The 57,070-nt window shown below is 66.0% G+C and carries 51 protein-coding genes (2 of these 51 only partly in view); 17 read left to right on the top strand and 34 right to left on the bottom strand.

The annotated features are described in order from the left end of the window. The 4 genes from TV39_RS10365 to TV39_RS10350 all read right to left on the bottom strand — a co-directional run. Positions 1-378: the beginning of an MFS transporter gene (locus tag TV39_RS10365; RefSeq protein WP_144406387.1), read on the bottom strand. Its footprint begins 486 nt before the window's first position; 378 of the gene's 864 nt are visible here — the first part of the coding sequence; it begins with the start codon at positions 376-378; its stop codon lies off the left edge, out of view. A 220-nt stretch (positions 379-598) separates the two neighbouring features. Continuing rightward, positions 599-874: a hypothetical protein gene (locus TV39_RS10360; protein WP_144406386.1), complete on the bottom strand. Its 276-nt coding sequence runs from the start codon at positions 872-874 to the stop codon at positions 599-601. Between the two features lie 259 nt (positions 875-1,133). Then, positions 1,134-2,582 carry an SLC13 family permease gene (locus tag TV39_RS10355; protein WP_043481316.1) on the bottom strand — a complete coding sequence of 483 codons (1,449 nt, stop codon included), beginning with the start codon at positions 2,580-2,582 and terminating at the stop codon, positions 1,134-1,136. An 11-nt stretch (positions 2,583-2,593) separates the two neighbouring features. After that, positions 2,594-3,712, bottom strand: a complete 1,119-nt coding sequence (locus TV39_RS10350) for a PrpF domain-containing protein (protein ID WP_043481314.1) — start codon at positions 3,710-3,712, stop codon at positions 2,594-2,596. Positions 3,713-3,952: 240 nt separating this feature from the next. Between TV39_RS10350 and TV39_RS10345 the strand changes: the two genes are divergently transcribed. From TV39_RS10345 to TV39_RS10335, 3 genes are all read left to right on the top strand, one after another. After that, a complete protein-coding gene (locus tag TV39_RS10345; RefSeq protein ID WP_043481313.1) occupies positions 3,953-4,891 on the top strand; it encodes a LysR family transcriptional regulator in 939 nt (312 codons plus the stop codon). Positions 4,892-5,043: 152 nt separating this feature from the next. Continuing rightward, complete coding sequence (locus TV39_RS10340; RefSeq protein WP_043481310.1) at positions 5,044-5,901, top strand: SDR family oxidoreductase; 858 nt, start codon at positions 5,044-5,046, stop codon at positions 5,899-5,901. Between the two features lie 81 nt (positions 5,902-5,982). Beyond that, entirely contained in the window at positions 5,983-6,567 is a 585-nt protein-coding gene (locus TV39_RS10335; RefSeq protein WP_043481308.1) for a hypothetical protein, read from the top strand. 65 nt (positions 6,568-6,632) lie between these two features. On the opposite strand, the gene ribA is transcribed toward TV39_RS10335, so the two are convergent. Next, positions 6,633-8,468: a GTP cyclohydrolase II RibA gene (ribA, locus tag TV39_RS22800; RefSeq protein ID WP_043481305.1), complete on the bottom strand. Its 1,836-nt coding sequence runs from the start codon at positions 8,466-8,468 to the stop codon at positions 6,633-6,635. A 138-nt stretch (positions 8,469-8,606) separates the two neighbouring features. Here ribA and TV39_RS10325 point away from each other — a divergent pair, with 138 nt between their 5' ends. Continuing rightward, the gene (locus TV39_RS10325; protein ID WP_043481303.1) at positions 8,607-9,113 is read left to right on the top strand and encodes a MarR family winged helix-turn-helix transcriptional regulator; all 507 of its coding nucleotides are present in this window, start codon (positions 8,607-8,609) and stop codon (positions 9,111-9,113) included. On the opposite strand, the gene TV39_RS10320 is transcribed toward TV39_RS10325, so the two are convergent. Continuing rightward, positions 9,110-9,817, bottom strand: a complete 708-nt coding sequence (locus tag TV39_RS10320; protein WP_043481301.1) for a FadR/GntR family transcriptional regulator — start codon at positions 9,815-9,817, stop codon at positions 9,110-9,112. The two genes, TV39_RS10325 and TV39_RS10320, sit on opposite strands and share 4 nt — an antisense overlap. A gap of 107 nt (positions 9,818-9,924) precedes the next feature. On the opposite strand from TV39_RS10320, the gene TV39_RS10315 reads away from it, so the two are divergent. The 3 genes from TV39_RS10315 to TV39_RS10305 are packed head-to-tail and all read left to right on the top strand — an operon-like array spanning position 9,925 to position 14,188. Beyond that, positions 9,925-11,352: an SLC13 family permease gene (locus TV39_RS10315; RefSeq protein WP_268747765.1), complete on the top strand. Its 1,428-nt coding sequence runs from the start codon at positions 9,925-9,927 to the stop codon at positions 11,350-11,352. Between the two features lie 53 nt (positions 11,353-11,405). Next, positions 11,406-12,653 (top strand): CaiB/BaiF CoA transferase family protein, encoded by a 1,248-nt coding sequence (locus TV39_RS10310; protein WP_043481295.1) that lies wholly within the window; start codon positions 11,406-11,408, stop codon positions 12,651-12,653. A 2-nt stretch (positions 12,654-12,655) separates the two neighbouring features. Further along, positions 12,656-14,188, top strand: coding sequence for a carboxyl transferase domain-containing protein (locus TV39_RS10305; RefSeq protein WP_043481291.1), 1,533 nt, complete (start codon positions 12,656-12,658; stop codon positions 14,186-14,188). A gap of 34 nt (positions 14,189-14,222) precedes the next feature. On the opposite strand, the gene TV39_RS10300 is transcribed toward TV39_RS10305, so the two are convergent. The 6 genes from TV39_RS10300 to TV39_RS10275 all read right to left on the bottom strand — a co-directional run bounded on the left by TV39_RS10300 (position 14,223) and on the right by TV39_RS10275 (position 21,085). Then, a complete protein-coding gene (locus TV39_RS10300) occupies positions 14,223-15,392 on the bottom strand; it encodes an alanine racemase (RefSeq protein ID WP_235347344.1) in 1,170 nt (389 codons plus the stop codon). Then, positions 15,389-16,351: a D-2-hydroxyacid dehydrogenase family protein gene (locus TV39_RS10295; protein ID WP_043481290.1), complete on the bottom strand. Its 963-nt coding sequence runs from the start codon at positions 16,349-16,351 to the stop codon at positions 15,389-15,391. The genes TV39_RS10300 and TV39_RS10295 overlap by 4 nt, the downstream gene beginning before the upstream one ends. 118 nt (positions 16,352-16,469) lie before the next feature. Next, positions 16,470-16,850: a VOC family protein gene (locus tag TV39_RS10290; protein ID WP_043481289.1), complete on the bottom strand. Its 381-nt coding sequence runs from the start codon at positions 16,848-16,850 to the stop codon at positions 16,470-16,472. A 274-nt stretch (positions 16,851-17,124) separates the two neighbouring features. Continuing rightward, positions 17,125-18,966, bottom strand: coding sequence for a gamma-glutamyltransferase (ggt, locus tag TV39_RS10285; protein WP_043481286.1), 1,842 nt, complete (start codon positions 18,964-18,966; stop codon positions 17,125-17,127). A gap of 271 nt (positions 18,967-19,237) precedes the next feature. Beyond that, complete coding sequence (locus tag TV39_RS10280; protein WP_200891000.1) at positions 19,238-20,506, bottom strand: MFS transporter; 1,269 nt, start codon at positions 20,504-20,506, stop codon at positions 19,238-19,240. Positions 20,507-20,620: 114 nt separating this feature from the next. Beyond that, the gene (locus TV39_RS10275; protein WP_043481281.1) at positions 20,621-21,085 is read right to left on the bottom strand and encodes a GatB/YqeY domain-containing protein; all 465 of its coding nucleotides are present in this window, start codon (positions 21,083-21,085) and stop codon (positions 20,621-20,623) included. Between the two features lie 206 nt (positions 21,086-21,291). Here TV39_RS10275 and TV39_RS10270 point away from each other — a divergent pair, with 206 nt between their 5' ends. The 3 genes from TV39_RS10270 (at position 21,292) to TV39_RS10260 (ending at position 24,697) form a co-directional block, all read left to right on the top strand. Continuing rightward, complete coding sequence (locus TV39_RS10270) at positions 21,292-22,752, top strand: sugar porter family MFS transporter (protein WP_043481280.1); 1,461 nt, start codon at positions 21,292-21,294, stop codon at positions 22,750-22,752. Between the two features lie 115 nt (positions 22,753-22,867). After that, the gene (locus TV39_RS10265) at positions 22,868-23,890 is read left to right on the top strand and encodes a LacI family DNA-binding transcriptional regulator (protein ID WP_043481279.1); all 1,023 of its coding nucleotides are present in this window, start codon (positions 22,868-22,870) and stop codon (positions 23,888-23,890) included. A gap of 39 nt (positions 23,891-23,929) precedes the next feature. After that, positions 23,930-24,697: an SDR family NAD(P)-dependent oxidoreductase gene (locus TV39_RS10260; RefSeq protein WP_043481277.1), complete on the top strand. Its 768-nt coding sequence runs from the start codon at positions 23,930-23,932 to the stop codon at positions 24,695-24,697. Between the two features lie 44 nt (positions 24,698-24,741). Here TV39_RS10260 and TV39_RS10255 read toward each other — a convergent pair whose 3' ends face one another. From TV39_RS10255 to TV39_RS10185, 15 genes are all read right to left on the bottom strand, one after another. Further along, positions 24,742-25,680, bottom strand: a complete 939-nt coding sequence (locus TV39_RS10255; protein ID WP_200890999.1) for a 5'-3' exonuclease — start codon at positions 25,678-25,680, stop codon at positions 24,742-24,744. Between the two features lie 79 nt (positions 25,681-25,759). Then, positions 25,760-26,041 carry a hypothetical protein gene (locus TV39_RS10250; RefSeq protein ID WP_082049672.1) on the bottom strand — a complete coding sequence of 94 codons (282 nt, stop codon included), beginning with the start codon at positions 26,039-26,041 and terminating at the stop codon, positions 25,760-25,762. 50 nt (positions 26,042-26,091) lie between these two features. After that, positions 26,092-26,295, bottom strand: a complete 204-nt coding sequence (locus tag TV39_RS10245) for a hypothetical protein (protein ID WP_043481273.1) — start codon at positions 26,293-26,295, stop codon at positions 26,092-26,094. Between the two features lie 65 nt (positions 26,296-26,360). Continuing rightward, on the bottom strand, positions 26,361-29,075 hold the full coding sequence (locus tag TV39_RS10240) for a bifunctional polysaccharide deacetylase/glycosyltransferase family 2 protein (protein WP_235347343.1): 2,715 nt from the start codon (positions 29,073-29,075) through the stop codon (positions 26,361-26,363). Positions 29,076-29,128: 53 nt separating this feature from the next. Then, positions 29,129-30,184 (bottom strand): acyltransferase family protein, encoded by a 1,056-nt coding sequence (locus tag TV39_RS10235; protein ID WP_235347342.1) that lies wholly within the window; start codon positions 30,182-30,184, stop codon positions 29,129-29,131. Positions 30,185-30,386: 202 nt separating this feature from the next. Beyond that, a complete protein-coding gene (locus TV39_RS10230) occupies positions 30,387-31,907 on the bottom strand; it encodes an aldehyde dehydrogenase family protein (protein ID WP_043481272.1) in 1,521 nt (506 codons plus the stop codon). Next, a complete protein-coding gene (locus tag TV39_RS10225) occupies positions 31,904-32,677 on the bottom strand; it encodes an HD domain-containing protein (RefSeq protein ID WP_043481270.1) in 774 nt (257 codons plus the stop codon). Before TV39_RS10225 ends, TV39_RS10230 begins: the two co-directional genes overlap by 4 nt. Positions 32,678-32,709: 32 nt before the next feature. Then, entirely contained in the window at positions 32,710-34,047 is a 1,338-nt protein-coding gene (locus tag TV39_RS10220; protein WP_200890996.1) for an NAD(P)/FAD-dependent oxidoreductase, read from the bottom strand. A gap of 2 nt (positions 34,048-34,049) precedes the next feature. Continuing rightward, entirely contained in the window at positions 34,050-34,370 is a 321-nt protein-coding gene (locus tag TV39_RS10215; protein ID WP_043481262.1) for a 2Fe-2S iron-sulfur cluster-binding protein, read from the bottom strand. 47 nt (positions 34,371-34,417) lie between these two features. Next, positions 34,418-35,203, bottom strand: a complete 786-nt coding sequence (locus tag TV39_RS10210) for an SDR family NAD(P)-dependent oxidoreductase (RefSeq protein ID WP_200890995.1) — start codon at positions 35,201-35,203, stop codon at positions 34,418-34,420. Continuing rightward, entirely contained in the window at positions 35,196-37,082 is a 1,887-nt protein-coding gene (locus tag TV39_RS10205) for a PEP-utilizing enzyme (RefSeq protein WP_043481259.1), read from the bottom strand. Before TV39_RS10205 ends, TV39_RS10210 begins: the two co-directional genes overlap by 8 nt. A 63-nt stretch (positions 37,083-37,145) precedes the next feature. After that, complete coding sequence (locus TV39_RS10200; protein ID WP_043481250.1) at positions 37,146-38,225, bottom strand: PEP/pyruvate-binding domain-containing protein; 1,080 nt, start codon at positions 38,223-38,225, stop codon at positions 37,146-37,148. A 4-nt stretch (positions 38,226-38,229) separates the two neighbouring features. After that, a complete protein-coding gene (locus TV39_RS10195; RefSeq protein ID WP_043481247.1) occupies positions 38,230-39,507 on the bottom strand; it encodes a cytochrome P450 in 1,278 nt (425 codons plus the stop codon). 151 nt (positions 39,508-39,658) lie between these two features. Next, positions 39,659-40,453 (bottom strand): IclR family transcriptional regulator, encoded by a 795-nt coding sequence (locus TV39_RS10190; protein ID WP_043481244.1) that lies wholly within the window; start codon positions 40,451-40,453, stop codon positions 39,659-39,661. 164 nt (positions 40,454-40,617) lie between these two features. Beyond that, positions 40,618-41,202, bottom strand: a complete 585-nt coding sequence (locus tag TV39_RS10185) for an adenylate kinase (protein ID WP_200890998.1) — start codon at positions 41,200-41,202, stop codon at positions 40,618-40,620. Between the two features lie 230 nt (positions 41,203-41,432). On the opposite strand from TV39_RS10185, the gene TV39_RS10180 reads away from it, so the two are divergent. Beyond that, on the top strand, positions 41,433-41,906 hold the full coding sequence (locus TV39_RS10180) for a GNAT family N-acetyltransferase (RefSeq protein ID WP_043481239.1): 474 nt from the start codon (positions 41,433-41,435) through the stop codon (positions 41,904-41,906). Between the two features lie 108 nt (positions 41,907-42,014). Here the strand turns inward: TV39_RS10180 and TV39_RS10175 are convergent, their stop codons facing one another. Further along, positions 42,015-43,358: an MFS transporter gene (locus TV39_RS10175; RefSeq protein WP_043481237.1), complete on the bottom strand. Its 1,344-nt coding sequence runs from the start codon at positions 43,356-43,358 to the stop codon at positions 42,015-42,017. Between the two features lie 256 nt (positions 43,359-43,614). Between TV39_RS10175 and TV39_RS10170 the strand changes: the two genes are divergently transcribed. From TV39_RS10170 to TV39_RS10160, 3 genes are all read left to right on the top strand, one after another. Further along, on the top strand, positions 43,615-44,196 hold the full coding sequence (locus TV39_RS10170) for a PadR family transcriptional regulator (RefSeq protein WP_043481234.1): 582 nt from the start codon (positions 43,615-43,617) through the stop codon (positions 44,194-44,196). 78 nt (positions 44,197-44,274) lie between these two features. Then, positions 44,275-45,372, top strand: coding sequence for an aromatic ring-hydroxylating dioxygenase subunit alpha (locus TV39_RS10165; protein WP_442853491.1), 1,098 nt, complete (start codon positions 44,275-44,277; stop codon positions 45,370-45,372). A gap of 44 nt (positions 45,373-45,416) precedes the next feature. Next, positions 45,417-46,421, top strand: coding sequence for a PDR/VanB family oxidoreductase (locus TV39_RS10160; protein WP_043481231.1), 1,005 nt, complete (start codon positions 45,417-45,419; stop codon positions 46,419-46,421). Between the two features lie 113 nt (positions 46,422-46,534). On the opposite strand, the gene TV39_RS10155 is transcribed toward TV39_RS10160, so the two are convergent. Together TV39_RS10155 and TV39_RS10150 are read right to left on the bottom strand one after the other, a co-directional pair. Then, positions 46,535-47,737: a thiolase family protein gene (locus TV39_RS10155; protein WP_043481228.1), complete on the bottom strand. Its 1,203-nt coding sequence runs from the start codon at positions 47,735-47,737 to the stop codon at positions 46,535-46,537. A gap of 137 nt (positions 47,738-47,874) precedes the next feature. Beyond that, a complete protein-coding gene (locus TV39_RS10150; RefSeq protein ID WP_043481225.1) occupies positions 47,875-49,251 on the bottom strand; it encodes an NAD-dependent succinate-semialdehyde dehydrogenase in 1,377 nt (458 codons plus the stop codon). A gap of 227 nt (positions 49,252-49,478) precedes the next feature. Between TV39_RS10150 and TV39_RS10145 the strand changes: the two genes are divergently transcribed. Together TV39_RS10145 and TV39_RS10140 are read left to right on the top strand one after the other, a co-directional pair. Continuing rightward, positions 49,479-50,240: an enoyl-CoA hydratase/isomerase family protein gene (locus tag TV39_RS10145; RefSeq protein WP_235347340.1), complete on the top strand. Its 762-nt coding sequence runs from the start codon at positions 49,479-49,481 to the stop codon at positions 50,238-50,240. Beyond that, on the top strand, positions 50,237-51,130 hold the full coding sequence (locus TV39_RS10140; RefSeq protein ID WP_043481221.1) for a 3-hydroxyacyl-CoA dehydrogenase family protein: 894 nt from the start codon (positions 50,237-50,239) through the stop codon (positions 51,128-51,130). Before TV39_RS10145 ends, TV39_RS10140 begins: the two co-directional genes overlap by 4 nt. Positions 51,131-51,255: 125 nt before the next feature. Here the strand turns inward: TV39_RS10140 and TV39_RS10135 are convergent, their stop codons facing one another. From TV39_RS10135 to TV39_RS10120, 4 genes are all read right to left on the bottom strand, one after another. Beyond that, positions 51,256-52,791 (bottom strand): HNH endonuclease signature motif containing protein, encoded by a 1,536-nt coding sequence (locus tag TV39_RS10135; RefSeq protein WP_082049662.1) that lies wholly within the window; start codon positions 52,789-52,791, stop codon positions 51,256-51,258. Between the two features lie 172 nt (positions 52,792-52,963). Next, positions 52,964-54,598, bottom strand: a complete 1,635-nt coding sequence (locus tag TV39_RS10130) for a flavin-containing monooxygenase (protein ID WP_043481220.1) — start codon at positions 54,596-54,598, stop codon at positions 52,964-52,966. Positions 54,599-54,645: 47 nt separating this feature from the next. Further along, positions 54,646-55,572, bottom strand: a complete 927-nt coding sequence (locus tag TV39_RS10125; RefSeq protein WP_043481217.1) for an alpha/beta hydrolase — start codon at positions 55,570-55,572, stop codon at positions 54,646-54,648. A 163-nt stretch (positions 55,573-55,735) separates the two neighbouring features. Continuing rightward, positions 55,736-56,491: a glucose 1-dehydrogenase gene (locus TV39_RS10120; RefSeq protein ID WP_043481450.1), complete on the bottom strand. Its 756-nt coding sequence runs from the start codon at positions 56,489-56,491 to the stop codon at positions 55,736-55,738. Between the two features lie 257 nt (positions 56,492-56,748). Between TV39_RS10120 and TV39_RS10115 the strand changes: the two genes are divergently transcribed. Next, positions 56,749-57,070 carry the beginning of an alcohol dehydrogenase gene (locus tag TV39_RS10115; RefSeq protein ID WP_043481215.1) on the top strand. It continues 755 nt past the right edge of the window, so only the first 322 of its 1,077 coding nucleotides appear in the window; its start codon is at positions 56,749-56,751; its stop codon lies off the right edge, out of view.

Below are 57,070 nucleotides of genomic sequence, written 5' to 3'. Positions count from 1 at the left end.
CATCAGCGCGCCGAAACCGACGGACTCCACGTTCAGCAGATCGCGGGCCAGCAGCGGCGCTGCGACCGGCCAGTTATAGCCGAATGTGCCCACCACGGCCAGTGCTCCGAGAACGAAAAGGAGCACAAACATCAGCATCGGCAGGAACTGCAAGGTGGTAATCATGCCCAGGACGGCCGCGGACCCGCTGATGTCCAGTACGAGCCAGGCCATCGCCACCATCTGCATCCACGTGCCCGTGCCGGAGATGAGTTGACCCGTCCAAAAGAGTGCGAAGTTCCGCACCCGCAGCACGCGCAAGAGATCAACGGCCCGCCTCGGCTGCGGAGTGCCGGGCGTCATCCCGGCCATCGAGGGTTCGGGACTGTCACGCGACAAAAAGAACCGCCCTTCCGCAGGGCACCTGGCCGGCTGCGCCCCCCTGTAATCGACGCATCGTATCTCGGGCCACCGGAGATCCCCAAGGGCCAAGAGCCCTTATTCCGGCGCCCTTTCTCCTCTTGCGCGGGGCCATTTTCCTGACCGGTTGACGGAAAACACACTTCTCACCCTGCTGCCGCTGTTCCGGGGTCGGTGATAGATCCGTGGCCCTTCGGCATCACGACCGCGAATTTCTGCGCGTACGCGTGCGGCAGCGTTTGAAGACAAAAAACCCGTCGTCGTGGAGAAACAGGGCTCGGCCTTTGCCGCCGTCTTGGAGGAGCCAGAGAAGGGATCCGTTCAAGGCCATCATGTCCACCGTCCCGGAGGCCACGATTTTTCCGTCCTTATGCAGTTCGATCTCGTCCTTTCGGGAAAGCCTGGTCCAGTTGGGTGTTGGTTCCAGTGGCGGAGTCATTGCCGGCGACGGGGATACGCGCGGACGCTTAGTCATGGGTAATCCTTGCGGTTGGCGGCTTTGGACATCTGTCTCGGCCCGGGTCATGCGGGTCCTCTTCTGTGGTCAGTGCAGTGGAGCGGCGCGCGTTGCGAATAGGCGATGATCCCGGTGATCATCATTCGCCGCCCCACTGCGGTCTGGCGCCGGCGGACTCCCTGTGTCAGCGCCGTCATTCTGGCTCCGGGCTTTCACTGGAAACCCTGGTCAATCCGGCGAGGTCGTTCTTGCCGTATAAGGCTGCGTCGCTGTTCGGCTACATAATGCCGGTGGGTACCAGCAGGACCCAGGCCAGGGCCGGGGCCACCAGCACCACTCCGCCGGCATAGGCCATTAGCTGCCGGTAGACGCGCTGCCTGTCGTTGTCGCGGGCGTTGGCTACCACCAGGGCACCGTCGGTGGAGAAGGGAGAGACATCCACCACCGTGGCAGCGATGGCCAGCGCCGCGACCGTTCCGGAGGCGCTCAGCGAACTGGTGGCCAGCAGCGGACCGGCCAGCGGAATGAATGCGGTCAGCAAAGCCGTGGAGGAGGCAAAGGCTGAGCCGACGCCGATGACGTAGCAGAGGACCAGGGCCACCAGCAGCGGTGCGCCCAGGGCCAGGGCCTGCTCGGCGAGGGTATCAATGACGCCCACGTGCTGGAGCAGTGAGACATAGGTGATCATGCCGGCAACCAGCAGGACGGTGGACCAGGAGACGCCGCCAATGAACGTCTGGTGTTCCTTGATGTTGACCAGCGCCAGCAGGAGTCCGGCGGAGAGGGCCACAAAGCCGATCGGCATGTGGAAGCCCAGGGTGCATACGAGCATCACCGCGATCAGGGTCAGCGTGAGGATCTGCTGGCCGCGGGGACGGCTGGTGCGGGTGGTGTCGACGTCGGCGTGCTGGCCGCCTTCACCGTCGCGCAACCGGCCGATGAGGGCGAACAGGACGATGGTGAGGACGGAGAGAATGAGGTTAAGGGCGAAGCTGGCAGTGAAGAGCGCGCCCTGGGAGATGGGAAATCCGTTCTTCAGGGCGATGTCGTGCACCAGCACGCCGGCCACGGACAGCGGGGAAAAGCCGCCGGCGTGGGCTCCGTTGATGATGAACGCGCCCATCAGCACGGGATGGATCCGGGACTCGTAGGCGAAGCCGATGGCCGCCGGTGCCAGCAGCGCGACCGCGGCCGGTGAAAAGGTGCCCAGCGAGGTCAGCGCGGCTGCGATCAGGAAGAACACCCAAGGCAGCAGCATCGTCTTGCCCCTGACGAGGCGCACGCAGTTCTGGACGATGATGTCGATGGTCCCGTTCCGCTGGGCCATGCTGAAGAAATACGTCACGCCGATGATCGTCAGGACGATGCTGGCGGGGAACTCCTCGAGGATCTGCTTATCCGACATTCCAAGCATGAAGTAACCGACGCCGAACGAGGCCACCAGCCCCATCACGCCGATGTTCAGAGGCCATTTGGTGGCGACGATGAACATGATGACGAGGATAACGAGCGGGATGATCTGGACAGCGGTCATGGAGTGCTCCGGTTCCGGGGTGGCCGAAGAGTTGAAGATATCACCACCCAGCACGATGGCAATTAATGTCAGGATCGCGAAACCGGCGGCCGCCGCCACCAGTAGGATACGGCGGCGACGGGTTGGACGCCGGGCGCCATTGCCCCCGGTCTCGCCCGCAACGACAGCGGTGCGGTGCTCAGTCTTGGTCATAATGGTCTCCTTTAGCGGGTGGCTCCGGCGAGGGCCGCAGCGACGGCGCTGCCGGGAACCTCGGGGAGATGGATGATGGTTGAGGCGATGGTGCGGGCCGTGCGGTCGACGCCTACGAGGAGGCTCCCGTTGTGTTCCTCGCTCCACGTCTCGATCACCCCGGCAGGGGTGCGGAGCCGGAGCGTGGCTGCCACCGTCCCGCCCGTGATGGTGTGCAGCACGGTGCCGGGGGTGCGGGCGGCCAGGGTCAGGGCAATGCTGCCGGTGATGGCCAGCGCCGGGTGGGGCTTGCCCATGGAGAGCATCATGACGTTGGCGTCGGCGTCGGGGTCGGCCGGGCCAGGCGCGGCCACGATGGCGAGCTTGGGGATGGCCCGGGCCGCCTCGGCTGCAGTGGGGACCAGCCCCATCCGCACCGCCGCCTGCCGCCGGATCTGCTCCAGGGTATCCAGCTGCAGTTCCACCGCGGCGCTCCAGTTGCCGTAACTGGTCAGGTCCAGGCCCAGATCCTCGGCCCGGACCATCACCACTGGCGCTCCGGCGTCGACCAGCGACACGGTCCAACGGGTTCCGTCGGCCGTGATGGTGTCGGTGGCCGCTCCGGTGGGCAACAGCGCCCCGGTGGTCTTCCCGGCAGGGTCGTGGAAGCCGAGGCCCACCGCGTAGCCAGGGAACGGCACGCCGGGCATCTGCGCGTCCGGAACGCCGGCCAGCTTGCCTCCGGGGGTGGCCACACGCTGGACGATGATTTGGTTGGTGTTGGTGTTGCGGGTGACAATCCGGGTGACGTCGCCGTTGGGGAGCACCCACCCTTTCTCGATGGCGTACAGCCCCACCACCGCCGAGCCGTTCCCGCAATTGCTGCCCCAGTCCACGGCCGCCTCTTCGATGCCCACCTGGGCAAAGGTGTATTCAACATCGACGTCGTCGCTGACCGGCCGGTGCAGGATCACGGCTTTGCTGGTGGTGGAGGTGGCTCCGCCTACGCCATCGATCTGGCGGGGGTCCGGGCTGCCGAACAGCCGCGGCAGCAGCACGTCAAGGCTGGCGCCGCCCTCTTGAAGATGCTTCGCTTCGAACACCCAGCACTTGCTGGTGCCTCCGCGCATCCATTGCGCTTCGATCTTCATGGGTTTCCCGCCTCTCCTCGTGCCTCAGATTTGGATGAGGACCTGAAAAGAGATTGAGCCAGATCACACTTTTAGACAATGTTGGATTTTCGAGGGGGGATGTAGAATCGCTTAACTCATAGTGGGCTGAAGGATTATTTCCCACCTTCTCAGCCTCCCTTGCAGGGAATAGAGCCCGATGTCGGGGGCAGAGGCCGCGTCCCAACAGGGAATGAATCAAATTCACAGAAGGGTGAAGCGTTGCTTAACGATGAAGGCCAGGAATTGTTCGACATAAGGCGGCTTGCTCTGCTGCTGGAGGTGGTGGAGCAGGGTTCCATTACGGCCGCGGCCGAGCTGATGATGTACACACCCTCGGCCGTCTCCCAGCAGTTGCGCAAGCTAGAACAAGAGGTGGGACAGCCTCTGCTCAACCGCCGCTCCCGCGGGGTAGTGCCCACCGAGGCCGGCCACGTGCTGGCCGGTCACGCCCGAAAGATCGTCTGGCAGATGCACGCGGCCCGGTCCGACCTGGGCCAGATTGCCGGCCTCAACCGGGGATCCCTGACCGTGGGTACCTTCCCTACCCTGGCCGGCTCCTTCCTGCCCATCGTCATCCGAACCTTCAAGAAGCGCTACCCGGCCGTCAACCTGTCTTTGCGCAGCGCCCGCTTCGATGAACTCGTGGCCGATCTGCAGTCCGGGGTCACCGGGCTGTGCCTGCTCTGGGACTACCCCTGGAATGCGTTCCGGGACGATTCCATCCGGGTAACAGAGGTCTTCCGGGAGAGCACGGTGATCCTGGTGGCCCGCAGCCACCCGCTCGCCGACCGGGAGCAGATAAGCATGGAGGACCTGCGCAACGAGTCCTGGATCGTGCGCGCCGAGGCCCACCCCGTAGTCGAGGTGCTGCAGCGCTCCGCCCACGACGCCGGGTTCGAACCGGAGATTGCCTTCCTGGCCAACGACTACCAGGAGGCCCAGGCCATGGTCAGCGTGGGAATGGGCGTAGCCATGGTGCCAAAGACTGCAGTGGCACTTCAGCATCCGGACGTAAAGGTGCTGAGCCTGGGGTCCGCCGCACCGCTGCGGCGGGTACTGCTGGCCCAGCGGGAGGACAAGGTCTACGCTCCGGCGGAGGTTGCCTTTCACTCCACCCTGCTGGAGATCGCCCGCGAACGGGCCGGCGACTACCTCTAGCTGAGCCGGGTCATGTGAGAGCGACACTTACCTGAAGGTGCCTATTGCACTTCAAAGTGCGTCATCCGGCAACGGAATTGTTCCCGTTCGGGGACGGTTGGCCATGACGGAAGGCGCGCCGCTCGGGGTGCCAGGTAACCAAGGAGAAGTTCATGTCCATTGTCATTGCAGGTGCCACCGGCCAGCTGGGACGGCTCGTCGTCAAGGAACTTTTGAACCGCGGCGTCCCCGCCGCCCATATCGTTGCTGCGGGCAGGTCCGCCGGGCAGCTCGCCGAACTGGCAGGGCACGGTGTCCACACCGCGTCGGTGGACTACAACGATCCGGCCAGTGTTGAGTCGGCGCTGGCCGAAGGCGATACCCTGCTGTTGATTTCCGGCAACGACATCCAGAGCCGGGCGGCGCAGCATGAGAACGTCATCGATGCGGCCGCGCGGGCCAAGGTTGCCCGCATCCTGTACACCAGCGTGCTGGCGGCCGACACCACCCCGGTGATCCTGGCGCCGGACCACGTCAAAGCCGAGGCCTACATCCGCGCCAGCGGACTCCCCTACACCTTGCTGCGCAACGGGTGGTACACCGAGAACTACGCCGACGCCCTGCTAGCAGCGCGCGAGACCGGAACACTGCTCGGAAGCGCCGGAAAGGGCCGCGTGGCCAGCGCCACCCGCGCGGACTACGCCGCGGCCATCGCCGCCGTCCTGACCACCGCCGGACATGACAACAGCACCTACGAACTGTCCGGGGACTACGCCTGGACTTACGAGGAACTGGCGTCAGCCTTCTCCGCGGTCCTCGGGCGCACCGTCTCCTACCGCCCGGTGAGTGCAGCCGAGCACGTCAGCGCCTTGGAGGCTGCCGGCCTCGACCCGGCAACAGCCGGATTCCTCGCCGCGCTGGACGGCAACATCCGCGAGGACGCACTGGCCCTCACCACCGGCGACCTTGCACGGCTGGCCGGACGGCCCACTACTCCCCTGGTGGACGGCCTGCGCCCGCTCGCCGGCTGACCGGCTTCGGCAGCGCGGTTGGCCCGCCCCGGCGGATAATGTCTTCCACAGCCAACTGCCAGCACAGTCGGGAGGGCCGGGATGAACACGATTCCGCGCATCACAGTGGAGGCGCCGGTGCTCAGCGTCGGATCCGGCCCTTCGGACTACGAAGGGCTGGGCCGCCACGTCCGGGCCCTGCGCAGGCAGCGGGGCCTGCACCTGACCCTGCTGCACGTCGGCGTACTGGACGACTTCGCCCGGGACGTCTCGGAATGGACCAAGGGCATCACAACCGTTGCAGCGGCTACCAGCGGCACGCTTGCCTGGCTGGATGGCCTGCCTGTGCTGGACGGCTTTTCCGGCACCGCCGCCCGGCTGATCCCGCTGGGCGGCGGCAACGTGTCGGGTCTTGCAATGGACGTCCCGGAGCAGGTCCACGAGTATCAGGTATCCCTGGTGCGGGCCCTGCACGAGCTGCTGGACATGCTGCTGGTGGACACCGTCGATGACTTCATTCTCAGCTCCCGTGCGCTCGGCTTCAGGTCCCCGCACTGGACACCGCACGTTGCCGTGGGCAGTCCGAAGATGCGCGGCAGCGGAGCGTGGGACATTGAACCGCTGGAGATTCAGTTCGGCCAATCACGCATCAGGAACCGTCACTTGCTTCCCGGCCCGGTGCAATAGTGTTCGTGAGAAGGTCCGTCGCGTCATAGGCGAGTTCAACCCGCTGAATAGGGAAACGCGTGCGGTCAGAACGACGGGACCGTAAACCCGAGGCCTAGCAGGCCGCGGCCCGCCTGCTCAAGGATCGGGTCCATCGCCAGGGTTGGATGGTTGAGGAGAACGTCCACGTCGCGCTGGATCTGCTGGAGCGGATTGGAAAGCCGGTGCGCGCTTCCGCCGGATCCGGCCATGATCAGACGCACGGCCTCGGCCGACGCGTTCCCGCTGAGGGCCAGCGCCAGCCGGAACCTGGCCCGTTCCTCGTCCGTCATTGTCATGGGCCGGCGCGTGGAGGAGGCGACCACCCGGATGGCTTCCTCCCACTGGAGGCGCGCGGTGGCAATAAGCCCGTGCGCCTGGGAGAACCGTGCCTGCGCGAGGGGGGAATCGGCCTGGCGGTTCTCAGGAGTGTTCTTGACCCTGCGCACCAGGATCCGCTCGCGGAAAAGTTCGACGGCGTGCTCGGCGGCTCCCAGGGCGGCGGCGGGTGCCACCAGGTTCAGGAGGGTGGCCATCGGCGTGTGGATAATGGGGTCCTGGTGGATCAGGCTACCCGGGTTGTCCGGGGCGCTGAGGGTGGCCCAGTCAATCGCCCGGTACTCCGGAACGAACAGTTCGTCTGCCCGGATGTCGTTGCTGCCGGTCCCCCTCAGTCCGGCGGTATGCCACACGTCCAGCAGCTCGACGTCGGACACCGGCACCAGGCACTGCAGCCGGACCTCCCCGTCCTGCACGGCCAGGAGGGCCCACTCCGAGTGCATGACTCCCGAGGCGAAGGTCCAGCGGCCCGAGATGGAGTACCCCCCGGGGACCTTGACAGCCGCCCCCACTGGGGCGCCGGTGGCAGCGGCCAAAGGAGCCGGTCCGCTGGCGAAGACCTCGTCCTGAACTTTCCGGGGCCACCGCGCGAGCATCCAGACGTGCTCGATGAGGTGCCCCACGGTCCACGCTGTGGAGGGGCACCCCCGGGCGAGCCGGCGAACAACCTCAACGTACGTCTCCACTCCAAGGCCGAGTCCCCCGACCGCCTTTGGGGAGAGCAACCGGAAGACACCCGCCTCCTTCAGGTCCGCCATCGTGGATTCCGGAAGGCGGCGGATCCGCTCGGTCTCCTCAGCGCGCTCCCGCAGGCGGGGAATAAGGGCGTCGACCCTGGCCAGTATCTCCTCGTGGCCGGGGACGGTCACGGGCGGAATGTTGAGGGTATGAGCGGTATGGTCCCGCTTGGCGGCGAGGTAGCCGTGGTTGGCCGGTGAAAGGTGGACGCCCGTGGGTACTTGTTCCGCAACGTCGATGCCCATGCCGGTGAGCTGGGCGGCTTTGTCCGGGTTGTTGGTGAGCAGGCGGACGGTGGTTGCGCCGACTGCGCCAAGCATTTGGGCGGCAGCCGTGTAGTCGCGCTCGTCCTCGCCGTGGCCCAGGGCTAGATTCGCCTCGTACGTGTCCAGTCCCGTGTCCTGCAGGGCGTAGGCGTCGAGCTTTGAGTACAGGCCGATGCCCCGGCCTTCCTGGCGGAGGTACAGGAGGAAGCCGCCGGCAGCTGAGATTTCTTCCACCGCTTCGCGCAGCTGCGGACCGCAGTCGCAGCGCTCGCTGCCGAACACGTCACCGGTCAGGCATTCGCTGTGCAGCCGGACCAACGGCGCCGAATGTGCCGACGGCGGATCCAGGAGCGTCCGCTCCCAGTCGCCCAGGGCGAGCAGCAGGTGTTCTTTGCCGTCGGCCAGCCCGTGGAACGTCAGCACCTCGGCGGTGGCCGTAAAGCCGTCAGGGAAGCGCAGCGGAACGGTGACCGTGCTGCGAACGGCAGCTGCGGGCAGTGCCGGAACAGGCGGCATGAGGGTCTCGGACACAAGGGTCATCTGGGGCCTCAGCATTCGGTAAGGGAAGTGGAAATTACTTGAAGATTGAAGTTAACCGTACCGCCGGTTAGTTAAGGATGCAAGTGATTTACCGGAGATAAAACTTCACATATGAAGTTTTTGGGATAGGCTGGCGGCATGGAAACCTCCGCGGAACCACGCTGGCTCAGCGACGACGAACGCCAGGCTTGGCTCGCGCTCGTGGGCGTGATGATGCGGCTGCCCTCGGCACTCGACGCCCAGCTGCAGCGCGACGCGGGGTTGAGCCATTTTGAGTACATGGTGCTCGCCGGACTGTCCGAAGCTCCCGGCCGGACGCGGCGGATGAGCGAACTTGCAGGCTTCACCGAATCCGGCTTGCCCCGCCTGTCACAGGTGGTGGGCCGTCTCGAAAAGCGCGGCTGGGTGCGCCGGTCCCCGGATCCCTCGGACGGCCGGATCACCCTGGCCACCCTCACGGACGACGGCTGGGCGAAGGTCGTTCACACGGCACCCGGGCATGTCGAAGCCGTGCGCAACCTCGTTTTTGATCCCCTCACCAAGGCACAGTCACGGCAACTGGGTGACATCGGCGGCCGGATCATGCACGCCATCGACACCACCTGCCGGCCCCGCGGCGCCGGTGGCGGATCAGCGGCGACCTAGGGGTTCTTCAGCAGGGCCACGTCGGAGACGAGGTCGATATGCTCCAGCATTGCCGCAGCCGCCGCTACAGGGTCCTGGGCCCTGATGGCGTCGGCGATCTTCCGATGGGAGGCGAGTGACTGCTCCGGGCGGCCCGGCTGTCCGAGCGATTCCAGCCGCGTTTCAAGGACCATTCCGGCGATGAATGTCATCAGCTGGGCCAATACGGCGGAGTGGGCGGCGGCAGTCACGGCCTGGTGGAACAGCTCATCGCCGTGCGCGCCCCGGCCGCCCGAGGCGACCTCCTCGGCCATTGCATCGAGCGCCTTGTCGATGGCCTTCATATCCTCCTTGCTGCGCCTCTCCGCGGCCAACTCGGCAAGCTTGACCTCAAGGGTGCTGCGTGCCTCCACGATCTCCGGCAGCCGGCTGCGGTGCTCGCGCAGCCCCTTGATCACGGACGGGACGTTGGGGCGGTAGACCAGCACGGCACCGGTGCCGTGCTGGACGTCGATCACACCGAGGACTTCCAGTGCCACCAGGGCCTGGGCAAGTGTGGCGCGTGAGACCCCCAGCCGTTCGGCCAACTCGCGCTCAGCAGGCAAGGTATCCCCGGGACCCAGCTGGGCAGCCTCGATGAAGTCCATGAGCTGCTCCACGAGCTGCTCATAAAGCCGGGGCCGCGAAACGCGGGTAATCTGCCGGGTTGCCGTCTGCTTAGCCATCTGCGTCCTTTCGAGAAGGTCCTAAATCCCAAGAGTACCGGAGAACTATTGACAGAGACACCTAGTGTCTAGGAGGCTAGGCCACTAAGCCAGTTGCAATTCCCACTATTCGATCCGGAGGAACAAAGACGTCCGCTCCCGTCCTGTCCATCATCATCCTGGCGGTGATGTTCCTGCTGGCCACGGTGCTGCCCCTCAACATGGGCGCCCTGGCCTTCGTCGGAGCATTCCTGCTGGGGTCGGTCGTCCTCGGAATGTCTACCAACGACATCCTTGCCAACTTCCCCGGCGGTCTATTCCTGACCATCGTCGGCGTCACGTACCTCTTCGCCATCGCCCAGAACAACGGCACCATCGACCTGATGGTCCGGGGCGCCGTGCGGATGGTTGGCAGCAAGGTGGCCCTGATCCCGTGGATCATGTTCGCTATCACCGCTGTCATCACGGCCGTCGGCGCACTCTCGCCCGCCGCCGTCGCCATCATCGCGCCGATCGCGCTCAGCTTCGCGGCCAAGCATAGAATCAATCCGCTCATGATGGGCATGATGGTGATCCACGGCGCGCAGGCCGGCGGTTTCTCCCCCATCGCCGTCTACGGCGTCACCGTCAACGGCATCATTGCCAAGACGGAACTGGAAGCCAGCCCCATGACGATCTTCCTGGCAAGCTTCATCTTCAACCTGGCCATTGCGCTGGTGCTGTTCCTCGTCCTGGGCGGAAACAAGTCCGGGTCCTCCGCGGGCGGCCGGCTGGTGGAACAGGCCGCCGAGAAGCGCATGGCCATGAGCGTAGGAGCCCGCACCGCAGGGGTAACCCTGCAGGGCTCGGGTACCGACATTTCCTCCGCACGCGTCTCCTCCAAAGGCACGTCAGGCTCCGGTGAGCACTCCAGCAACGCCTCTTCCAGCACCGAACAGCCGGCCGGCACTCCCCGTGCTTCCGTTCCCCAGCTCGTGACGATTCTCGGCCTGATCGCCCTCGCCGTGATTTCGCTGGGGTTCAAGGTGGACGTCGGCTTCGTCTCCATCACCATCGCCATGGTCCTGGCCCTGGTTTCCCCGGCCGCACAGAAGGGCGCCGTCAACAAAATCAGCTGGTCCACGGTTCTCCTCCTCTGCGGCATGCTCACCTTCGTGGGCGTCCTCGAAGAGGCCGGCACCATCACGTTTGTGTCGGACAGCGTTGCGCAGCTGGGCATGCCGCTGCTCGCAGCCCTGCTGATCTGCTACATCGGCGCCGTTGTCTCCGCTTTCGCCTCCTCCACCGCCATCCTGGCCGCCCTTATTCCCCTGGCTGTGCCGTTCCTGGCCTCCGGGGAGATCGGCGCCGTCGGGGTCATCGCCGCCCTCGCCGTGGCCTCCACGATCGTTGACGTCTCCCCGTTCTCCACCAATGGCGCCCTGGTCCTGGCCAACGCACCCGAAGACGTGGACAAGGACAGGTTCTACAAGCAGATCCTGGCCTACAGCGGCATCGTCGTCGTCGCCGGGCCCGCCATCGCCTGGCTGGTCATGGTGGCCCCGGGCTGGCTGTAGGCCGGCACGCAACAGCAGCAACCCAGGTATCCAGAAGCAAGAGAAGGAACCCCATGCAGAGCACTGAATCCAATCCCCAGGCAGAGGGTCCGCTGTCCGGCTACCTCGTGGTGGACCTGAGCCGCGCCCTGGCCGGCCCGCACGCAGGAATGATGCTCGCCGACCTCGGCGCCCGGGTCATCAAGGTGGAGAACCCCGGCACCGGGGACGACACCCGGGGCTGGGGCCCGCCCTTCGTGGGCCCGGAGGACGATCCGCAGGCGACGTATTTCCTGTCCTGCAACCGCAACAAGGAATCCATCGCCCTGGACCTGAAGGCCGACGACGGGCGGACAGTCCTGCGCGAACTGCTGGAACGCGCCGACGTCGTCATCGAGAACTTCCGCCCCGGCGTCCTGGACCGGCTTGGCTTCTCCGCTGCGGAAATGCACGCGCTGAACCCGGCACTGGTGATCCTGTCGATCACCGGATTCGGACACGACGGGCCGGAATCCCGGCGCAGCGGCTACGACCAGATCCTGCAGGGCGAAGCCGGCCTGATGTCCCTGACCGGTTCCGGGCCGGACGACCCCCAAAGGGTGGGTGTTCCCATCGCCGATCTGCTCTCGGGCATGTACGGCGCGTTCGGGACGCTCGCCGCCCTGCTGCAGCGCGAGCGGACCGGGCAGGGCCAGATCGTGCGCACCTCACTGCTTGCCGCGCTTATCGGGGTGCACGCGTTCCAGGGCACCAGGGCCACGGTGGCCGGCGAGGTCCCGAAGGCGCAGGGCAACCACCACCCCTCCATCGCCCCCTACGGACTGTTCCACTGCCGGCAAGGACGGGTCCAGATCAGCGTGGGCAGCGAAAAACTCTGGAACACGTTCGCCGCCACGTTCGGAATCGACGCAGCACGTCCTGAGTTCGGCAGCAACGCGGACCGGGTGCGCAACCGCGAGAAAGTCATCGAAGAGGTGGAGCAGGCATTCTCCGATTACGAGGCGGAGGAGCTCCTCGCCAAACTCAACGACGCCGGAATCCCGGCCGGCAAGGTCCGCACCCTGGACGAGGTGTACGCCTGGGAGCAGGTCCATTCGCAGGGCCTGGTGATCGACGTCGACCACAAAATCCTGGGCACCGTCAGCCTGCCCGGCCCGCCGCTGCGGTTCTTCAGCTCCGCCGACACTGCAGAAACGACCCTCACCACGCACACCGCACCCCCGCTGCTGGACCAGGACGGGGAGCAGATCCGGCAGTGGCTTGGACTGCTGCCCGCCGGCACAAAAGGCACCCCGGCCGGCCCGGAACAGGAAGGGCGCTGACCATGCTCGCAGAACAGAAAGTCCGGCACCTGGATGCCGCCGGGCTCATCACCGCCGTGCTGGATCCCGGCTCCTACCGGAGCTGGGACGCTCCGGTGGTTGACCCGGATCCCGGTGCGGAGTACCGGCAGGAGCTGGCGGCGGCCCGTGCCAAGACCGGCGTGGACGAATCCGTCCTCACCGGCGAAGGCCTCATCCGCGGCCGGCGCGTAGCGGTGATCGTCAGCGAATTCCGCTTCCTCGCCGGTTCCATCGGCCAGGCCGCCGCGGAACGCATCGTCACCGCCGTCGAACGGGCCACCCGCGAAGGTCTGCCGCTCCTGGCGGGCCCGGCGTCGGGCGGTACCCGCATGCAGGAAGGAACCATCGCCTTCCTGTCCATGGTGAAAATCAGTGCCGCCGTCCGCGCCCACCGCCAGGCGGGCCTGCCCTACCTCGTGTACCTGAGGCACCCCACCACCGGAGGGGTCATGGCATCCTGGGGTTCCCTCGGCCACATCACCGTGGCTGAGCCCGGGGCCCTCCTCGGCTTCCTGGGACCACGGGTCTACGAGGCCCTCTACGGCACGCCGTTTCCGGAGAACGTGCAGGTGGCGGAAAACCTTTTCGACAAGGGCCTCATCGACGCGGTGGTCCCGCCCTCGCAACTGTCCGACGTCGTGGACCGTGCCCTCGGCATTTTGGTCACCGGCCCGCATGCCCGGATTGAGCCGCCGAAGACCCTTTCGGTCAAACCGTCCGACGCCGGCGCCTGGGAATCGATCGAAATCTCCCGGAACCCGCGGCGGCCGGACCTGCGCCAGCTGCTCGCCTACGGCGCCCGCGATGTGCTGCCGCTCAACGGCACCGGGCAGGGGGAAAAGGACCCCGGTCTGCAGCTTGCCCTGGCCCGCTTCGGCCAGGAATCCTGCGTGGTCATCGGCCACACCCGGCCCAGGCCCTCGCAGCAGACCGCGATGGGACCGGCGTCGCTCCGTGAGGCCCGTCGCGGCATGCGGCTGGCCGAGGAGCTGGGCCTGCCGCTGTTGACAGTCATTGACACCGGCGGCGCGGCGCTGTCCAAGGAAGCCGAGGAGGGCGGCCTGGCCGGCGAGATTGCCCGGTCCCTGCACGACATGATCGGGCTGAACTCCCCCACCGTCTCGGTCCTGCTGGGTCAGGGCGCCGGCGGCGGCGCGCTTGCCCTCCTGCCCGCGGACCGCACCATCGCCGCCCAGCATGCGTGGCTGTCCCCGCTGCCGCCCGAAGGCGCCAGCGCCATCGTCCACCGGAGCACCGACTTCGCGCCGGCCATGTCCGAAGCACAAGGCGTCAACGTTGCCGCCCTGTACGCCAACGGGCTGGTGGAGCACATCGTGGACGAACGCGGGGACACGGGACACAGCGATGCGGCCCTCGAGGGAAGGGCGTTCTGCCGGCGGCTGGGACAGGCCATCGAATACGAACTCGCCACGTTGTCTTCCGTCGGGATCAACGCGCTGCTCCCGTTGCGGCTGGCAAAGTACCGGAACCTGGGCGGCCTTTTCGCCGGGTGATCCCCGGCGGATTACTCCGGTGTCCCCGTCTGCTTCACCGCGTGATCGTGGACAGGGACGACCGGTGGAAATCCGTCCGCCACACATCGAGGTCCCGTCCCGTCCCGTCGGTGACAACGTATTCGGGCCAGCGGTCGAAGGCCGAGCAGGGGTGGGAGATGCCAAAGTCCACCACATCCGTGACCTCCAGTCCCGTCACGCCGGTGAGGACCGCGTGATGGTCGAAGAGGCTGCGCACAGCAGCGGTTGCCCCGACCTTCGGGGCGCCGTCAGCGGTTTGGACGGACAGGACCAGCGGCAGACCGGCGTCGTACGGAAGGTCCCGCTTGCCGGCACCGACGACGGCCATCCCGTCCTCGGGGGTGGACAGCACAACGGCGCGGACTGTCAGCGCAGGGACGAGGCCTGGCACGGGGCTGACGCCGGCATATGTACCGTGGTCGTGGGTGACGTAGCAACCCGAACGGAGGATCCGCCGTGTTCCGGGCACCTGGCCGGCGTCCGGGAGGTATTCCGCCACGCGGTCCGGGAACGCAGAGCCGCCCATGGAGTAGACCGGCGCGGACGTTTCAAAAAACGGCGCGACGTCCAGGTAGACATCCCGCACCAGCCGGCAGTGCCGGTCAACGGCGGCGATCGTCTCCTCAGCCCTGCTGTTGGGCACGACGCCTTCGTACCCGGCGACTCCAACGAGCCTGAGGCCGGGCGCGGCGCGGACCAGCTCGGCGAGCTGAACGGCCTCCTGGCGGCTGCGTACCCCCGTGCGTCCGCCCGGCGTCCCGACGTCGAGCAGTACCTCAAGGGCGACGTCAGCCCCGGCGGCGAACACCTCCGCTGCCGCGTTGACACCGGCAGCGGAGTCCACGAAGCAGCGGATTTCGCGCCCGGAATCCTCGCCCAGACAGTCACGGATCCGTGCCAGGCCGTACCGGTCGACGACCTCGTTGGCGATGAGGACGTGCTGGTGTCCCCAGCCCAGCGCAGAGGCGACCTGGTCCACGGTGGCTACCGTTACCCCGACGGCCCCGGCGGCCAGCTGTCGGCCGATGATCGGTGCGGACATGGTGGTCTTCACATGCGGGGCGAGGTCCACCTGACGTTCCCGGCACCAGGACGCCATGACGCGGATGTTGTTGTCGAGGGCCTCAAGATTGAGCCGAAGCTGCGGATACGGCATGCTCCCGGGCCGAAACTCAGTGGTCATCTATTCACAGCCGTCAGCAGCCGGACCGGCGCTCCGCGGAGCCAGGCCTGCACATCGTCGAACGCGCCGCCGTAGAACTCCCGGTAGCTTTGCTCCGTGACGTAGCCCAGGTGCGGCGTCAGGACGGTCCGTGGTGCGGATAGGAGCCGGTGGCCCGCGGGAAGCGGCTCGAGGTCGTAGACGTCAAGGGCTGCTCCGCCGATCCAGCCTTCGTGCAGTCCCCGGATGAGGGCGTCCTCGTCGACCAGGGGCCCGCGGGAGGTGTTGACCAGCACGCCCCGCGCCCCCAGAAGGCGGAGTTGCTCCTCCCCGACGACGCCCCGGGAGCGTTCTGAGAGCCGCACATGCACCGACACCACATCCGCCTCCCGGAAGAGTGCGTCTTTGCTGACCCTCCTGACTCCCGCCTCAGCGGCCGCGTCAACCGTGAGGTTGGGGCTCCAGGCGATGACGTCCATGCCGAACGCCTGTCCGTACGCGGCGACCCGACGGCCGATTTTGCCCAGGCCCAGCACTCCCAGGGTCTTACCGGCGAGCTCAAAGCCAACGGTGGACTGCCAGCGGCCCTCCCTCAGCCTCCGGTCTTCGAACGGAATGCTGCGTGCAAGCGCCAGCAGCAGGCCCCACGTCAGTTCCGGTGCCGCCGTCGGGGAGCCGCCGGTCCCGCACACCACAACGCCCCGTTCCTCAGCTGCCGGAAGATCAATGGACTGGTTCGCCATCCCGGTGGTCACCAGCAGTTTCAGGTCAGGCAGTTGCGCCAGGCGGTCGCGCCCGAAGGCGGTCCGTTCCCGCATCGCGATGATGATGTCGAACCCGCGCAGGCTGGCCGCCGTGCTGGCGTCGTCCCGAAACGGCTCGGTGAAGAAGGTGACCTCGACGCCGTCGGCTGCGAGCTGCTCCCAGGGCGCGTAATCCCGGGCGACAGACTGGTAATCGTCCAGAATGGCGAGGCGCATGTATGGATCCTTCGGCGTAGGCAGCGTGCGGGCACTGCAGTCAGGCTACCGTCACGTTGCATCGGAGGAGAACATGCGGGTGGCCCCCACACTGCGTTGCTGGGGGCCACCGGTCCGGTTATGCGCGCTGGAAGATGTTGAGGATGTTGCCCTCCGTATCCAGGAACCACGCAGCTTTGCCCACGGCGTTGGTGGCGATGCCGTTCTCAGTCTTCAGTCCCGGGAAGTCGTACTCCTCGAAAGTGGCGCCGCGCCCGCGCAGTTCTTCGACCTCGGCTTCGATGTTGTCCGTCATCCAGCCCATCTGGGTGTTCTTTGCAGTGCCCGCGTTGTCCGTCTGGTACAGCAGGAAAGTTGTTCCATTGCCGCAGCGGTACATCACATTTTCGTCGTCCATGACCTCCGGGTCGTCCAGCCCCACGACGTCACGATAGAAGTCACGTGCCCGGGCAATGTCGATGGCAGGGAGGACCGCAGCGATTTCACGTTCCTTGAGCATGTCGAAATCTCCTGATTTTGAAGCGGTCGAGATGCCCGCCCCGAAGGCGGCGCCTGCGAGGCGGCTATGCCGGCTCCCGCCGGCTCCCGGCTGTTTTCGATGGGCCGGGACGGCGCCGGGGAGGCCTTGTCACGGCTTTTTCAACGGCTGCCGTCCGGGTCTCCCCAGCGTTCATACCGCCATTATGGCCGCAGTTCGGCCTCCGGGATATAGCGGGAAAGTGGAGGACGACGGCGGAAGTCACTTCCGCCGTCGTCCTCCGGAATAGCCGGACTCAGCGCCGCGGTTTGACCACCATCGCGGAGCCGCCGCCGCGCCGCACGGGCTCAGCCGCAGCGACCATACGCCCGTCGGGCCTGAATTCAATGGCGGTCGCCGCGCCGATCTCGGCCGCCGAAGTGAACGCATCGCCCGACGGCGTGAATTCGTGGCCCAGCGGTTTCAACTGCGCACCGTAGGCTTCGATGAACGCGGGCTCGGCCGTAACCTTGGCAGTGTTGCGCTGGGAAGCACGCGGCGCAGCGATCGCATCGGAGATGTTCATGCCCAGGTCCACGCGGTTCAGGATGGTCTGCAGGACTGTGGTGATGATGGTTGATCCGCCAGGCGAGCCCAGGGCCAGGAACGGATCACCGTCCTTCAGGATGATGGTGGGCGACATCGACGAGCGCGGCCGCTTCCCCGGCTGAATCCGGTTGGGGTCTTTCGCGTCGTAAACCGTGGAGAAATCGGTCAGTTCGTTGTTGAGCAGGAACCCGCGGCCGGGCACCACAATTCCGGAGCCGCCGGTCTGCTCGATGGTCAGCGTGTACTCCACCACGTTGCCCCACTTGTCCGCGACTGTCATGTTCGTTGTGGAGATGTTCTCGGTGTCCTTCTCGTCGGCGGGCGCCGCAGTGGCGGCCGGGCACGCGCCGTCGTACGACGCGATATCGCCCGGTGCGACGGGCTTCACGGCGGCCTTGTCCAGGTCTATCTGGCAGGCGCGTTCCTTGCCGAACACCGGGTCCGTGAGCTCTTCGGTGGGAACATCCACGAATGCAGGGTCACCCACGTACTTGCCCCGGTCAGCAAAGGCGAGCGCACTCGCCTCAAGGTAGGGGTGCAGGGCACCGGGGCTCCGGCGGTTGGGCTTGCGCATCTCGGCAGGGCCGAACGTCTCCAGGATATTCAATGCCTCGCCCACGGTGGTGCCGCCGCTGCTCGAGGGCGCCATACCGTAGACGTCCAGTCCCCGGTATTCCACGTGCGTGGGGTCCTGGTCCAGGGCTTCGTAAGCCGCCAGGTCCGCAGTCTCCATGTAGCCGACCGGGATGGGCAGTGCCGTGCCGGCGGTCTTCGGCGGGGCCTTCACCGTGGCTACCATTTCCTCCGCGAGCGGGCCCTGGTAGAAGCCCTCCGTGCCTTCCTCAGCGAGGAGGCCGTAGGTCTCGGCAAGATCGGGGTTCTTGAAGACACTGCCGACGGCGGGGGCGTCGCCGCCGGGGAGGTAAAGGCTGCTCGTCGACGTGAACGCCGCGAAGCGTTCCTCATTGTCGAGAGTCTGCTGGCGGAAGGTCTCATCCACGACGAAGCCGCGGGTTGCGACCTTGATGGCAGGCTTCAGGGCGTCACCGAGGTCCAGCGTGCCCCAGCGCTCGAGCGCTCTCTCCCAGGTGGCCGGGGTACCGGGCACGCCCACCGAGACGCCGCTCGTGACGAGTTGGGGAGTGAAGGGGTAGGGCTTGCCGGTCCCGGGATCGATGAACGCGTCGTTTGGCATCCCTGCCGGCGCGGTTTCGCGGCCGTCGATAGTTCCCACCTCGCCGGTCTTGGCATCGTAGAAGACGAAGTAGCCGCCCCCGCCGATCCCGGCGCTGTACGGCTCGGTCACGCCCAGGGTCGCGGCTGCGGCGACGGCGGCATCCGCCGCGTTGCCGCCGTTACGGAGCACCTCAATCGCTGCCGCGGAGGCCTCCGGGTCGACTGTGCTGACCGCACCGCCATAGCCCGTGGCGGTGGGCTCCTTCTTGATCTCCGTCGGATCGGCAAACGCGGGGCTCATGACAGCGCCGCCCGTCACGCTCATGGCCAGGGCCGCCGTGATGGCGGCAATTCGACGTCTCACCTTAGGCATGGTTGCTCCCGAGTCAGGGTGGTGCGAGTGGGTGAGGGTCACGTTACTCCGGCCCGGAGTGACACTCAACACTAAATCCCTTGCGGGGTGAGCGCGGCTGGGGCCGCTCAGCGGGGCGGGAGCCGCTTCGCCGGGCCGTGGACACGGTGCCGGCAGTACGTCGAACGCCTGCAGCGGAATGCCGCGCAGCAGACGCCGAATGTTACCTCGCACCACGCCGCACCCTGTTCCAGCGAATCGGCGGCGCTCACCAAGTGATCGATCCGGGCGTTCACAACTCGTCTGTCTCGTCCGTCTTTACGGGGACGTTGGCCAGATCGGCCGGGGATCCCTGGCGGCGGCTCGCTACCAGGAAGGGCACGGAGACCAGTTGGATCAGGCCGCCGATCGCCAGCGAGGCCGCGTAGCCGTAGGCATCGGCTGCGCGGCCGAGCAGAGGCTGCACCACCACGCCGCCGCTAGAGCCGATGAGTGAGTCGAAGCTCAGCACGGTTGCCCGCTGTTTCGAGGCGATCATGTCGTTGAGGTAGGCCTGCCGCACGGGGACGCCCGCGGCGTCCACCACCGCCCAGAGTGTCAGCAGGGCCAGCGCCGCCCAGAACATCCGGGTGAACCCGAGCACCACCAAAATCAGTGCGGCAAGCCCGACGCTAATGATCAACACGGTGGTGCGCTTTCGCACCAGGCGCCGGATCCGCGGCGCCAGCCAGCCGCCGAGCACCTCGGCTCCGGCCACAACTGCCGCCGCCAGCCCCGCCACGGAGTAGGCCTTAGGGTCGCCAAAGAGCTCCAGCAGGTAGGGCTGCAAGGCATAGAAAACGTAGATCCCGACGCCGGCGCTGAACGGCGCGGCCAACATCACGTAACGCACGGGCGGGTTCTTCAAACCGTTCTCGATCGAGGCGGCAAGGACGGTACGGACCGCCCGCACCGGGTGGGCCGAACGCTCCGGCGTGAACCCGACGTCGTGCATCAGCCGGAAGGCCACGATGAACATCGCCAGCAGCACCCCTACTCGGATCAGGAACGGCACACCGAGGTTCGTAACCTGCGCGATCACGCCGCCAGCCACCGAACCCACGAGCATCGCAACACCCGACACCATCACTCCGCGCCCGAGCACCGCCTCGAGGCCGCCTTCGTAGCCCGAGAAACGCAACGCGTCCACCAGCCAGGCCTCCACCGCGCCCGAGAAAAAGGTGAAGCCCAGACCGAGCAGGACCGACACCAGTGCCCACCACCAGAACGTGGCGGAAAGCTGCCAGAGCAGATAGTAGAAGTAGGTGGATACCGCCAGGGTCACCGTGCCGAGCAGGAACGAAACGCGGCGCCCCCAGCCGTCGGCAACCACCCCGGTGGGAACCTCGAACAGCACCATGCCCGCCGTGAAGAAGGCATTCGCGGCGAAGGCCTCGAGGTTACTGAGCCCGGCATCCAGCAGGAAGAGGGTGTTGATACCCCAGATGAAGGAAGCCGCAACGGTATTGCCCAGCGTCAACGTGAGATAGATGCGCTGAATCCTTCGGGCGGCGGCGCTCATCGCGTTGACGTCCCCGCCGGGGCGAGGTGGGAGCACGAGCCTATTCTCGTCCCCTCGGCCTGCGTTCACCAGTGCCCGTGCGGCTGCGACCCGGGGCAGGCTCCACCCACCGTGCTAGGCGAGGCGGCTCCGGACGATCTCGCTGACGGTCTTGCCGTCAAAGCGACCCGCGACCTTGGCTGTGACCGGCTTCATCACGGCGCCCATCTGCCGCATGGACGGCTCCTGGCCTTCGGCCTTCAGCCCGGCGATGGCCTCGTCGACAATGGCCTCCACCTCGTCCCGCGTCAGTGCTTTGGGCAGGTAGGCCTCGATGACCTCGGCTTCGGCGATTTCCGCCGCAGCGCGATCGGCTTCGCCGGCTTCGGTGTAGATCTTCGCTGTGTCGCGGCGTTTGGCCGCTTCCTTCTGCAGCAGGCCGGTTACCTGGGCGTCGTCCAGTTCGATCGGGGTCTTGCCCGACTTCTCGCGTGTTTCGATCTCGCCGAGTACATTGCGCACCGTGGTGAGCGCCACCTTGTTCCGGTCTTTCATGTGGATCACGACGTCGCCGTGGAGGCGTTCTTTGAGCGTGGTCATGGTGTTCTCATTCCGTTGGCTTTGCTTCCATTGTCCCTGCTCGGTGCCGCCCTGACAGCTGCACTCTTTGACCGCATGTCAGCACAAAGTCTTGACTCCTTTATTAGAGCGCTCTAACGTTGGTGGCAGCACGTGACCTGGCGCACTCGCCGGGACCCCCACCGACGGTCCAGTTGGACGGGACAAACGATCCGAGGAAGTCAACAATGTCGTTGCACGCAGCACACCCCACCGCACCGGGGAACAAACCCGGCTCCAAGCATCGCGGGTATCTGACCCGCCTTACTGTCATCTCCACTCTCGGCGGCCTTCTCTTCGGCTACGACACCGGGGTTATCTCCGGCGCATTGCTCTACATGCAGGATTCACTGAGCATGAGCCCGGTCGAAGAAGCCACCGTGGTCAGTGCCCTGCTGTTCCCGGGTGCGGCGGTCGGCGCGCTGAGCGGTGGCAGGCTGGCCGATACGCTCGGCCGCCGCGGCACGCTCCTTGTTTGCGCGCTGCTCTTCCTTGTCGGCGCCCTGGGTTGCGCGATTGCACCGACTGTCGGCTTCATGGTTGTGGCCCGAGTTATCCTGGGCCTCGGCGTTGGAGCCGCAGCCGTCACCTGCCCCCTCTACCTGGCAGAAATGGCGCCGGCACACCTGCGCGGCCGCATGGTCACCATCAATGAACTCATGATCGTGACCGGCCAGATGCTTGCCTTCGCCATCAACGCCCTTCTTGACACGCTGATCCATGATCCCGAGGTCTGGCGCCTCATGCTGGGCGTGGCCTCCCTCCCCGCAATCGCCCTGCTGATCGGCATGCTCATCCTACCGGAATCGCCCCGCTGGTTCGCGATCCGGGAACGGTTTGCGGACAGCCGTCGCATTCTCGACCTCAGCCGCAGCCCCGAGGAAGCCGATTTCGAATACAAGGAAATCGTGGAATCCGCCACCACCGCAAAGACTGAGCGCTCGCACGCATGGCGTGACCTGAAGAACAATCCGTGGATGCGCAAGCTGCTGTGGATCGGCATCGGCCTGGCCGTGGTCCAGCAGGCAACCGGCATCAACACGGTGAACTACTACGCACCCACCATCCTGGAGCGCAGCGGACTGGGCGTCAGCGCATCACTGGTAGCCACCGTCGCGGTGGGCGTGACTTCGGTGCTGATGACCGTCCTCGGCATCTACCTGCTCGGCTTCATCGGGCGGCGCCGCATGCTTGTCATCGGGTTCTCCGGCGTCGTCGCCTCCCAGGCGATCCTCGCCGTCGTCTTCATGCTGCCGCAGTCGGATTTCGTCAGCTACACCATCCTGGCCGCCATGATGCTGTTCGTCGCTTTCGTGCAGTGTTTTATCGGCACCTGCGTCTGGCTCCTCCTTTCGGAGATCTTCCCGATGGCCATCCGCGGCTTTGCCATGGGCATCGCAGTCTTTGCCCTCTGGACTGTCAATGCCGGCATCTCCTTCCTGTTCCCGATCCTCGTTGTGGCATTGGGCTCGACGGGAACGTTCGCTGTGTTCGTCCTGGTGAACATCGCTTCCCTGGTCTTCGTGTCCAAGTTTGTTCCCGAGACCATGGGACAGTCGCTGGAAGAACTGGAGGTGCACTTCCGCACCGGCAGCCTGCCCGTCATCGCGCCCGCAACGGCGCCGGGCGCGAAGGCCGCGGCCAACTAGGGTCCGCCCATCTCCCCCAGCCAGACAACCATGTCGATCGCGGCCGGGGCGGCAGAGTGCCGCCCCGGCCGCGATACGCTTACCTGCAGAAAGCGGCCGATCGTCCGGGAGTGAAGTGAAGCACCAGGAAGCGTCCAAACGCGCCACGATATACGACGTCGCGAGGGTGGCCGGTGTCTCCCGCGCCCTCGTTTCGCTGGTGCTGCGGGACTCCCCCAAAGTCAGCGCGGAAAAGCGGCAGGCTGTTGCCGAGGCCATCGCAGAACTCGACTACCGACCCAGCAATGCTGCCCGTTGGCTGGCCAGCGGACGTACCCGCATTGTCGGGGTACTGCTGGATGATCTGGCAAATCCCTGGTTCGTGGAACTGCTCGACGGGCTGCAGAGCGTACTCGGCGAGCAGAACCTGCGCATGGTCCTCAGCGATCCGACCTACCTGGCCCGGCCGGGCGAGAGCCCGGTGTCTGCATTCATGGAACTCCGAGTGGACGGGCTCATTATCGCCGGAGACGTGCAGACCGACGACGACCTGTTGCGCGCCACCGCGCATACCCCGACCGTTGTTGTCGGGGCACGCGCATTCGAGCTTCCCTCCGCGGACCTCGTCACCAACGACGACGTCGCCGGGGCGCGTATCGCCGTCGAACACCTGATCAGCCTCGGCCACAAGGACATCGCCTACCTCACTGCGTCCACCGGCTCAGCCGCCTTGCGGGCCAAGTCCTATCAGGACACGATGGCCAGCCATGGCCTCCAGGAGCAGATCCGCGTGGTGCACACGGACCTGAGCGAACATTCCGGCTTCGAGGCAATGAACAGCCTCATCGACAGCGGGCGGCCACCCACGGCGGTGCTCGCCGCCAACGACGTCCTCGCCGTCGGGGCGCTCTCGTCCGCAGACGACCACGGCATGCGCGTCCCCGCACAGCTCTCACTCGTCGGCTATGACAACACCTACCTGGCCGGAATCCGGCACCTTTCCCTCACGAGCGTTGACCCCGTAAGCCGTGACGTCGGCGTTCGCGCTGCCCGGCTGCTCCTCGAACGCATGGCGGAGCCCTCCCTGCCCCAACGCACCGAAGTGCTGACCCCGCGCCTGGTGGTCCGCAACAGCACCGCGCCGGCATTGACGCACTGACGTTAAACGGCCGACTCGCTGCCCACGAAAAGGACCCTCATGGCTCGCATTTTCATCACCGGCTCGACGGACGGACTCGGCCTTGCCAATGCCCGGACGCTTCTCAACGAAGGCCATGAGGTCCTGCTGCACGCCCGCACCAGGGAACGCGCGGCCGCCTTGGATGAAGTCGCGCCGCAAGCGGCCGGCGTCGTGATTGGTGACCTCAGCAGCGCCGTCGAAACCCTGGACCTCGCCGAGCAGGTCAACGAGCACGGGCGGATGGACGCCATCATCCATAACGCCGGCGTCTACCTCCCGCATGGACGCGTTTCGACTCCGGAGGGACACTCCCGCACCCTGGCCGTCAACGTGCTCGCCCCCTACATACTCACCGCACTGATCCAGCGGCCCGGCCGCCTGATCTACGTCAGCAGCGGCATGCACCTCGGGGCCGGCGGCAACCTCCGCGACATCGAGTGGACCGAACGGCGCTGGAATGCCAGCGCGGCGTACTCCGAGAGCAAGCTCCACGTTTCCGCGCTCTCCGCCGCCGTCGCCCGGCACTGGCCCGACGTGCTCAGCAACTCCGTTGACCCCGGCTGGGTGCCCACCAGGATGGGCGGTGCCAGCGCCCCTGACGACCTCGCCATGGGCCACGACACGCAGAGCTGGCTCGCCGTCAGCAATGACCCCGCTGCCTTGATGTCCGGCAAGTACTGGTACCACCGCCAGCAGCGGGACCCCGCCCCGGAAGTCAACGACACCGATTTCCAAGACCGGCTCACTGACAAACTCGCCGAACTCAGCGGCATTACGCTCTTCTGAAAAGACGAAACGACTCAACCGTTCCTTCGCCCGTCAGAAAGCCCTCAGTGCCGTCGGTCCAGCGCGTCGAGAAGCCGCTTGACTGAGCCGCCAAGGTTCCATTCGGTGGCCAGACTTTCGAGGTCCGCGCGCGAGTCGCCGACTATAGGGTGCAGCTGCGCGCCCGCCTCCTCGAGGGTCGGCAGCCCGAGGTCGCGAACGACGTTCACGACGGCGGGTGCCACTGTGAGGTAGTCCGTGGCCGCTGCGAGTTTCGCCCGTACGGGCGCGGACAGCCCGCTCTGCGAATCCGCCGCCGCCTCGAGCAGGAGTTCGAGGGTGCCGTACTCCCCGAGCAGCGACGCGGCGGTCTTCTCGCCGATGCCGGTGACGCCGGGCAGCCCGTCGGAGGTGTCGCCGCGCAGGATCGCGTAGTCGGCATACTGCTCGGGCAGCACGCGGTACTTGCCGACGATTACCGCGTCGGTGACGACCTCGAGGTTCCTCATGCCGCGCGCGGTGTAGATCACCCGCACGCCGCGGTCGTCGCTGACCACCTGGAAGAGATCGCGGTCTCCCGTGACCACGTCCACCGGAACGCCGGCCTGGCTGGCATAGGTGCCGACGACGTCGTCGGCCTCATGTTCAGCAGCCCCCACGACGGCGATGCCGGCGAGCTCAAGCACGCGACGGATCATCGGGATCTGCGCTTCCAGCGCTTCCGGCACCACTTCGATGTCGGGACCACCGGCCACTATCTCTGCCACCCGGTGCGACTTGTAGCTCGGGATGAGGTCCACCCGCCACTGCGGACGCCAGTCATCGTCCCAGCAGGCAACGAGGTGCGTCGCCTGGTAATCCGTGGTGAGCCGCGCGATCATGTCGAGCAGGCCGCGCACGGCGTTCACCGGAGTGCCGTCGGCGCGGCGGATCGTGTCGGGCACGCCGTAGAACGCGCGGAAGTACAGAGAGGCAGTGTCCAGCAGCATCAGGCGGTGGGGCATACCTGATCCTGACACGGATGGGCTCCCTTGAGAATCCGGTTGGCGCCCGGGATCCAGTTCAGAGCTCCCGGTAGTAATTTCAGAGCTCCCGGTAGTAATACAGCATCGGCTCCGTGCCGTTCGGCTCCGTGTTGCTGAACCCGCGCGCTTCGTAAAATCGGCGGGCGTCAATGTCCTCGCCGTCGATGACTACGTCGTCCCCCGCCAATAACAGCGAGAGCCGCGACGTCAGTTCGGCTGTGCCCGGGGTGGGCGTCTCGAACTCGGTGTTGAAGTCGTGGAGCAGTTGGGCAACCGTCGCGGCATCTGCCGGAGTGGCCCGGCGTGGCGTCCCGGCGTTGGCAGAGTCATCGGAAGTCACGGCTTCATCATGCTCGGCACTTCGGCCCGCGTCCACCGTTGCCATTGCGGCTAACTGGCCGGCTTCACGACGTCCTCCAGCACCGAGCGGTCGAAGAACCGGACCTCGCCCGTCTCCTCGAAGAACACCGGTACCACTGATGTACTCGGGTCTTTGGACGTTTCGTAGATTTCGGGCGCACCGCCATGCTTCCGGGCAATCGTTCCAACCAGCTCGGTACCCCGAACCCGGACGGTTCGATATTTGTAGCTCATGTTGACTCCTTCGTCGACTAAGGCCCAACCCTACTCCCCAGGCCCGTCTCCAAGGACGGTGCCGGCTACGCCTGACCTTCAGCGGCGGGCGGGACGCGCAGGCTGCCGTACCTCTCCATTCGATGCCAGCGAAGGTGGACACCGGCCAATGCGGTGACTACAGACTGGATGACGACGAGATACATGAGCTGCCGATAGACGAACTGCTGGAGTGGAAGCGTCCAGAGCGGCCCGAGCCGTTCGCTGTCGAGCCGGAAGGCATAGCCGGCCATGAGCATCTGAACGACCAGGAAGACGAACCACAACGCCGCAATCCGGAACGGATCTAGGAAGATCAGTCCGTAGACAGCGAAAACATCTACGACAGGGGCGAACAGGGGAAGCAGCACTTGGAGAACAAGCAGGTAGCCGAGCCCGCGCCGGCCAAGCTTGCCGGCCGCTCCCCGCTGCACCACCGCGCCGCGGTGCTTCCACATTGCCTGCAACGTGCCGTAGCACCAGCGGTACCGCTGTTTCCACAAGGCGCCAAGGGTAGCGGGGGCCTCGGTCCACGCACGGGCATCATCCTGGTACACGACGCGCCAGCCGTCGCGGCACAGCGACATGGTGAGATCCGTGTCCTCAGCGAGCGTGTCGTCGCTGACTCCGCCGACCCGCACGAGGGCGTCGCGGCGGAAGGCACCAATGGCGCCGGGGACGGTTGGCATGCACTCCGCGACGTCGAACAGCCGGCGGTCCAGATTGAAGCCAACGACGTACTCGATATGCTGCCAGGCGCCGAGGATGCCGCCGCGGTTGGCCACCTTGGTGTTACCGGAAATGGCCCCGACCCGCGGGTCAGCGAATTGCTGAATGAGTGCCTGGACCGTGTCCGGTTCGAAGACGGTGTCGCCGTCGACCATCACCACAATGTCGTGGCTGGCAGCGTCAAGCCCGGCATTAAGGGCGGACGGCTTGCCGCCGTTCTCCTTCCGGATCACGGTCACGCCCGGCAAGCCGAGCGCTTCCACGATGTCTGCGGTCCCGTCGGTTGAGCCGTCGTCGACCACGATGATCTCAACGGGATGGTTCGAGGCGACGATGGAACGGACCGCGGCTTCGATGCCGACGGCCTCGTTGTAAGCGGGGACGATCACGCTGACCGGCTCCGTGATCTCCGGCCTGACCGGCACGTCCACCCGTCGCCGGCCCCGGCTGACCGTCTGTACACGCCGCGCAGCCCGGCTGTGGCGGGCCGCGAAGCCGATCACGAGGACAGCGCGGACAAGCGTCACGATGCCTGCCGCAACCAGTCCCCACGAGATGGCCGTTACGACGAAATCGCTGAACTGGATGCCCCGCACGAACGCCGTTCCCGTCATCTGCTCCGCTGTGGAGGCCTCGCGCATGCTGTCAATTCCGATTGCGTCGCCGACGCTGGTCACGCGATAGCCCTGGTCGGCGAATCGCGACAACGCGGAATCGAGCGCGGCAACGGTCTGCTCCCTGTCGCCACCGCCGTCGTGCATCAGGAGCACCTGCCCCTTGGGGCCGGACAGAGCGAGATTCTGTTCGATAGCCGCGGCGCCCGGCCGCCGCCAGTCCTCGCTGTCGACGGTGCTCAGCACCGTGATGTATCCCTCGTCCGCCGACGTTCGCATGGCCGACCAGGTGCTGTCGTTGATCGCATCGTTCCCCGAGCTGTACGGCGGACGCAGCAGCGAGGTCGCATGACCGGTGATACCGGCGATGGCTTCCTGGGCACCTTGGACTTCGAGTTCACGTCGCCACGACGGAGCAGTGCCGAGGTCTGTGTGGGTGAGCGTATGAACGCCGATCTCGTGACCTTCGGCAACGATGCGGCGCATGAGGTCGGGGTTGTCGATCGCCGCAGAACCAACCACGAAAAACGTCGCACGAACGTGATGCTTCCGCAGGACGTCAAGGATCTGAGGCGTCCAGACGGGGTCCGGTCCGTCGTCGAACGTCAGTGCGAGCGTCTGGTCCGGCGGGCTCACGCTACGGACGGCCGCGCCACGGGAATCGACCACCGGTCCGCCACCGGAGACGGCATTCGGCACGCTTCCCGCAGACGTGCTCGACGGCGCGGAGTCATCACCGATCCCCGCGAGGTGGTGCATGTATCCCTGCACCGCGAGGGCAACACCCAGCGCCAACAGGACCGCGATAAGGACGAACCAGTGAGCCCTTACGCTGACGGGAACGGCGGGCTTGACTGCGGGCTTGACTGCGGGCTTGACCGCCCGCCTCACACTCACGGCTGCGGCGGGGCAGTCGGCCGGGTGGCCTGGCCCGGCGCCGTCCCGCTCTTGCCCGGCGCCGTCGGCTCCGTGGCCGGCGCAGGAACGGTAACGGGCGCCGAGGGGGGGCGTCTGCTGCACGTCAGTACCACTGTCCGTACCAGCAGTCGGTGGGGCCACCGGAACGGCTGACGGCGTAATCACCGGAGCCTGGAAAGCGGCCTGCGCTGCAGGTTCGGCCGGGACAGCCCGGGGAGCCGGCGGCGCGGCTTCGTTGGACGCCGGCGCCGAAGGGGAAGGAGCAACGTCCTGGGCCGCGGGTGCTGCCGGGCGGGCAGGCAGCGGCAGGTACGGCGCCGCTATATTGGACCCGCCAATGAAAGCAACCACCAGGAGGACGACGTACCCTGCCACGAGGCCGAGGGACCCGAGGCCAAGAAGCTTCACCAGCCGCAGGCGCCGTCCTGATTCATCCACAAAGACCGGCCCGCGCGGCGGCGCAGACCTCGGCTGATCCGACGTTTCATCAAAAGCTTCCATCGGGCATCAACCTTAGGGGATCAGAGATCCGCATCCCAAAAGCATGACCCTCATCACGCCCGGGCGTCGGCCTTGGCCTGAAAGTACGCGTCAAAGCGGTGGCGCCCCACGCGCCCCAGCTTTTCCACGGTGTACCAGCTGGTGACCGCCACAAGCAGGGTCAACGCGATGGCCGACACGGCTACGAGCGGCGGCAGATCGGCTGTCGATCCGCCGTTGAGCCAGAGAATGACCACATAGTTCCAGAGGTACGCCGCGTAGGAGACAGTGCCCAGCATCTGCAGCGGGCGCGTCCACCGGGGCATCATCTGCGAACGGGAAGCGGCCAGCACCACCAGGACGGCCGCGGCAGCCATGGCCAGCGGACCTCCGACAAAAAAGAAGGCAGGCGACTCGTTGGCCTTGGGAAAGAACACCAGCGCGGCGAGGACAAGGACGGCGCCAAGCAGGGCCAGCCGCCGGGGCCGGCGGCCCGCGAACCAGCTGAACATCCTGACCCGGTAGAGGCGCAGCGCGGAACCGATGATCAGCCCCAGGCCCCACGTCGTCGGAAGCGCATAGACCAGGGAGTGCAGGTGCGGAGCCAGGATCAGCATGGCCAGGACGCTCGCCGTCATCAGGAAAAAGACGACGGCGCCAGACCATCCGATCAGCTGTCCCTGGCGATTCCTCGCCAGCGCGAACACCAGCAGTGCCGGCCAGATCAGGTAGAACTGTTCCTCCACCGCCAGCGTCCAGAGCGGCCCGATCGCCATGCTGACGTCAAAAGGCAGCGGCAGGTCTTTCAGGTAGCCGAAACCGGCCAGGAGGGTATAGCCGATGATCCCCTTGGATCGGTCCCCGAGGACGTCCGCCGTCAGTTCAACGACGGCGTAGACGCCAAGGAAGGCGATGAGCGCCGGTAACAACCGGAAAGCCCGATGCGCATAGAAACGGCCGTAACGGACTTTGCGATGCTGTTCGATGTCCCTCAGCAACACCCCTGTGATCAGGTAGCCGCTCAGCACAAAGAAGACAATCACTCCGACGATGCCGGCACCTTGAAATACTCCTGGCCACGAATGTCCCAGCAGAACGGCACCGACGGCGGCACCCCGGAGGACGTCCAACCCGTCCAGCCTTTGCCGCACCGTACCTTGCCCGACGGTCTGCCCGGCAGCCGTCCCGGCTCTCCCATCAACTAGCAACGCCAAATGACCTCCGCAGTCCCACTGGATGGATTCGATTCCGGGCGCCCGGGGTGTTCCCGGGCGCCGCGCCTCGTTCCATTATCCAAGGTCCGGCTGAACGAAACCTGACTTCCGGGCGTTCCTACACCTTCCGGTGAATGGACTTGTAGCTCAGGTAGGCGTTGAGGCCCTCGACGCCGTACTCGGTTCCGAGGCCGGAATCGTGCCGGCCGCCGAAAGGCGCGGCGTGGTTGGAGGCGAAGAAGTTGATGCCCACCGAGCCGGTGTCCATCCGGTCCGCCACGGCCAGCGCGACCTCCGGATCGGCACCAAAGACTAAACCGCCGAGGCCGAATTCCGTGTTGTTCGCCAACTCCACGGCCTCATCTGCGTTGCCGCCGGCGTCGTTGTACTTCAGGATGCAGATGACCGGGCCGAAAATCTCCTCGCGGGAGATCCGCATGTCCGGAGTGACGTCGGCGAACACCGTGGGTTCCACGAAATACCCGCCTTCGAGGCCGCCGCCCAGTGACGCCGCTCGTCCGCCGGTGGTGGCGCGGGCGCCTTCGGCCAGCCCCGACTCCACGTACTCGAGCACGGTCCGGTACTGGGACTCGGTGGCGCACGGGCCGAACACCGTGTCCGGGTCCAGCGGGTCGCCCTGCTTGCCGGCGGCGATGGTGCTGGTGACCATGTCCACCACTTCCTCGTAGCGGCTGGCGGGGGCCAGGATACGGGTGGAGATGTAGCAGGTCTGCCCGGTGTTGCGCATCGAGGAGCGGATCAGGACCTTAGACATCGCGTCCAGGTCCGCATCCGGCAGCACGATCGCGCTGGACTTCCCGCCAAGTTCCAGGGTGACAGGGCGCAGCAGCTCGCCGCAGGCCGCCGCAATCTTGCGGCCCACCGGCGTCGAACCCGTGAAGGCCACCTTGGCCACCTCCGGGTGCTTCACCAGCGCATCTCCCAGCCGGCCGGAACCGGTGACGAGGTTGACGACGCCGGCCGGGACACCGGCGGCGGCCACGGCGTCTATGATCACCCGGAGCGACAACGGGGTGGGTGAGGCAGGCTTGATCACCACTGTGCAGCCGGCCAGCAACGCCGGGGCGAGCTTGATGACCACGAGGTTGATCGGGAAGTTCCAGGGCGCGATCAGCGCGCACACGCCGATCGGTTCGCGACGGACCACGGATTCGCCGCCGCCCTTGGGGAAGGCCCGCACGTCCTCGCGCTCCAGGTAGTCGGCGAGGGTGGCAAAGTACCGGAAGATGCCTGCGGCGTTGGCAGCGGCTCCGGCGGATTCGGAGACCGGCGATCCGTTCTCGCGGGTGTTCGTCAGCGAGAGTTCGTCCGCACGCTTCTCCACTTCCTCGGCAATGCGCACAAGGTATGCCGCCCGTTCGGACGGTGCCAGCCGCGGCCAGTCGCCGCCGTCGAACGCTTTGCGGGCGGAGCCGACGGCGGCGTCCACGTCTTCGGGGGCGCCGTCCGGGACGGAGCCCCAGAGTTCGCCGGTGGCGGGGTCGGTGACCGGGTTGCGGCCTGTGCCGCGCGCAGCGGTCCAGGCGCCATTGATGAAGATGTCGTCCACGTGGGTGTAGGGCAGGTTGAGCGCGGCGCGGGCGGCCCGGGCGGGGGCGGCGTGCGTGGCGGCGCTCATCGGATGACCGCTGTCTTGAGGAGGGCGATGGAACGGTTCAGGTCCGCGGAAGCCATGTCGTGGGCCGCCTGGGTGATGAGCTCGGGGACGATTTCCTCAGCCAGCCGGTCGGTGTAGGTGGCCGGATCCATGTTAAACCAGGAGGAGGCCAGGGCAATCCCTGCCTGGTCGAAGCGCCACAGCCTGTCGGCGTCGCGCATCAGCGCATCTTCCAGCGATTTGGCCACCGGGCGGGTGTCGTGGCCGTCGATGATCATGCAGACGCGCTCGATGAATTCCATGGAGTAGCCCAGGCCCGGCAGCACCCGGCGGGCCACGTCGCAGCCCTGCTTCTCGTGTTCGTAGCGGATGGCGGCCTTGCGCCAGTCCCCCGCGAAGCCCTCGGAGATAATGCGGGATTCGTCCACATGGGCCCAGCCGGTGTCGTGCAGCAGGGTGGCCACCCGGACCAGTTCAGCGTCGGCCTCGGGGTAGGCGCGGCAGAGCCGCTCGGCGAAGGCGAGGGAGATCGGCAGGTGGATGTCGTTGCCGCGGGTGCGCGTCTCGTGCACCACTGCCTGCCAGAGCCCGTCGAGTTCGTGGAGCGCTGCCGGGGTGGTGGCGATCGGGGCGGTGTCCACCGGTCCCTGCGCCGGGACCGGACGGACCGGGTATGCGGCGGCGAAATCCGCAGTCGCGGAATCAACGGCGGCGAGATCGCCGGCCGCGGGGCTGTCGGTGACCGGGTTCGCGGTGCCGGTGTCGGCGACCGGGGTCTTGGGGGTGGTCATGGTGCTCCTTCGGGTGCGGCCGGCCGGGATGGCTAGCTGTCCGTGGTGATTGTCTTGAGGGGCGTGGCCGGGTCCGCGGCGGCGTCGGCGGGGATGTTCCGGCCCTTGGCCAGGGCATTCTTGACCGCCATGAAGTCCAGCGGGGCGTTGACGCAGTCCGCGGCGATGACCTGTCCCTGGCGGTAGTAGAGGACGCTGAACTTGCCGCGTTCCTCGTCGCGCCGCAGCACGGTCTGGTCATAGCCGTTGCACAGCCCGGCGATCTGCAGTTTGAGGTCGGCCTGGTTGGACCAGAACCACGGGATGCCGGCGTATTCCTCACGCCGGCCGGTGAGCGAGTAGGCAGCCACCTTCGCGTGTTCGATCGCGTTGTTGACGCTTTCCAGCCGGATCCGCTCGCCCGGTTCCGAGCCGGGCACAGGATTGGGCATGTTGGCGCAGTCGCCGATCGCCACAGTGGTTCCGTCCGAGGCCAGCGCGAAGCGGTCCACCACGATCCCGTTGTCCACGCTCAGGCCAAGCTGTTCGGCCAGCTGGGTGTTGGGGATGACCCCGATGCCCACCAGCACGATCTGCGCGGGCAGCACCGTGCCGTCCTGGAGTTCGACGGCGGCGACCGCCTGCCGGTTGTCTCCGGCGGCCTTCGCGGTGAAGCGTTTGGCGCTCGTGTTGAGCCGGATGTCCAGGCCGCGTGCACGGTGGGCCTGGAGGAAGTACTCGGCGGTTTCCTCGCCGACGGCGCGGCCCACCAGCCGCGGTCCGAATTCCAGTACGGTGACGTTCTTGCCCATCTTCTGCAGGCTGGAGGCGGCTTCGAGTCCGATGAATCCGCCGCCGATCACCACCACATCGGTGGCGTCACCCACCCTGGCCTTGAGTGCCAGGGCGTCGTCGGCGTTGCGCAGGTACAGCACGCCGTCGAGGTCCCCGCCTTCGATCTCCAATTTCCGGGCTCGGGCGCCTACGGTGAGGGCGAGGCGTTTGAAGGGGAACTGCATGCCTGACGAGGAGTGCGCCACCCCGGAGCCGTCGGCGTCCTTGTCGATCCTGACGATGTATTCGCCCTTCACCAGGTCCACGTTGTGTTCGGTCCAGTACTCGTTGGAGCGGAATATCAGCGATTCGCTCTCCACCGTGCCCTGCAGGAACTCCTTGGACAGGGCCGGGCGCTGGTAGGGGCGGTGGTCCTCGTCGCCGAGCAGCGTGATGTGCTCATCGAAGCCCAGCGCCCGCAATGAGACGGCGAGCTGGACTCCGGACTGGCTGGCGCCGATGATCAGCAGGCCGGTACGGGTTCGGCTGTCAGTTTCGGTACCGGCTGCGCCGGCCGCTCCGGTGGAGGCCTGTTCAGCGGCGGCATGGGCGCCCATCACTACACCTGGGTTTCGGGAGTGGTGACGAACAGTTCGAGCTCGTCGGTCAGGCGGAGCTGGCAGGACAGCCGGGAGTTGTCCTCGCGGTCCACGGCGGTGCCGTAGAGCATCTCGTCCTCCATGTCCTCCATCGGCGGGAGCTGTGAGAGGCAGTCCTCGCGGACAAAGACGTGGCAGGTGGCGCAGGACAGCGATCCGCCGCATTCGGCCACGATGCCGGGCACGCCGTTGCGCACCGCGGTTTCCATGACGGAGTCGCCGGGATTGCCCTGGACGTCGCGGACGGCGCCGTCGGCGTCGGTGAAGTGAACCGTTGGCATTGGTCCTCCTTGGGGTTGAAGTCGAAAAGTTGGCAGGTAGGGCAGAGTCAGATGAACTGGCGGCCGCCGTCGACCACCATGGTCTGGCCGGTGTAGTAGGAACTGTCCGGCCCGGCCAGGAAGAGCGCCGCGCCCACAATGTCCTCCGGCTGGCTGGCCCGCTTGATGGCGCCGCGGTCCACGCCGTAGTTTTCGGCGTTCTCCATCAGCCCGTAGCTGGCCTCGGTGAGGGTGAAGCCGGGGGCGATCGCGTTGACGGTAATCCCCCGCCGGCCCAATTCCTTGGCCATCACCCGGGTCAGGGCCACCACGCCGCCCTTGGAGGCGACGTAGTGCATCCACTGCTCCGAGCCGCTGAAGATCGTGGCACTGGAGAGGTTGATGACGCGCCCGCCTTCGCGCAGGTACGGACTGGCGGCGCGGGTGACGAGCCAGGGGCCCTTGAGGTTCACGTTCATCACCAGGTCCCATTCGGCCGGGTCGATGTCCTCGAACGGGCTGCGGGTCACCCCCGCGTACACGGCGGCGTTATTAAGCACGACGTCGATGCTCCCGTTTCCGAAGTCCGCGCAGCTTTTCGCAAGGGCCTCGGTGGAGTCCACGCTGGTGACGTCCGCGTGGAAGGCGGCCGCCTCGGCCCCGGTGTCCAGGACCAGCTTGACCGTTTCCTCCGCGCCGTCGAGGTTCACGTCCGCCACCGCCACGCGGTAGCCGCGGCGGCCGAAGCCGAGCGCGAACGCCCGGCCTAGGCCGCCGGCGGCACCGGTGATCAGGACGGTGCGGGCAGGCTGCCCTGCCGCATCTTCCATGGCGGGGATGGTCGCGTCAGACATGGCTGTGGCTGTGCGCCCCGGGGCCGGCGACAAGCAGCTCCGGATCCCCGGCATCGGGAATCAGCGCGTCGAGGATCTGGACCGTGCCCTTGGTGCCGTCCACGCGCAGCCGCTGGCCGGTTTTGATCGTGGTGGACGCCGAGCCGGTGCCGGTCACAGCCGGGAGGCCGTACTCGCGGCAGACGATCGCTGCGTGGCTCATCATGCCGCCGATGTCCGTGACCGTGGCTTTGATCTTTCCGAAGATCGGGCCCCAGGACGGTGCCGTGACCGTGGCGACCAGGATTTCGCCCTGCTGCACCTCGGAGAGCTGGTCCGCGTCGGTGACCACGCGGGCCAGGCCTTCGACGACGCCGGGCGAGGCTGCCATGCCGCGCAGGCCGCCGCCTTCCACCGCAACGCCTGCGCCCAGCCACTGCTGGACCTGTTCGGTGGTGATGCCCCAGAGCATCCGGGTGAAGGGTTCGGTGATGATTTCCGGCGGCGTGTTCAGCGCCGGGGCCGGGCGGGCGGTCTTGAGCGCATCCACGATCCCGCGGCGGCGTTCAATCTCCTCCGGCCAGTAGTCCGGGCCGATCGGCTTGGCGCCGACGCCCCAGCCGGTGACCAGGTCGAAGAGCGCGTCACGGACCTCGTTGCGGCCCAGGTAGAGCAGGTCGTCCGGTTCGGTCCAGAATCCCTCGGCCTGCATCATGCGGCTGAGTTCCCGGATCTTGCGCCAGAAGACGCCCATGGTCCAGTGCTCGATGTAGAAGTTGTGGTTCTCCACATACGGGTAGGCGGTGGCGGCGAGTCCCCGCTTGGCGTCAAAGAGCGCCTGGTTTTCGCCTTCCAGCAGGTCCCGGTATTCCTCGATGATGCGGTCGCGTTCGATGATCAGGGCCTCGACGGGACGCATGATTTCCTGGCCCTCGTCCACGCGCCGGATGTAGTCCGCGATGTAGCCCAGCGGGATTTCCTGGTGCTCGTTCCAGTACTTGTCGTGCCCGTAGAAGCCGTTGCCCACGGTGAAGTTGAACCACGGGTCCTTGGCGGCCTCGTACTGGGCGGTCCAGCGGTCCCCGCCCGGAGCGGCGGCGACGGCACTCAAGGTGGCGTCGACGTCGTCCGTGTTGCTGAAATGCGGCTGCAGCCGCAGTTCGACGGCGAGTTTGGCGAGCTGCTTGAGTTCGTCATCCGGGCGGAAGAGCTCCATATCCACGCCCTGCACCATGGTCGCGATGGACTGGTCCGGGATGTTGGGGAAGACCTGTTTGCAGAAGTTGAAGAAGTCCAGGTAGGCGATGTAGCCCAGGTTGAGGAACTCGAAGTGGTACTGCCAGTTCTGGTAGGCCAGCTGGATCAGCCGGTCGTAGCTTTCCAGCAGCTTCTCGGAGCCGTCCTTGCCCTTGCCGGAGAGGATGTCCTCCATCGGGACCATGTCCGGAAGCTTGGGGAAGGAGATGGTTTCCATCTCATCGATGGTGCCCTTGACCTTGACGTGCCACTGCTTGAGCAGCTGGTCCCAGTTCTGGAAGTAGTGGCCCACGCGCTGTTCGAACAGCGGCACGCGGGCGGCGATCTGGTCTTCAGGCACCGGAATGGGCGACATGTAGAGGTAGCCCAGGTGGACGCGGAACTCAATGCCGTTGGCGTTGGGGATCATCAGGTGCCGGGCGTTGTACTGGCCCAGGCACTTGACCGCGAACTCGCCGCCGATAGTCTCGAAGGGCTTGAACACCGTGGGCCAGTGCTGGCTGTCGCAGAACCAGAACTTGGCGTCCTCCTGTTCCTTGAGCTTGTCCTGGAAGACCAGGTAATACGGGTAGATCTTTTCCCAGCCCTCGGCGCCGGCGGGGACCGCAAGCTCGGAGGGTTTGGGGAAGGACTTCAGGGACATGGCGGTCCTTTCAATACGGGCTCGGCGTTGAGCCCCTGGTGGGAGGGCGGAATAACAGGGGTGCTAGATGGACGGCTTGAGCGTGCCGGCACTGAATCCGCTGAAGTAGCCGCCGGAAACCACCGGCTGCGGAGCGGTGTGGGTGGATGCCTTGGACGAGTGCACGGTTTCCGGGCGGGACTGCAGCAGGAGCAGGTTTTCGCCGTCGGGCAGGTCCGCGTCGAGGGCCCATTCGATGTCCTGCGGGCACTTGTAGTGCTTCTCCGCGCGCTTGGCCATCTGCGCAACCGAGGTGAGTTCGGCGTCGCTGAGGCTGCGGCGGCCGCGGCGTTCGTCGTCGACTTCCCGTTCCACCAGGCGGCCGGCGGCGGCATCCGGGACGAGTTCGGCGTGCTTGTCGCCGAGGTGTTCGGAGATGACGGCCAGGGTGACCTTGTCCAGCTTGATGTTGTCCGGCGTGACCTGGCCGGAGACCACCATCTCCCCCACCCCGTAGGAGGAGTCGATGGTGATCTTGGAGCGGTCGCCGTTGGTGGGATCCATGGTGATGGCGACGCCGGAGACGCGGGCGTTGACCATCTTCTGCACCACGACCGCCATGGAGAGGCCCTCGTTGGGGATGTTGTTCTTGAGCCGGTAGATGATGGCACGGGAGGTGAAGAGCGAGGCCCAGCACTGCCGGATGTGCTCGGTGACGGCCTTCACGCCCTCGAGCCAGAGGTAGGTGTCCTGCTGGCCGGCGAAGGAGGCGTCCGGAAGGTCCTCCGCGGTGGCACTGGAGCGGACGGCTACCGGGACCGGCGCCTCGAAGCGGGACATCAGGGCCTCGTAGGCGCCTACCGTGAACTCGCGCATCGCTTGCGGCACGGGGCGTGAGCGGATGTCCTCACGGATGGCGGCGGAGACCTTGTCCACCTGGGACATGTCCTCGGGGTCCAGTCCGGCCAAGAGCTCATGGATGTCCCGGGTGATGCCGGCTTCCGCCATAAAGGCGTCGAACTGGGCCGTGGTCACCACGAAGCCGGGCGGGACGGGCATGCCGGCGGAGGTCATGGTGACCAGCGAGGCGCCCTTGCCGCCGAGGGTCTCGAGCCTGGGTTCAATGCCGCCGTCGAAGAACTGGACGTAGTCGTTGCTTTGCATGTTTTCAGGCCTTCCAGCTGACGGGGACGGTCTCGGGGACGCGGAAGGAAAGGTTTTCGCGGAAGGTGATGGCTTCCGGCTCCTCCAGCTGCAGCTCCGGGGCGAGCCGCGCCACTTCCTCGAGGGCAATCTTGGCCTGGAGCTTGGCGAGCATGTTGCCCAGGCAGTAGTGGATGCCGAACCCGAAGGAGAGGTGCTCGCGGGCGTTGGGGCGGGTGATGTCGAAGTCCTCACCGGCGTCGAACTTGTTCTCGTCGCGGTTGGCTGAGCCCATCAGGAGCAGCAGCTGCGCGCCTTCTTCGACGGCGACGCCGCCCACTTCGGTGTCTTTGAGGGCCTTGCGGCGCCAGCCGACGATCGAGCCGGCATAGCGAAGGACTTCGTCGATGGCGGCGGGGATCTTCTTGGGGTCCTCGACGAGATGCTTCCACTGCCCGGGCCGGGCCAGGAGCTCGCGGAGGGCGTTGGAGATCAGCGTGGTGGTGGTCTCGTGGCCGGCGAACAGCAGGCTGTAGAGGACGGAGGCGATCTCGTGGTCGGAGATCTCGGCGCCTTCCTGTTGCGACTTCACCAGGTCCGCGGTGAGGTTGTCGCCGCCTTCCTCGTGGGCCACCTGGACCAGGCGGAGGCATTCCTGCCAGTACTCCACGAGGTTGTGGGCGTGCGGGATCTGTTCCTCGTCGCTGAGGTCGCCCCAGGTCATCGCGGCGCGGGAGTCGCTCCAGCGCTTGAAGGTGTCCACCTGGGAGACGTCCGCGCCAATGAGGGTGAGGATGGTGATCGTGGGCACGTCGTAGGCGAGGTCCTTGACCATGTCGCCGCGGTGTTCCGGGCGGGCCAGCATCTTTTCGAGCAGTTCAACGACGTTCTGCCGGATGAACGGTTCCAGTGCCTTGTAGCGGCGGGGCGTGAAGGCCTTTTGGACCACGGCGCGGATGCGGGTGTGCTCCGGCGGGCGCCGGGCGGACAGGCCCGAGTAGGCCGTGAATCCGCCGTCTTCCATGATCTTCTTCGCTGCAGGGCCGCGTTCGCGGACGGGGGCCTGGGCGTTTTCGCTGGAGAAGGTCTCCCAGTCCTCGAAGACGGCCTTGATGTCGTCATAGCGGGAGACGACATAAAGGCCCACCCGCTCGTCGAACATGACGGGCTGTTCGGCCCGGAGTTCGGCATAGGCCGGGAAGGGATCCTTCATCTGGAACGGCTCGTAGCCGTGGTGCCCTGCGGGTGCTTCGGCGCCGTGTCCAAAGGGACAGCGGCCGGCCGTTTCCGTCGAGGGTGACATCTAAGCTCCTTGGTTTTCGGTCCCGCCGGCAGCGCCAGTGCATGCCGGGGTTCTTATTCACCAGTGTGGCCCCCATCACTCATTGACGGCCGGACTTCTTCCACTGAGCGGAAGCCAGTTATTTTGCGGGCCCGCCGGGGGGAAAACCTGGTCAGTCGGTAAGCGCGGCGTGGCTGCCCAACAGAGTTTCCAGCGGGATCCGGGCGGTGGCGCGCTCAATCTGGGCGGCGATTCCCCGCAGGACAGGAAGGTGCCGGGTCATCGTGGCGGCCTGGTCGGCGGGTAGCACAAGGCCGATCGACGCTCCGATCCTGCCGGTATGGAAGACCGGGACGGCAATCGAGCAGGATCCCAGCCGGACTTCCTCCAAGGTGGTGGCGTAGCCCTGCTCGTGGATCCGGGTCAGCTCTGCGGCCAGCTGCTTGGGGTCCACGTGGGTGTGCGCGGTGTGCCGTTCCAGCTGCCGGTTCAGGTAGGCGTCACGGACCCAGTCCTCCTCGAAGGCGAGGATGACTTTTCCGACGGCGGTCGCGTGCATGGGAAGCCGGCCGCCCACCCGACCGGCACGGGGCACGCGCCTGGAGCCGTAGACCCGGTCGATGTAGAGCACCTCGTGGCCGGCCCGGACCGCCAGGTGCGCGGTTTCGCCCGTGAGTGAAAACAGGTCCTGGACGAAGGGCCGGGCCGCGTCGCGGAGCTGCCTGCCGGTGTTCTGGGCGAGCTCCCAGAGCCGGATGCCCAGCTGGTAGCGGCCGTTGGGTTCGCGGGAGAGGAGTCCCCAGTCGGTGAGCTCGTTGACCAGGCGGTGGGCGGTGCTCAGCGGCAGCCCCGTTCTTTCGGCAATGCCGGTCAGGCTGAGGGCACCCCGGGACTTTTCGAAGGCTTCCAGGATGGAGAGGACCTTCGAGGTCACGGTCCTGCCGGGTTCGCGGCTGCCTCCGGCCATGGTGCTCCTTATCCGGTACTTGCCCATTGCTTTGCATAGTGCGGGCCGCCTCCCGGCAGTCCGATCAGAGTCTAGTCCGCGTCCGGGGCACAACAGGCCGGGGACGCAAAAGGCTGGAGGACGACGGCGGTGCCACCCGCCGTCGTCCTCCCGCCTTTGCTGTTCTACTGTCCGCGGACCGGCACCCTGAGCAGGTCATCGATGCTGGCCAGAATTCTGTCGGTGACCTCCCCGACGCCGCCGATCCCGTCCACCCGGGAGAGGATCCCGCGGCCGGCATACTGGGCCACCACCGCCTCCGTCTGCTGGTGGTACAGGTCCAGCCGGTGGCGGATGACGCTTTCGTTGTCGTCGCTCCGGCCTGTTTCCTTGGCCCGCCCCAGCAGCCGGGAGACCAGTTCCTCGTCGTCCGCGGTCAGCTGGAGCACCACGCCAAGTTTCTGGTCGCCGGCCGCGAGGATTCCGTCGAGGTACTCCACCTGCGCCACGGTGCGCGGGTAGCCGTCCAGCAGGAAGCCCTCTTTGGCGTCGTCCTGGCTGAGGCGGTTCCGCACCATTTCATTCGTGACGCTGTCCGGCACGAAGTCTCCGTTATCCATGTACTTCCGGGCTTCCACGCCCAGCGGTGTCCCGCCCTTGACGTTGGCGCGGAAGATGTCTCCGGTGGAAATCGCCACTACGCCGAGGCGTCCTGAGATCCGTTCCGCCTGGGTTCCCTTGCCGGAACCGGGCGGACCAATAATCAGCATTCTCGTCATTCAATATTCCTTTGCTGGTTATATGGACGTCTTCGTCCTGGCCCGATGCTACTGATCCGGGGGTTGCGGCCGGGCTGCATCGGTGCCTGACAGCAGAGTACGACGGCGGAGGATCCCCGCCGTCGTCCCCTGGCCCTTTGTGCTGCTACCGGTAGTGCTGGTGCAGTGAGCGGCGGCGTCCACGTGGCGTATTACGTGGGGCGGCCGGTAAATTTAGGGCGATGATTCACATTGACCGCGACGACCCCGCGCGCCCGGATGTCCACCAGCTCCTGAGCGAACACCTGGCCGACATGTTCGCCACCTCGCCGGCCGACAGTGTGCACGCACTGGATCATTCAGCGCTGTGCGGCCCCTCAATCACGTTCTGGACCGCCCGCGAGGAAGGCGCGCTCCTCGGGTGCGGCGCGCTCAAACTCCTCAATTCCCGGCCCGGTTCAACGAAGCACGGCGAAATCAAGTCCATGCGCACCACGGCAGGCGCACGGGGGCGCGGCGTCGCCACCCTGATGCTCAGGCATATCGTGGACGAAGCCCGAAGCAGGCACTACGGGCGCCTTTACCTTGAGACGGGAACAGAAGATTATTTCGCTCCCGCACGGCGCCTGTACGCCCGCAACGGATTCTCCGAATGCCCGCCCTTTGCCGACTACGCCCTGGATCCGAACAGCGTTTTCATGGAACTCCGCCTCTGAACAGGCAGGTGGCAACCGAAGGTGGCCGCGGGCCGCTTATGGCCACCTCTGCGCGAGGCGCTCCGCCGAACACGGTGCGCAAAGCAATCGGTGCCACGCCCAGACCTGTCAGACCGGGACGTCAGCTTCCTCCTCCATGCTGTGGTCAGCGCCGCTCTCTTGCCGCGCCGGACGCATCGCCGCGACGGCGCCTGCTGCCACGAGAACCACAGCACCTACACCCATGTAGAGCATGGACGCCGTCCAGTGTGCGTCCAGCAAGGCGCCGGTGATAAGCGGGGCCACGATGGCGCCGACACGGCCGATGCCGATTGCCCAGCCGACGCCGGTACTGCGGACGGACGCGCCGTACAGGGCCGGGGTGATGGTGTACATGCCTGCAATGCAGCCGTTGATCAGCATGCCCACCACGCCGCCCGCGACAAACGCCAGGGCAAGGATGCCGGCGGTGGAAATGAAGACCACCATGGTGGCCGCCGAGAGCACGGCGAAGGCGATCATCACTTTGCGGCTGTTCCAGCGGACGGTCAGCAGTCCGTAGAGCAGGGAGCCGAAGGTGCCGCCAAGGGTGAGCATGAGGCCGCCGATGACGCCCTGGCTTTCGGTCATGCCGGCGGTGACAAGGAGCCGCGGCGTCCAGCTGTTCACGAAGTAGAACCCGAACATGGTGGCGAAGAAGGCCAGCCAGACGAGCCATGTGGAGCGGCGGTTGCCGGCCGTGAACAGTTCGGAGAGCTTGTTCCTGCGCTGCGCAACTGCGGCGGGGGCGGGGATCTCCGCCACTTCAGGCTGTCCGATCTTGCGGGCAATCTTGTTGAGGCGGTCAAGGACGTTTCGGGGACGGCGGCTGGTCAGGAAGTCCACCGACTCCGGCAGCAGGAACGCGAGCAGGGCCAGGACGACGCCGGTGCAGATGCCGCCAAAGACGAAGACCGAGCGCCAGCCGAAGTTTGCCTGCAAGGAAACCGCGGCGGCACCGCCCAGGGTCGCGCCAATGCCGTAGCCGGCCGTGTAGATGCTGATGGCGAGTCCGCGCCACCGCTTGGAGGAGTACTCGCTGGCAATCACGTTGGTGCAGGCCAGGATGCCGCCGATCCCCAGGCCCGTGACGACGCGCCAGATTCCCAGCTCCATTGCAGAGTGCGCCAGGGAGGCGAGCAGCATGCCGGCTGTTGCGAGACCCACGGAAACCAGGACCATCGGCCGCCGTCCGATGACGTCGGCGAAGGGAGCCAGGCCCAGGGATCCGATGGCCATGCCGACCAGACCGGAACTGAGCAGGACCCCCAGCTCGGCACCACTGAGGCCGAACTCGCGGGTCACACTGTTGGCCGTGAAGGCCATGGCCAGGACGTCGAAGCCGTCGAGGGCGTTGAGGATGATGCACAGTCCGACGATCAGCCATTGGTACGGGGACATGCGGGACGCGTCGATGCGTTCTTGGAGTTGCATGGAACTACTTTCTGGAGGCCGCGGACAGTCCGGGCGGGTGCAAAGTTGTGTGCCGAGGGGCATCGTGCGCCACTCGGGGCCGCCGCCGAACTTCGTCAGCGAAGGCCGGCTGCAGGGCAACTATCTATACTGATAGCTAGATGTGGCGTAAGACACAGCCTAACTATGAACATAGTTAGTTGACAAGAGCGCTACGGAAGTCGGGCTCCGCGCCGCGCTGCGGCGCGCGGGCCCTCACGGAGAGGATCGGTGGCATATGAGCCTGCGCTATGCACTGCTGGCACTGCTGACGTCCCAGCCCCTGACGGGCTATGACGTTTTGAAGCATTTCGAACAATCGGTCGGATACGTGTGGCATGCACCCGACTCGCAGATCTATCCCGAGCTCCGCCGGATGGAAAAAGATGGACTGCTGCGAGGAGTCGAGGAGACCTGGGGGAAGAAAGGCAAGAAGAAGCGGTACCACATCACGCCGGAGGGCGTTGAGGCATTTCGGGCATGGGTCAACACCACCCTCGACTACACCCGCGAGCGGGATCCGATCCACCTCAAGGCGGCATACCTGGAGTGGGCCGAGCCTGACGCCGCGCGGGCGCAGATGCAGGCCCACATCGCCTACCACTCATCCCGCGCGCAGCAGTGGCAGGAGATGATTGACGCCCTGAAGGACAGGAGTAATCCCATCCTGGCGGCCCGCCTCGAGACGGCCCCGGACGCCGACAGGGCCAAGATTTCCGGCTACAAGATCTTCACCTACGAAGGGATGATCGAACGCGCCAAAGCTGAGATCGAGTGGGCACGGCGGGGCCTCGAGCTGATCGACAAACTCGAGTCTTGACCTTGCCACTATCTATCAACATAGTTATGCTGTGATCCAGGCCACTAACTATGTAGATAGATATAGCGAAGGAATGACATGACCGCGATGATGCAGTCCCTAAGTTCGACAACCAACAAAGTGCTCGGGTACCCGCTCAATGCCTGGTACGTGGCCGCCTGGGACCATGAGGTGACCCGCAAACCGATGTCCCGGCGCATCGCGGACCGGCCGCTCGCCCTCTACCGCACGGAAGACGGCAAGGCGGTAGCGCTGGCGGATGCCTGCTGGCACCGGCTGGCTCCACTCTCCATGGGCAAGACGCTCGCAAAGGATGAGATCCAGTGCCCGTATCACGGGATTGTCTACAACTCCGCCGGCCGCTGCGTCTCCATGCCGGCGCAGGAAACCATCAACCCGAGCGCCACGGTGCCGTCCTTCCCGGTGATCGAACGGTACCGGTATGTCTGGGTCTGGCTGGGCGATCCGACCCAGGCCGACCCCACCCTCGTCCCGGACATGCACCAGATGAGTTCGGATGAGTGGGCCGGCGACGGCGAGACCATCTTTGCCCCGTGCAACTACCAGCTGGTGCTGGACAACCTGATGGACCTCACCCACGAGGAATTCGTCCATTCTTCCTCGATCGGGCAGGACGAACTGAGCGAGTCCGATTTCAAGGTGACCCAGGACGGCAACACCGTCACCGTGTCCCGCTGGATGCTCGACATCGACGCGCCGCCGTTCTGGCTCAAGAACATGCGCGACAAGTTCCCGGGCTTCGAGGGCAAGGTGGACCGCTGGCAGATCATCACCTTCCAGTCGCCGTCGACCATCAACATCGACGTCGGCGTCGCGAAGGCCGGCACGGGGGCGCCGGAAGGCGACCGCAGCCAGGGCGTGAACGGCTTCGTCATGAACACCATCTCCCCCGAAACCGCCAAGACCTGCCACTACTTCTGGGCTTTCATGCGCAACTACCGGCTGGACAGCCAGTTGATCACCACCCAGCTTCGCAACGGCGTCAACGGCGTCTTCGGCGAGGACGAGGCGATGCTTAAGGCGCAGCAGGCGGCGATTGACGCGAACCCGGACTACGAGTTCTACAACCTCAATATCGATGCCGGCGGGATGTGGGTCCGAAGGCTGATCGAGCGCCAACTTGCCGCAGAGGGCCGGCTCATACCCACCGTCTAACCGACCCAGACCCGTCCAGCCCAGCGAGAAGTAAGAAGATAGTCATGGCAGCAACGAACATTGAAGTTTGGCAGACCGGAACAGTCGTCGAAGCCGAGGCCATCACCGCCGAAACCCGGCGACTGGTCCTGTCCCAGTCACAACCAAAGAAGGCGGAGCCGGGCTCGCACATCGACGTCATGGTCACGATAGACGGAGAACTCCATAAGCGTTCCTACTCCGTGGTGGATTCCAGCGAGGACGGCCTGCAGGTGGCCATCAGCGTCTTTCAGGCACCGCAGTCGCGGGGCGGATCGGTCTTCATGCAGGGGCTAGAGGTCGGGGACCAGCTTGAGATCACCCAGCCACTGCAGAACTTCCCGCTCCGGGTGGGCGCCCAGCGCTACGTGCTCCTGGCCGGAGGCATCGGCATCACCGCGATGGTCAACATGGCCCGGGTACTGCGCAACATCAAGGCGGACTACACCCTCGTGTACGCCGGCCGCAGCCGGGCCGCCATGGCCTACCTGCCCCAGCTGGAAACGCTCCACGGCGACGCGCTGCGGGTGCACGTGGATGACGAGGGCACGGCGCTGAAGGTCGATGAGTTGCTGGCAGCGGTGGATCCGCACACTGAGCTCTACATGTGCGGACCCATTCGGCTGATGGACGCGGTGAAACGCGGCTGGGACGCGCGCGGGCTGAGCGTCCCCAACCTGAGGTACGAGACCTTCGGCAACAGCGGGTGGTTCGACCCGGAGGAATTTGTCGTCCGCGTGCCGCGGCTGGGCGTGGAGACGACAGTCGGGCCCGCCCAGTCGATGCTGGAAGCGCTCGAGGGCGCCGGAGTGGACATGATGTTCGATTGCCGCAAGGGCGAATGCGGACTCTGCGAAGTGCGGCTGCTGGGGCTGCAGGGCACGGTGGACCACCGGGACGTGTTCTACAGCGAGCGTCAGCAGCACGCCGCGGCGAAGATGTGCTGCTGCGTCTCGCGGGCAGTGAGCTCTGAGACCGGCTCCCGGGCGGACGCAGCCGGGGAACGCGCCGTCGTCACCATAGACGTCTAAACGACCACGCCTGGAGGCGGCCGGCGCTGACCCGGCCCGAGACCCACAAGTTCCTTGACCTATCCCCTGGACTAACAACCGGGACGGCCTCGCCGAAGAGTGCAGTCACGTATTCATGCCCCCTTCGCAGCGGCGGTGACGTTTTCGAGGACGACGGCGAGGCCCTGGCCGACGCCGATGCAGATCGCGGCGACGCCCCAGCGTTCACCCGTGGCCTGCAGCGACCGGGCCAGGGTGCCCAGGATGCGCCCGCCGGAAGCACCGAGCGGGTGCCCCATCGCGATCGCGCCGCCGTGCCGGTTCACAATTGCGTGATCGATCCCCCAGGCGTTGATGCAGGCCAGGGACTGCGCGGCGAACGCTTCATTCAGTTCGACGGCGCCCACCTGGTCCCAGCCGATCCCGGCCTTTGCGAGGGCTTTGTTCGCAGCCTCCACCGGGGCGTAGCCGAAAAACTGCGGATCGTTCGCGTGCGCACCGCGGCCCGCGATCCGCGCCAACGGCTCCATGCCCAGCATCCCGGCGGCGTTCTCCGACCCGATCCACGCCGCGGACGCGCCGTCCGAAAGCGGGGACGCGTTCCCCGCGGTGACCGTGCCGTTCTCGGTCCGGAACACCGTCTTGAGCCCGGCGAGCTTCTCCGCCGAAGACCCGGCCCGGATCCCCTCGTCCCGGACCAGGTCCGTGCCCGGCACCGGCGCCACCAGGTTGTCATAGAACCCCTCGTCCCAGGCCGCGGCGGCCAGGTTGTGGGAGTTCGCGGAGAACTCATCCTGCGCCTCGCGGGTGACCCCGTACTTCTGGGCCAAACGCTCGGTGGCCTCGCCCAGGGAGATGGTCCAGTCCTTCGGCATCGCCTTGTTCACCAGCCGCCAGCCCAGCGTGGTGGAAGCCAGGTTCAGGTCCCCGGCCGGGTAGGGCTTCTCCGTTTTCGGCAGCACCCACGGCGCCCGGGACATCGACTCGGCACCGCCGATCAGCATCAGCTCCGCGTCCCCGGCGTTCACCTGCCGGGAAGCGATGATCGCCGCGTCCAGCGACGACCCGCACAGCCGGTTCACCGTGGTGCCAGGGATCGAGACCGGCAACCCCGCCAGCAGCGTGCCCATCCGGGCCACGTTGCGGTTCTCCTCACCCGCGCCGTTCGCGTTGCCGAACACGACCTCGTCGATCCGCTCCACATCGAGCTTCGGCGCGCGCTTGACGATCTCACCGATCACATGCCCGGCGAGGTCATCCGGGCGGACAGCGGCAAGGCCGGAGCCGAACTTCCCAAAAGGCGTGCGCACGGCGTCGTACACAAAAGCGTCATTCATAACTAATCCTCTAATTCCGTCTGATAATCCCAACTAGGTAGCAGTTAATGTCGTGAAACTCGTCTTTCACGACATTAACTGCGAGCTAGTTGGGCGGGGCGGCCGCGTGGGCGACCTCGCGGGGGTTTGGGCGGGGTCTAGGCGGACGGAATCCGGATGAGCTTCTTGTTGGCGAATTCGTTGATTCCGTATTGCGCCAGCTCACGTCCGACGCCGGACCGCTTCACTCCGCCGAACGGAAGGTCAGGGGCACTGCGGCTGATGCTGTTGATCCAGACCATTCCGGTTTCCAGCTGGTCGGCAATCTCCCGGGCGGCCTCAACGTCCGCGCTGTAGATCGAGCTCGAGAGCCCGAAGGGCGAGTCGTTGGCCAGGTCAACGGCGGCCTCGGGAGACTCCACACGGTAGACAACAGCTGCGGGCCCAAAGATCTCTTCCGAGTACGCCCGCATGTCCGGGGTGACGCCGGTCAAGACCGTTGCGGGGTAGTACGCGCCGGATCCGTCCGGGGCGCCCCCGCCGCTGACGGCGGTCGCACCCTTGGACACAGCATCCTGGACCAGCTCGGCAACTTCTTCCACGGAGGCCCTGGACGACAGCGGCCCGAAGGTGGTCTGCGTATCCGTGGGGTCGCCGGGCGTGAGCTTGGACATGGCTTCCGTGTAGCGGCGAAGGAATTCGTCGTAGATGTCGCCGACGATGATGAAACGCTTGGAAGCAGTGCAGGCCTGGCCGCCGTTGTACATCCGGCCGGCCACGGCACCGGCCACAGCCTTGCCCAGGTCAGCATCCGGCAGCACGATGAACGGGTCCGAGCCGCCGAGCTCCAGCACGTACTTCTTCATGTGGCGTCCGGCAATTTCCCCGACGGCGGACCCGGCCTTCTCGGAGCCGGTCAGCGAAACGCCCTGAACCCGCGGGTCGGCGATCATGGTGGCAATCTGGCCGCTGGTGGCAAAGGCGTTGATGTAGACATCCGCCGGCAGCCCGGCGTCGCGGAACACAGCCTCGATGGCCAGCGCGGACTGCGGGCAGTTGCGTGAGTGCTTGAGGATCACGGTGTTGCCCAGCACGATGTTGGGTGCGGCGAAGCGGGCCACCTGGTAGTAGGGGAAATTCCAGGGCATGATGCCGACCAGGGGTCCGATGGGTTCGGTACGGACCACGGCAGAGCCACGTCCGCTGATTTCCAGCGGCTCGTCGCGGAGGAAACGCTCGGCGTTATCCGCATAGTAGGCGTAGATCGAGGCCACAAGTGCCACTTCACCGCGGGCTTCGGCGATCGGCTTGCCCATCTCCAGCGTCAGCAGGGCAGCGAGTTCCTCGGAGCGTTCGCGGGTCAGTTCGGCGACTCGGGCGAGTACCGCAGCACGTTCGGCCAGCGGCGTGGAGCGCCAGTTCCGGTATTCCGTGAAGGAGCGCTTGAGTACATCCTGCACTTCGCCGTCAGTGAGGGTGGGGAACTCGGCAACGCGTTCTCCGGTCGCCGGGTTGATGGTCGCATAGTTGCTCATGATCCGGAACTCTTTCTGCAGGTACGTCTTTGTCTTAGCTTTTACGATCCCAGCTTCCGGCTATGCAGTCCAATACTTATTACCCGCATGATCAATGAGAATTCAGAATCAATCGCGGCGGCCGCCGGCCGGGGCTCAGGCCTCATGAGCATCTATGAACATCCGGCAATAATCGATCACCCATTAGGTATTGGACGGCGAGTAATAGCCGGTGCAAAAGTGGGCTGGTGAAGACGATCAAAATCCACGACACGGGCGCGACCGTCCACGTCGAACTCAACAGGCCAGAAGTCCGCAACGCCATAGACCAGCTCATGGTGGACGAGTTGCACACCGTGTGCGGGGATCTGGAGCGGAAGCCCAGAATCCTCATCCTCTCCGGGGCGCAGCTTCCCTCCGGGGGCATTTTTGCGTCCGGGGCGGACATCGCCCAGCTCCGCGACCGCCGCCGCGACGACGCCTTGGCCGGTATCAATTCCGGCCTCTTCCAACGCATCGCCAAACTGCCGATGCCCGTCATCGCAGCCATTGACGGCTTTGCACTCGGCGGCGGCGCCGAACTGGCCTACGCGGCGGACTTCCGGATGGCCACGCCACGGGCAAAGATCGGCAATCCCGAAACGGGGCTCGGCATCCTGGCCGCAGCCGGAGCCGGCTGGCGCCTCGTGGAACTCGTGGGCGAACCCCTGGCCAAGGAGATACTGCTGACCGGAAAAGTGCTTGACGCGGCGGAGGCGCTGGCTGTCCGGCTGGTCACCGAACTGCACGAACCAGACCAACTGATCGCCGCAGCCTTCGCACTCGCGGCCCGGATCGCAACGCAGGATCCGCTGGCTGTCCGCCTTACCAAAAGCGTCCTGCATGCACCACGATCCGCCCACCCTGCCATTGACGAACTCGCCCAGGGCATCCTCTTTGAATCAGAGGCAAAGTTCGACCGGATGCAGGCATTCCTCGATCGAAAAAAACACAAAGGAGCCACCAAATGACTATCTCCACGTCCATCACAGAAACCCCTGACGCAGAAAGCCCGGGCGTTCCCAAGAGGGTAGGCGTTCTTGGCGGAGGCCGGATGGGCGCGGGCATCGCCCACGCGTTCCTGGTCTCCGGGGCGGAGGTGACCGTCGTCGAACGGGACGCGGCGGCAGCCTCAGCGGCCCGCGACCGTGTCACCGGCACGCTTGCTACGGCCATCGAGAAGGCGGCTGTTACCGAAGACCTGGACTCGCTCCTTGGCCGCTTTGCGGTCTCAACGGACGCCGCTGATTTCGGCGGTGCCGGCCTCGTCGTCGAAGCGGTTCCGGAAGACTTCATACTCAAGCAGGAGGCGCTGCTCAATGTTGAGCGGAACCTAGGCCCGGAAGCGTGGATTGCCACGAACACCTCGTCGCTGTCCATTACCAAGCTGGCCGCCACCCTCACCCGGCCGGAGCGGCTCTGCGGGCTGCACTTCTTCAACCCGGTCCCGGCGTCGACGCTTGTTGAAGTTGTCCTGGGACCCCAGTCCGCCGCTGAGCTCGCTGACGCCGCCACCGGCTGGGTGCGCGGGCTGGGCAAGACGCCGATCGTGGTCCATGACGCCCCCGGCTTTGCGAGCTCGCGCCTGGGCGTTGCCATTGCGCTGGAGGCCATGCGGATGCTGGAAGAAGGCGTGGCCAGCGCGCAGGACATCGATGCCGCCATGGAACTGGGCTACCGGCACGCCTCCGGACCGCTGCGCACCACTGACATCGTGGGCCTGGACGTCCGCCTTGGAATCGCCGAATACCTCCACGAAACGCTCGGCGAACGGTTCGCGCCGCCCCGGATCCTCCGCGAGATGGTGGCGCGCGGCGAACTCGGGCGCAAGTCCGGCAAGGGGTTCTACGACTACTCCTGAACCGCCCCGCTCAGGGAATGGATGGCAGCCAGCGATCTTCGCTGGCTGCCATTGCGTTTCTGGCCGCCATTGAGTTTAACGGGACATTCCGCGCCCTTGTCGCGCGCACGCCTCAGGCACGTCGCTCACACGCTCAAGATCCGCAGGCCTTCGGGTGCGGGATCATCGACGAACGCCGGCCAGCCCGGACCGTCCGTGTCTGCGGCCGGGAATTCGTGTGCGGCCGTGAATTGGTGCCATTCCGGGAAGGGGTCCTCGGGCAGTTTGAGGTCGGGATCCCGGCCGGTCTCTTCGGCGGCCAGGATGTGGTCCGGCCAGCGGGGTGGTTCCCAGTCCTGGTGTTCACTGGGGTAGTGCCGGCCTGACGGTGAAGTCCACCCCGGCGGGTTGTTCATGCTGGCACCGGTTGGCTTCCATGTCGAATTGTGTTTAAGGCGGTGGTGCTTGCGGCATGGCTGGCCCAGGTTTGAGATGCCGGTGGTGCCCCCGTCTGCCCAGGCGAGCAGGTGGTCTGCTTCATTGTCCAGGGAGTGGTTGTTACAGCCGGGGAAGGGGCATTTGCCGTCGCGGAGCCGGAGCCACTGACGTTGGGCCTTCGTGAGCCGGTAGCTGGTCCGTCCGATTTCCAGGGGTGCCCCGTCTCGGGGGTCCGTCAGGACGCGGTAGAAGGAATCGGCGCCGTCGGCGATCAGCCGGCGGGCCATGGACGGCGGGATCGGGCCGTGCCCGTCCAGCATGGAGGGTTCGTCCGTAGCGCCCAGTAGTGACAAGACCGGAACAGTGATGAGGACTTGCGCCCTCGGGGACGGGACGTCCCCGGCCAACCCGGTGAAGTTGGTGAGGAGCCAGGTGGCGGCGACGTCGGCGCGGAGCTGGGTGAGGGTCCTGGCCTCGTCCGGGCCTTGCATGGAGCGGGCGGCGGCGGTGGTCCGTTCCCAGATGCCGGCAGCAGTGTGGGCCGGGAGGTAGGCGGAGAGCCAGGCCATGCCGTCCCGGTCCGGGACGTACTCGACCCGCCGGTCGGCGGCGCTTTTGGCGAAGCGTTTTTCGATGTTGACCGGGTGGTGGCGTTCACGCCAGGAGCGTGCTTTGGCCCGGAACCGGGACGGCACGAGGTCCCCGGCCGGGCAACCGCGGGCGGGGTTTGGCGCACCGGTGTCCAGGAAGTGTGCTTCCAGTGCGGCCGCGCCGTCGGGATCCAGGGTGGTGGTTTCGTCGACGATGATCCGGGCGTGCTGCCAGGAGATCGTCCCGGCTTGAAGCGCCGTCAGCGTCAGCGGCAGCACCGTGGTCAGCGTCTGGCATTCGTGCAGGAGGGCTCCGGCGGAACGTTCGCTGACGGTCAGGACGCAGGCGACCTCGGCCACCAGGGCCATCTCCTGGACGGCGCGTTCGCGTGGGGACGACGCCGGTGGGGCCAAGGCCCGGGTTGCCTGCAGATATTCCGCGGTCAGCCTCACCTTCAGCGCGGCGGTCCGGGCTTCCTGTCGAGCTATTTCGGCGAGACCGTCCAGGCATGCATCCGCCAGATTCCGCATCGGATCGGTGGCCGGCAGCAGGTCTGCGCCGGTTTCGATGAGGGACTCCAGCGCAGCAGTGGAGGCAGAGACGGCCGCCATGGCCTCCCTGCTCTCCGCACTCCAGGCTGTGCTGCTGTCCATACCCACAGCATCTCAGGAGCCACTGACAACAATGATGAAACTGGCCACTGGCCGGCGAATGCTGGAATGCCAGCGCCTCGGGGGGTCCCGGTTCGCGGATCCCCCTTTACACCGAACGGCGGCTGCCGCACCCCCAAGGTGCGGCAGCCGCCGTCGCTAGCTTTGGACTTCGTTACTCCACTGGAGCGAGCACCTTCAGGTCGAAGCCCTCATAGCCCGCTTCGCGGACTTCGGCGAGCTTGTTCCGGTAGTTGCCCAGGCCGGCGAGGTAAAACATGACGGTCTTCTTCTTGCCCGGGATGTTCGCGCCGAAGATCCAGGAGTCGGCCTTCGGGAAGAGCGTCATGTCGGCGATCTCCTGGCAGGTCCGGGTCCATGCTTCCTCGGCCTCCGCCGTCGGCTCCACCGAGGCCACCTGGCCGGCTTCGGCGTCGCTGATCAGCTGCGAGATCCATTCAACCTGGGCCTCGATGCTCGGCGGCAGGTTGGTGAAGGGGCCGTTAGGGCCGAGGATCATGAACATGTTCGGGAATCCGGCGGTGGTGACACCGAGGTAGCTCGTGGGCCCGTCCTGCCAGTGCTCCTTGATGGTCAGGCCGTCGCGGCCGCGGAGGTCGATCCGGGTGTAGTTGCCGTCCACGGCGTCGAAGCCGGTGGCGAAGATCAGGACATCGATCTGGTGCTCCACACCGTCCGACGTCCTGACGCCTGTGGGCGTCACCTCCACGATCGGCGTCTCCTTGACGGACACCAGCTCCACGTTGTCGCGGTTGAACGTGGCGTAATAGCCGCTGTCGCACAGGGGCCGCTTGGCATAGAGGTCGGTCGGAGTGAGCTTGCGGGCGGTCTCCGGGTCCTTGACGATCTCGGCGATCTTGCTGCGGACGAACGATGCCGCTGCTTCGTTGGCGTCCCGGTCCGTGGCGATGTCGCCGAAGGTGTTGAACATGAATCGGAATCCGCCGCCGGTTTCCCAGGCCTTCTGGAACACGGCCCGGCGTTCCTCCTCGGAGACGCTCATGGCCGGAACGGTGCTTTCCTCGAATCCGAACGCGACGCCGGATCCCCGGACCTGCTCCCAGATCTTGCTGTAGTCCTTCTTGACTGAGGCTACGTACTCGGGGGTGACAGTGGTATTGCCCACCGGCACGCTGTACTGCGGGGAACGCTGGAAGACGGTGAGGTGGTCCACCTTCGGTGCGATGGCGGTGATGATCTGCAGGCCCGTGGAGCCGGTGCCGATGACGCCGACGCGCTTGCCCGTAAGGTCCACACCTTCGGGCCAGGCGCCGGAGTGGTAGATCTTGCCTTCGAACGAGTCGATGCCCGGGATGTTGGGGATGTTGGTGGCCGAAAGCAGGCCCAGGCCGTTGACGATGTACTTCGCCGTGATGGTTTCCCCGGTGTCCGTGCCGACGATCCAGCGATCGGTGGACTCGTCGTAGTGGGCGGACGTGATTCCGGTGTTGAGCTGGATGTCCTTGCGCAGGTCATACCGGTCCACGACATGTTCGAGGTAGCTGAGGATTTCCGGCTGGGTCACGTACTTGTGGGTCCAGTTCCATTCGTTCAACAGTTCGTCGTCGAATGAGTAGCGGTAGACAAAGCTCTCGGTGTCGGAGAGGGCGCCCGGGTAGCGGTTCCAGTACCAGGTGCCGCCCACGCCGCCGGCGCGGTCGAAGGCGCGGACGTTGAGCCCCAGCTCGTTGCGCAGCTTGTGCAGCATGTAGATGCCGCCGAAGCCGGCACCAACGACGACGGCGTCGAGTTCAGTTGTGCGGGCCGTGGGCCCTTGTTCTTCAGCCATGGTGAAATACTCCTTTGTCTTTCAGGTCTGGTGTGGGTGGCCGGGGCTTAGTACTTGTACCAGCCGGCGATGCGGGCGAGTTCAGCGTCGGCAACTTCGGAGTTGCCGGCCAGGAACGGGTAGACGTGCTGCTGGCCTTCGGCGATGGAGAGGGTCACGTCAACGCCGGCCGCCTCGGCAAGTGCGTTCAAGCGGGTGGCGTTGTCCACGAGGGATTCGACCGAACCTGCCGTGATGTACAGGCGGGGGAACCCGGTGAAGTCGGCGTAGAGCGGGTTGGCCAGCGGGTTCTTCGGATCGACAGAGTCGCCGAGCACGCCGGCGATCATGCCCTCGAGCAGCGGCACGCTGATCAGTGCGTCCGTGGCGTCGTTGGTGATCAGGGTTTCACCCTTGTTCTCCATGTCCAGCCACGGAGAGAACGCGATGACCTGGCCGGGCTGCGGCTCTCCCTGCTCTTTCAGAGCCAAGGCAATGGCGATCGCCAGATTGCCGCCGGCGGAGTCGCCAATGGTGGTGATGTCGTGCGGGTGGATGCCGCTGTCAACCAGGGCCTTGAAGGTGGCTACGCCGTCTTCAACCTGGGCGGGGTGCGGGTGCTCGGGTGCACGGCGGTAGTCCAGGACGAAGGTGACGACGCCGAGCGCCTTGGCAACGTGGCCGGCAAGCTTGCGGTGGCTGGACGCCGAGCCGACAGCGAAGCCGCCGCCATGGGTGTACAGCAGCACCTTCGTGCGGTCGGCGCCTTCCGGGAAGGCCCAGATGCCGGGGACGCCGCCCACGACGTCTTCCTTGTACGTGACCGCTTCGGGTTCGCGGGTGGGCTGGTGCCATTCGTCGAAGATGCTTCGGAACAGGCGCATCGTCAGGTTGGGGGTGGTGGCGATGATGTCCGACCAGTCGGCGTAGAGATCACGGAGAGCGTCGGTCGCCTGGGAAGTTTCGGTCACTGGTGCTTCGGTCGAGATTGTCATCTCATACTCCTTCGTATGGAGAGCGTCCCGAGCGTTGCCCGGGGTGCGAATGGTTCGGATGGTTGGCTGCGTTGCCGCTATATATAGCCTGCGTCACATTTGTGCCGGCCCAGTGTTCCACTTTGAAACACCGGGCCGGCACGGATCACTGGCGGCGCGGGGCCTACTGCGTGGTGTAGCCGCCGTCGACGACGAGTTCGGAGCCGGTCACGAAGGACGACTCGTCCGAGGCAAGGAAGAGCACGGCCTGGGAGACCTCCTCCGGCCGCCCCGGGCGCCCCAGGATGGTTGTTCCGAGCACGGCCTTCGTGCTTTCAGGGGTGGCCATGAGTTCTTCCGTCATCTGGGTGTCAATGACGCCGGGGTGTACCGAGTTGACCCGGATGCCGTACTTGGCAAGATCCACCGCAGCTGCTTTGGTCAGCAGGCGCACGGCACCCTTGGACGCCTGGTAGGCGGCCGCACTGGGTGCCCCGATGAGACCGTAGATCGAGGAAATGTTCACAATGGATCCGCCGCCTGCTGCCTGGAGCGCCGGCGCCGCCAACTTGCAGCCCAGGAAGGTTCCCTTGGCGTTGATGTCCAGGGTCCGGTCCCATTCCTCTTCGTCCGTCTCGTCGAGGGTTTTGAGGATCAGGATGCCGGCATTGTTGACTAGGACGTCCAGCCTGCCGAATTCCTTGACGGTTTCCTCCAGTACGCGCTGCCAGTCGGCAGAGCGGGTGACATCATGCGTGATGAAGAGCGCGGAACCGCCGGCGTCGCTGATCTCTTCGGCAACCGCCTTGCCTGCGGCTTCCCGGACGTCAGTGAGGACGACCTTGGCCCCCTCGGCGGCGAGGAGCAGGGCGTGGGACCTGCCCATGCCCTGGGCTGCCCCGGTGACGATTGCAACTTTTCCTGACATGCGTCCTGCCATGGTCATTCTCCTTTGAATGCAACGTGTCGGCACGGCTATTCCGGCGCGACGAACCCTCGAGGGCTAGCGCAATCCTGCGTGACGCAGATCTCAGAATTGTGTTCCGATGTGGAACACCCCTGCAGCCGCAGCTATCCGCCCGACCGTTTGATTGTTGCCCTGCACGCATCAAAGGTGCCGTGATTTAGTATTGGATACTTATCAGCTCCGGTGCCATTCTTGAATCAATACAGTCTGCGCAACGATGCGAGGTCACCATGCACGCTTTTGCCGTTTTCCAGGACAGCCCCCTGATCCAGGACATCGAACTACCGGACCCGGTACCCACAGGAACCCAGGTCCTCCTCAGGGTCATCCGTTCCGGCGTGTGCCACACGGACACCCACCTTCGTGAGGGTTCCTACGACCTGGGCAGCCGGGGAGCCCTGAAGCTGGTGGACCGTGGCGTCACCTACCCGCTGGTCATGGGGCACGAAGTCGTGGGTGTCGTCGAGAAGGTGGGCGACAACGTCCACGGGACCAAGCCCGGAGACGTCAGGCTGGTCTACCCCTGGATCGGCTGCGGCACCTGCCGGGATT

Source organism: Arthrobacter sp. SPG23 (assembly GCF_000876655.1).
Classification (GTDB): Bacteria; Actinomycetota; Actinomycetes; order Actinomycetales; family Micrococcaceae; genus Arthrobacter.
The sequence above is the reverse complement of the archived record's forward strand: the minus strand, read 5'-3'. Positions and strand labels throughout refer to the sequence as shown.

Coding starts and splice junctions, on each gene's coding strand:
- TV39_RS10245 (WP_043481273.1), bottom strand. CDS start 26,295: ATGAGCTACAAATATCGAACCGTCCGGGTTCGGGGTACCGAGCTGGTT.
- TV39_RS10185 (WP_200890998.1), bottom strand. CDS start 41,202: ATGCTGATTATTGGTCCGCCCGGTTCCGGCAAGGGAACCCAGGCGGAA.
- TV39_RS10320 (WP_043481301.1), bottom strand. CDS start 9,817: ATGGCTAAGCAGACGGCAACCCGGCAGATTACCCGCGTTTCGCGGCCC.
- TV39_RS10125 (WP_043481217.1), bottom strand. CDS start 55,572: ATGACAATCTCGACCGAAGCACCAGTGACCGAAACTTCCCAGGCGACC.
- TV39_RS10155 (WP_043481228.1), bottom strand. CDS start 47,737: ATGAATGACGCTTTTGTGTACGACGCCGTGCGCACGCCTTTTGGGAAG.
- TV39_RS10325 (WP_043481303.1), top strand. CDS start 8,607: ATGGAAACCTCCGCGGAACCACGCTGGCTCAGCGACGACGAACGCCAG.
- TV39_RS10180 (WP_043481239.1), top strand. CDS start 41,433: ATGATTCACATTGACCGCGACGACCCCGCGCGCCCGGATGTCCACCAG.
- TV39_RS10335 (WP_043481308.1), top strand. CDS start 5,983: ATGAACACGATTCCGCGCATCACAGTGGAGGCGCCGGTGCTCAGCGTC.
- TV39_RS10340 (WP_043481310.1), top strand. CDS start 5,044: ATGTCCATTGTCATTGCAGGTGCCACCGGCCAGCTGGGACGGCTCGTC.
- TV39_RS10255 (WP_200890999.1), bottom strand. CDS start 25,680: ATGCCCCACCGCCTGATGCTGCTGGACACTGCCTCTCTGTACTTCCGC.
- TV39_RS10150 (WP_043481225.1), bottom strand. CDS start 49,251: ATGAGCAACTATGCGACCATCAACCCGGCGACCGGAGAACGCGTTGCC.
- TV39_RS10360 (WP_144406386.1), bottom strand. CDS start 874: ATGACTAAGCGTCCGCGCGTATCCCCGTCGCCGGCAATGACTCCGCCA.
- TV39_RS10290 (WP_043481289.1), bottom strand. CDS start 16,850: ATGCTCAAGGAACGTGAAATCGCTGCGGTCCTCCCTGCCATCGACATT.
- TV39_RS10205 (WP_043481259.1), bottom strand. CDS start 37,082: ATGTCCCTGAAGTCCTTCCCCAAACCCTCCGAGCTTGCGGTCCCCGCC.
- TV39_RS10135 (WP_082049662.1), bottom strand. CDS start 52,791: ATGGACAGCAGCACAGCCTGGAGTGCGGAGAGCAGGGAGGCCATGGCG.
- ribA (WP_043481305.1), bottom strand. CDS start 8,468: ATGACCCTTGTGTCCGAGACCCTCATGCCGCCTGTTCCGGCACTGCCC.
- TV39_RS10215 (WP_043481262.1), bottom strand. CDS start 34,370: ATGCCAACGGTTCACTTCACCGACGCCGACGGCGCCGTCCGCGACGTC.
- TV39_RS10160 (WP_043481231.1), top strand. CDS start 45,417: ATGGCAGCAACGAACATTGAAGTTTGGCAGACCGGAACAGTCGTCGAA.
- TV39_RS10170 (WP_043481234.1), top strand. CDS start 43,615: ATGAGCCTGCGCTATGCACTGCTGGCACTGCTGACGTCCCAGCCCCTG.
- TV39_RS10305 (WP_043481291.1), top strand. CDS start 12,656: ATGCTCGCAGAACAGAAAGTCCGGCACCTGGATGCCGCCGGGCTCATC.
- TV39_RS10260 (WP_043481277.1), top strand. CDS start 23,930: ATGGCTCGCATTTTCATCACCGGCTCGACGGACGGACTCGGCCTTGCC.
- TV39_RS10350 (WP_043481314.1), bottom strand. CDS start 3,712: ATGAAGATCGAAGCGCAATGGATGCGCGGAGGCACCAGCAAGTGCTGG.
- TV39_RS10230 (WP_043481272.1), bottom strand. CDS start 31,907: ATGAGCGCCGCCACGCACGCCGCCCCCGCCCGGGCCGCCCGCGCCGCG.
- TV39_RS10275 (WP_043481281.1), bottom strand. CDS start 21,085: ATGACCACGCTCAAAGAACGCCTCCACGGCGACGTCGTGATCCACATG.
- TV39_RS10190 (WP_043481244.1), bottom strand. CDS start 40,453: ATGGCCGGAGGCAGCCGCGAACCCGGCAGGACCGTGACCTCGAAGGTC.
- TV39_RS10195 (WP_043481247.1), bottom strand. CDS start 39,507: ATGTCACCCTCGACGGAAACGGCCGGCCGCTGTCCCTTTGGACACGGC.
- TV39_RS10300 (WP_235347344.1), bottom strand. CDS start 15,392: ATGACCACTGAGTTTCGGCCCGGGAGCATGCCGTATCCGCAGCTTCGG.
- TV39_RS10240 (WP_235347343.1), bottom strand. CDS start 29,075: ATGGAAGCTTTTGATGAAACGTCGGATCAGCCGAGGTCTGCGCCGCCG.
- TV39_RS10295 (WP_043481290.1), bottom strand. CDS start 16,351: ATGCGCCTCGCCATTCTGGACGATTACCAGTCTGTCGCCCGGGATTAC.
- TV39_RS10225 (WP_043481270.1), bottom strand. CDS start 32,677: ATGACCACCCCCAAGACCCCGGTCGCCGACACCGGCACCGCGAACCCG.
- TV39_RS10130 (WP_043481220.1), bottom strand. CDS start 54,598: ATGGCTGAAGAACAAGGGCCCACGGCCCGCACAACTGAACTCGACGCC.
- TV39_RS10140 (WP_043481221.1), top strand. CDS start 50,237: ATGACTATCTCCACGTCCATCACAGAAACCCCTGACGCAGAAAGCCCG.
- TV39_RS10120 (WP_043481450.1), bottom strand. CDS start 56,491: ATGGCAGGACGCATGTCAGGAAAAGTTGCAATCGTCACCGGGGCAGCC.
- TV39_RS10210 (WP_200890995.1), bottom strand. CDS start 35,203: ATGTCTGACGCGACCATCCCCGCCATGGAAGATGCGGCAGGGCAGCCT.
- ggt (WP_043481286.1), bottom strand. CDS start 18,966: ATGCCTAAGGTGAGACGTCGAATTGCCGCCATCACGGCGGCCCTGGCC.
- TV39_RS10165 (WP_442853491.1), top strand. CDS start 44,275: ATGACCGCGATGATGCAGTCCCTAAGTTCGACAACCAACAAAGTGCTC.
- TV39_RS10220 (WP_200890996.1), bottom strand. CDS start 34,047: ATGGGCGCCCATGCCGCCGCTGAACAGGCCTCCACCGGAGCGGCCGGC.
- TV39_RS10270 (WP_043481280.1), top strand. CDS start 21,292: ATGTCGTTGCACGCAGCACACCCCACCGCACCGGGGAACAAACCCGGC.
- TV39_RS10310 (WP_043481295.1), top strand. CDS start 11,406: ATGCAGAGCACTGAATCCAATCCCCAGGCAGAGGGTCCGCTGTCCGGC.
- TV39_RS10200 (WP_043481250.1), bottom strand. CDS start 38,225: ATGCAAAGCAACGACTACGTCCAGTTCTTCGACGGCGGCATTGAACCC.
- TV39_RS10280 (WP_200891000.1), bottom strand. CDS start 20,506: ATGAGCGCCGCCGCCCGAAGGATTCAGCGCATCTATCTCACGTTGACG.
- TV39_RS10175 (WP_043481237.1), bottom strand. CDS start 43,358: ATGCAACTCCAAGAACGCATCGACGCGTCCCGCATGTCCCCGTACCAA.
- TV39_RS10355 (WP_043481316.1), bottom strand. CDS start 2,582: ATGACCAAGACTGAGCACCGCACCGCTGTCGTTGCGGGCGAGACCGGG.